This is a genomic window from Paracoccus mutanolyticus, assembly GCF_003285265.1.
Classification (GTDB): domain Bacteria; phylum Pseudomonadota; class Alphaproteobacteria; order Rhodobacterales; family Rhodobacteraceae; genus Paracoccus; species Paracoccus yeei.
On record NZ_CP030239.1, the window covers coordinates 2,609,501 to 2,667,171 of the forward strand.

General features: G+C 67.4%; 44 protein-coding genes and 14 pseudogenes (2 of these 58 running past the window's edge). 46 read left to right on the top strand and 12 right to left on the bottom strand.

The features are described 5' to 3' along the window. Together DPM13_RS14100 and DPM13_RS14105 are read right to left on the bottom strand one after the other, a co-directional pair. Positions 1–344, bottom strand: the 5' portion of a protein-coding gene (locus DPM13_RS14100; protein ID WP_112888244.1) for a hypothetical protein. Its footprint begins 235 nt before the window's first position; the window shows 344 of its 579 coding nt (coding positions 1–344); it begins with the start codon at positions 342–344; its stop codon lies beyond the left edge, outside the window. 8 nt (positions 345–352) lie between these two features. Next, a complete protein-coding gene (locus DPM13_RS14105) occupies positions 353–2,086 on the bottom strand; it encodes a hypothetical protein (RefSeq protein WP_145963382.1) in 1,734 nt (577 codons plus the stop codon). Positions 2,087–2,280: 194 nt separating this feature from the next. Here DPM13_RS14105 and DPM13_RS14110 point away from each other — a divergent pair. The 3 pseudogenes from DPM13_RS14110 to DPM13_RS14120 all read left to right on the top strand — a co-directional run bounded on the left by DPM13_RS14110 (position 2,281) and on the right by DPM13_RS14120 (position 7,421). Then, positions 2,281–3,535, top strand: a pseudogene (locus DPM13_RS14110) (aspartate kinase). Between the two features lie 31 nt (positions 3,536–3,566). Further along, positions 3,567–5,810: pseudogene (locus DPM13_RS14115) on the top strand (putative PEP-binding protein). Between the two features lie 321 nt (positions 5,811–6,131). Further along, positions 6,132–7,421: pseudogene (locus DPM13_RS14120) on the top strand (PQQ-dependent sugar dehydrogenase). Positions 7,422–7,484: 63 nt separating this feature from the next. Here the strand turns inward: DPM13_RS14120 and DPM13_RS14125 are convergent. Beyond that, positions 7,485–7,958 (bottom strand): pyridoxamine 5'-phosphate oxidase family protein, encoded by a 474-nt coding sequence (locus tag DPM13_RS14125; RefSeq protein WP_028718214.1) that lies wholly within the window; start codon positions 7,956–7,958, stop codon positions 7,485–7,487. A gap of 91 nt (positions 7,959–8,049) precedes the next feature. Between DPM13_RS14125 and DPM13_RS14130 the strand changes: the two genes are divergently transcribed. Then, positions 8,050–8,769 carry a DNA alkylation repair protein gene (locus tag DPM13_RS14130; protein ID WP_112888246.1) on the top strand — a complete coding sequence of 240 codons (720 nt, stop codon included), beginning with the start codon at positions 8,050–8,052 and terminating at the stop codon, positions 8,767–8,769. Here DPM13_RS14130 and DPM13_RS14135 read toward each other — a convergent pair. Next, a complete protein-coding gene (locus DPM13_RS14135; RefSeq protein ID WP_028718213.1) occupies positions 8,760–9,308 on the bottom strand; it encodes a hypothetical protein in 549 nt (182 codons plus the stop codon). The genes DPM13_RS14130 and DPM13_RS14135 overlap by 10 nt on opposite strands. 141 nt (positions 9,309–9,449) lie before the next feature. Here DPM13_RS14135 and moaA point away from each other — a divergent pair, with 141 nt between their 5' ends. From moaA to aroA, 30 genes and pseudogenes are all read left to right on the top strand, one after another. Then, entirely contained in the window at positions 9,450–10,457 is a 1,008-nt protein-coding gene (gene moaA, locus DPM13_RS14140) for a GTP 3',8-cyclase MoaA (RefSeq protein WP_099649100.1), read from the top strand. 110 nt (positions 10,458–10,567) lie between these two features. Continuing rightward, positions 10,568–13,429, top strand: a complete 2,862-nt coding sequence (uvrA, locus tag DPM13_RS14145) for an excinuclease ABC subunit UvrA (protein ID WP_112888247.1) — start codon at positions 10,568–10,570, stop codon at positions 13,427–13,429. A gap of 102 nt (positions 13,430–13,531) precedes the next feature. Then, complete coding sequence (locus tag DPM13_RS14150) at positions 13,532–13,789, top strand: DUF4260 family protein (protein ID WP_145963383.1); 258 nt, start codon at positions 13,532–13,534, stop codon at positions 13,787–13,789. 187 nt (positions 13,790–13,976) lie between these two features. After that, the gene (locus DPM13_RS14155; RefSeq protein WP_028718209.1) at positions 13,977–14,342 is read left to right on the top strand and encodes an NADH-quinone oxidoreductase subunit A; all 366 of its coding nucleotides are present in this window, start codon (positions 13,977–13,979) and stop codon (positions 14,340–14,342) included. Further along, positions 14,333–14,858, top strand: a pseudogene (locus tag DPM13_RS14160) (NuoB/complex I 20 kDa subunit family protein). The gene DPM13_RS14155 and the pseudogene DPM13_RS14160 overlap by 10 nt, the downstream one beginning before the upstream one ends. 4 nt (positions 14,859–14,862) lie before the next feature. Then, a complete protein-coding gene (locus DPM13_RS14165; protein ID WP_112888249.1) occupies positions 14,863–15,477 on the top strand; it encodes an NADH-quinone oxidoreductase subunit C in 615 nt (204 codons plus the stop codon). Positions 15,478–15,528: 51 nt separating this feature from the next. Then, positions 15,529–16,767: an NADH-quinone oxidoreductase subunit D gene (locus DPM13_RS14170; protein ID WP_112888250.1), complete on the top strand. Its 1,239-nt coding sequence runs from the start codon at positions 15,529–15,531 to the stop codon at positions 16,765–16,767. Next, positions 16,767–17,513 carry an NADH-quinone oxidoreductase subunit NuoE gene (nuoE, locus tag DPM13_RS14175; protein WP_080622081.1) on the top strand — a complete coding sequence of 249 codons (747 nt, stop codon included), beginning with the start codon at positions 16,767–16,769 and terminating at the stop codon, positions 17,511–17,513. Before DPM13_RS14170 ends, nuoE begins: the two co-directional genes overlap by 1 nt. A 37-nt stretch (positions 17,514–17,550) precedes the next feature. Next, positions 17,551–17,916 (top strand): hypothetical protein, encoded by a 366-nt coding sequence (locus tag DPM13_RS14180; RefSeq protein ID WP_189654695.1) that lies wholly within the window; start codon positions 17,551–17,553, stop codon positions 17,914–17,916. Beyond that, positions 17,916–18,164: a DUF5337 domain-containing protein gene (locus tag DPM13_RS14185; protein ID WP_112888251.1), complete on the top strand. Its 249-nt coding sequence runs from the start codon at positions 17,916–17,918 to the stop codon at positions 18,162–18,164. Before DPM13_RS14180 ends, DPM13_RS14185 begins: the two co-directional genes overlap by 1 nt. Positions 18,165–18,170: 6 nt before the next feature. After that, a pseudogene (nuoF, locus tag DPM13_RS14190) lies at positions 18,171–19,343 on the top strand (NADH-quinone oxidoreductase subunit NuoF); the annotation flags it as partial. Beyond that, positions 19,344–19,484, top strand: a pseudogene (locus DPM13_RS25235) (IS3 family transposase); the annotation flags it as partial. It lies immediately after the preceding pseudogene. A gap of 128 nt (positions 19,485–19,612) precedes the next feature. Further along, positions 19,613–20,014, top strand: a complete 402-nt coding sequence (locus tag DPM13_RS14200) for a DUF5333 domain-containing protein (RefSeq protein ID WP_028718203.1) — start codon at positions 19,613–19,615, stop codon at positions 20,012–20,014. 8 nt (positions 20,015–20,022) lie between these two features. Beyond that, positions 20,023–20,469 carry a hypothetical protein gene (locus DPM13_RS14205; RefSeq protein ID WP_112888781.1) on the top strand — a complete coding sequence of 149 codons (447 nt, stop codon included), beginning with the start codon at positions 20,023–20,025 and terminating at the stop codon, positions 20,467–20,469. Positions 20,470–20,764: 295 nt separating this feature from the next. Beyond that, positions 20,765–22,591, top strand: a pseudogene (locus DPM13_RS14210) (molybdopterin-dependent oxidoreductase); the annotation flags it as partial. 7 nt (positions 22,592–22,598) lie between these two features. Next, positions 22,599–23,384, top strand: a complete 786-nt coding sequence (locus tag DPM13_RS14215) for a hypothetical protein (protein ID WP_112888252.1) — start codon at positions 22,599–22,601, stop codon at positions 23,382–23,384. An 18-nt stretch (positions 23,385–23,402) separates the two neighbouring features. After that, positions 23,403–24,440: an NADH-quinone oxidoreductase subunit NuoH gene (nuoH, locus tag DPM13_RS14220; RefSeq protein ID WP_028718199.1), complete on the top strand. Its 1,038-nt coding sequence runs from the start codon at positions 23,403–23,405 to the stop codon at positions 24,438–24,440. A gap of 2 nt (positions 24,441–24,442) precedes the next feature. Further along, positions 24,443–24,625 carry a hypothetical protein gene (locus DPM13_RS14225; protein ID WP_028718198.1) on the top strand — a complete coding sequence of 61 codons (183 nt, stop codon included), beginning with the start codon at positions 24,443–24,445 and terminating at the stop codon, positions 24,623–24,625. Then, positions 24,625–25,116: an NADH-quinone oxidoreductase subunit NuoI gene (gene nuoI / locus DPM13_RS14230; RefSeq protein WP_028718197.1), complete on the top strand. Its 492-nt coding sequence runs from the start codon at positions 24,625–24,627 to the stop codon at positions 25,114–25,116. The genes DPM13_RS14225 and nuoI overlap by 1 nt, the downstream gene beginning before the upstream one ends. Further along, positions 25,113–25,517: a carboxymuconolactone decarboxylase family protein gene (locus DPM13_RS14235; protein ID WP_028718196.1), complete on the top strand. Its 405-nt coding sequence runs from the start codon at positions 25,113–25,115 to the stop codon at positions 25,515–25,517. Before nuoI ends, DPM13_RS14235 begins: the two co-directional genes overlap by 4 nt. Further along, complete coding sequence (locus DPM13_RS14240; protein WP_028718195.1) at positions 25,514–26,116, top strand: NADH-quinone oxidoreductase subunit J; 603 nt, start codon at positions 25,514–25,516, stop codon at positions 26,114–26,116. Before DPM13_RS14235 ends, DPM13_RS14240 begins: the two co-directional genes overlap by 4 nt. A gap of 100 nt (positions 26,117–26,216) precedes the next feature. Further along, positions 26,217–26,522 (top strand): NADH-quinone oxidoreductase subunit NuoK, encoded by a 306-nt coding sequence (gene nuoK, locus DPM13_RS14245; RefSeq protein WP_028718194.1) that lies wholly within the window; start codon positions 26,217–26,219, stop codon positions 26,520–26,522. A gap of 6 nt (positions 26,523–26,528) precedes the next feature. Continuing rightward, positions 26,529–28,661, top strand: a complete 2,133-nt coding sequence (gene nuoL / locus DPM13_RS14250; protein ID WP_112888253.1) for an NADH-quinone oxidoreductase subunit L — start codon at positions 26,529–26,531, stop codon at positions 28,659–28,661. Position 28,662: 1 nt separating this feature from the next. After that, entirely contained in the window at positions 28,663–30,204 is a 1,542-nt protein-coding gene (locus DPM13_RS14255) for an NADH-quinone oxidoreductase subunit M (RefSeq protein ID WP_112888254.1), read from the top strand. 10 nt (positions 30,205–30,214) lie between these two features. Next, entirely contained in the window at positions 30,215–31,717 is a 1,503-nt protein-coding gene (nuoN, locus tag DPM13_RS14260) for an NADH-quinone oxidoreductase subunit NuoN (protein WP_051577693.1), read from the top strand. Further along, positions 31,710–32,466: pseudogene (locus DPM13_RS14265) on the top strand (biotin--[acetyl-CoA-carboxylase] ligase). Before nuoN ends, DPM13_RS14265 begins: the two are co-directional and overlap by 8 nt. 1 nt (position 32,467) lies before the next feature. Continuing rightward, the gene (locus tag DPM13_RS14270; protein ID WP_080622087.1) at positions 32,468–33,247 is read left to right on the top strand and encodes a type III pantothenate kinase; all 780 of its coding nucleotides are present in this window, start codon (positions 32,468–32,470) and stop codon (positions 33,245–33,247) included. Continuing rightward, positions 33,240–34,915, top strand: a pseudogene (locus DPM13_RS14275) (ribonuclease J). Before DPM13_RS14270 ends, DPM13_RS14275 begins: the two are co-directional and overlap by 8 nt. Positions 34,916–34,951: 36 nt before the next feature. Beyond that, on the top strand, positions 34,952–35,662 hold the full coding sequence (gene trmB / locus DPM13_RS14280) for a tRNA (guanine(46)-N(7))-methyltransferase TrmB (RefSeq protein WP_028718188.1): 711 nt from the start codon (positions 34,952–34,954) through the stop codon (positions 35,660–35,662). 69 nt (positions 35,663–35,731) lie between these two features. Next, positions 35,732–37,051: pseudogene (gene aroA, locus DPM13_RS14285) on the top strand (3-phosphoshikimate 1-carboxyvinyltransferase); the annotation flags it as partial. A gap of 89 nt (positions 37,052–37,140) precedes the next feature. On the opposite strand, the pseudogene DPM13_RS14290 reads toward aroA, so the two are convergent. After that, positions 37,141–39,043, bottom strand: a pseudogene (locus DPM13_RS14290) (propionyl-CoA synthetase). A gap of 223 nt (positions 39,044–39,266) precedes the next feature. Next, a complete protein-coding gene (locus tag DPM13_RS14295) occupies positions 39,267–41,546 on the bottom strand; it encodes an NADP-dependent malic enzyme (RefSeq protein ID WP_112888255.1) in 2,280 nt (759 codons plus the stop codon). A gap of 145 nt (positions 41,547–41,691) precedes the next feature. On the opposite strand from DPM13_RS14295, the gene DPM13_RS14300 reads away from it, so the two are divergent. The 6 genes from DPM13_RS14300 to DPM13_RS14325 all read left to right on the top strand — a co-directional run bounded on the left by DPM13_RS14300 (position 41,692) and on the right by DPM13_RS14325 (position 47,276). After that, positions 41,692–42,087, top strand: coding sequence for a cytidine deaminase (locus DPM13_RS14300; RefSeq protein WP_028718184.1), 396 nt, complete (start codon positions 41,692–41,694; stop codon positions 42,085–42,087). Continuing rightward, positions 42,084–43,367, top strand: coding sequence for a thymidine phosphorylase (locus tag DPM13_RS14305; RefSeq protein ID WP_112888256.1), 1,284 nt, complete (start codon positions 42,084–42,086; stop codon positions 43,365–43,367). Before DPM13_RS14300 ends, DPM13_RS14305 begins: the two co-directional genes overlap by 4 nt. After that, positions 43,364–44,554: a phosphopentomutase gene (locus tag DPM13_RS14310; RefSeq protein WP_080622092.1), complete on the top strand. Its 1,191-nt coding sequence runs from the start codon at positions 43,364–43,366 to the stop codon at positions 44,552–44,554. The genes DPM13_RS14305 and DPM13_RS14310 overlap by 4 nt, the downstream gene beginning before the upstream one ends. Then, positions 44,551–45,519, top strand: coding sequence for an adenosine deaminase (locus DPM13_RS14315; RefSeq protein WP_112888257.1), 969 nt, complete (start codon positions 44,551–44,553; stop codon positions 45,517–45,519). The genes DPM13_RS14310 and DPM13_RS14315 overlap by 4 nt, the downstream gene beginning before the upstream one ends. Continuing rightward, positions 45,516–46,160, top strand: coding sequence for a uracil phosphoribosyltransferase (gene upp / locus DPM13_RS14320; protein WP_028718180.1), 645 nt, complete (start codon positions 45,516–45,518; stop codon positions 46,158–46,160). The genes DPM13_RS14315 and upp overlap by 4 nt, the downstream gene beginning before the upstream one ends. A gap of 90 nt (positions 46,161–46,250) precedes the next feature. Beyond that, positions 46,251–47,276 (top strand): SPOR domain-containing protein, encoded by a 1,026-nt coding sequence (locus tag DPM13_RS14325; protein ID WP_223252044.1) that lies wholly within the window; start codon positions 46,251–46,253, stop codon positions 47,274–47,276. A 77-nt stretch (positions 47,277–47,353) separates the two neighbouring features. On the opposite strand, the gene DPM13_RS14330 is transcribed toward DPM13_RS14325, so the two are convergent. From DPM13_RS14330 to DPM13_RS14340, 3 genes and pseudogenes are all read right to left on the bottom strand, one after another. Beyond that, the gene (locus DPM13_RS14330; RefSeq protein ID WP_112888259.1) at positions 47,354–48,370 is read right to left on the bottom strand and encodes a hypothetical protein; all 1,017 of its coding nucleotides are present in this window, start codon (positions 48,368–48,370) and stop codon (positions 47,354–47,356) included. 173 nt (positions 48,371–48,543) lie between these two features. Beyond that, entirely contained in the window at positions 48,544–49,449 is a 906-nt protein-coding gene (gene rpoH, locus DPM13_RS14335) for an RNA polymerase sigma factor RpoH (protein ID WP_028718177.1), read from the bottom strand. Between the two features lie 46 nt (positions 49,450–49,495). After that, positions 49,496–50,510 (bottom strand): annotated as a pseudogene (locus DPM13_RS14340) (RluA family pseudouridine synthase). Positions 50,511–50,632: 122 nt separating this feature from the next. On the opposite strand from DPM13_RS14340, the gene DPM13_RS14345 reads away from it, so the two are divergent. Then, entirely contained in the window at positions 50,633–50,845 is a 213-nt protein-coding gene (locus tag DPM13_RS14345; RefSeq protein ID WP_262983138.1) for a DUF6476 family protein, read from the top strand. Positions 50,846–50,850: 5 nt separating this feature from the next. On the opposite strand, the gene DPM13_RS14350 is transcribed toward DPM13_RS14345, so the two are convergent. After that, entirely contained in the window at positions 50,851–51,105 is a 255-nt protein-coding gene (locus DPM13_RS14350) for an accessory factor UbiK family protein (RefSeq protein ID WP_028718174.1), read from the bottom strand. Between the two features lie 110 nt (positions 51,106–51,215). On the opposite strand from DPM13_RS14350, the pseudogene lgt reads away from it, so the two are divergent. The 3 genes and pseudogenes from lgt to pgeF all read left to right on the top strand — a co-directional run bounded on the left by lgt (position 51,216) and on the right by pgeF (position 53,895). Next, a pseudogene (gene lgt, locus DPM13_RS14355) lies at positions 51,216–52,093 on the top strand (prolipoprotein diacylglyceryl transferase). Next, positions 52,090–53,147 (top strand): annotated as a pseudogene (locus DPM13_RS14360) (class I SAM-dependent methyltransferase). The pseudogenes lgt and DPM13_RS14360 overlap by 4 nt, the downstream one beginning before the upstream one ends. Next, positions 53,131–53,895, top strand: coding sequence for a peptidoglycan editing factor PgeF (gene pgeF / locus DPM13_RS14365; protein WP_112888260.1), 765 nt, complete (start codon positions 53,131–53,133; stop codon positions 53,893–53,895). The pseudogene DPM13_RS14360 and the gene pgeF overlap by 17 nt, the downstream one beginning before the upstream one ends. A gap of 98 nt (positions 53,896–53,993) precedes the next feature. Here the strand turns inward: pgeF and DPM13_RS14370 are convergent, their stop codons facing one another. Together DPM13_RS14370 and DPM13_RS14375 are read right to left on the bottom strand one after the other, a co-directional pair. Further along, positions 53,994–54,788: a glycosyltransferase family 2 protein gene (locus DPM13_RS14370; protein ID WP_223252045.1), complete on the bottom strand. Its 795-nt coding sequence runs from the start codon at positions 54,786–54,788 to the stop codon at positions 53,994–53,996. Positions 54,789–54,867: 79 nt separating this feature from the next. Continuing rightward, positions 54,868–55,368 carry an Lrp/AsnC family transcriptional regulator gene (locus tag DPM13_RS14375; protein ID WP_028718169.1) on the bottom strand — a complete coding sequence of 167 codons (501 nt, stop codon included), beginning with the start codon at positions 55,366–55,368 and terminating at the stop codon, positions 54,868–54,870. A 161-nt stretch (positions 55,369–55,529) separates the two neighbouring features. Between DPM13_RS14375 and trxB the strand changes: the two genes are divergently transcribed. After that, positions 55,530–56,543: a thioredoxin-disulfide reductase gene (gene trxB, locus DPM13_RS14380; protein ID WP_112888261.1), complete on the top strand. Its 1,014-nt coding sequence runs from the start codon at positions 55,530–55,532 to the stop codon at positions 56,541–56,543. A 262-nt stretch (positions 56,544–56,805) separates the two neighbouring features. Further along, on the top strand, positions 56,806–57,671 hold the 5' portion of the coding sequence (locus DPM13_RS14385) for a bifunctional sulfate adenylyltransferase/adenylylsulfate kinase (RefSeq protein ID WP_112888262.1). The gene runs 826 nt beyond the window's last position; 866 of the gene's 1,692 nt are visible here — the first part of the coding sequence; its start codon is at positions 56,806–56,808; its stop codon lies off the right edge, out of view.

A 57,671-nucleotide genomic window follows, 5' to 3' on the forward strand; every position in this document is an offset into this window, starting at 1 on the left:
CCCCAGCGCAGCGCCCCGTAGCCGCCCATCGAGGCGCCATAGGCGATGGTGCCCCCGCGCGCGAGCGTCCGGCACTGGTCGGCGATCCGGGCGATGTCCAGGCGGGGATACCAGCAGGGATGCTTGGGCACCACGCCCAGCAAGGTAAAGCCGTTCCGTTCGCACAGCCGGCGCGCGAAGGCGCTCCGGCCATTGGCGCGGGCATGCATGATGTCGAAGGTCAGCAGCGTCAGGGGCGCGGCGCCCGGCAGGTAGAGCAGTTGCAGATGGTCGCCGTCAAACAGCAGCCTGGGCTGCGGCGGCGCCTGCCGCAGATGGGCCGGCGCGGCACCGCGGTCCTGCATCGCCCCCGTCATGCCGCGCGGTGGCCGGGCAGGGCGGCCTGTCCGGCAGTGCGGGCGTAGCTGTTCACGAACTCGGCGATCTTGAAATAGCCGGTGCGGGTGTAATGGTCGCTGTCCACGAACTCCTCGGGGGCAAGCAGGCGGTCCACGTCGATGAAATGGCTGTTCGGCGTCGCGGCGCAAAAATCGCGGCACATGGCGTTGTAGGACAGGCGGATGTCGCGGGTGCGCTCGGCCTGCTCGCCATGGTCGCTGACGGCCGAAAGGATGAACAGCGGCGAGTCGGCGCGGCGCAGCCCGTCCACCCGTTCCAGGCACAGCCGGGTCAGGTCCAGCCGCTCGTCAAGGGTCAGGCGGCGGTGATACATCTCCTTGGCGAAGCGCGCGGCAAGCTCGGGATCCTTCATCAGCTTCTTGAAGCGGCGCGGCGGGATCGTGGCCCAGTATTCGCCGCCCCACGCCTTGCCGCCATAGGTGAAGAACAGGTCCGACGGCACCGAGAAATAGAGCGAAAGCAGGATCAGGTCCGATTCCCGGACCGAGCGGTCGAAGGCCAGCATGTCTTCGTAGCTTTGGCCGACCAGATGGCGCAGGGCATAGGAGTGCTTCAGGGACTTGTCGCGCGGGTTCAGGATGAAGCCCACGTCGTCGTGGCGCACCAGCATGCCCTGATCGTCGGGCTTGTTCACGAACTCGTCGCGGTTGGTGCCGCAATAGAAGCTGACCTGCAAAAGGTCGCAACCCCCGACCAGGCACAGGCGCCGTTCCTCGAGCTGGTTGGCGCCGGATTCGAAATCGGTGACCTCGGTGATCCAGTCGATCTCGCCATGGTCGGTCAGCTTGCTGGCGACCGGGCCCACCACATCGAATTCGGGTCGGTTCAGGTGCTGCCAGACCCATTGCTCGACCCCCATGTTGAGGGTGCGGCACGAGAACGCAAAGTGATGGACGGTGGTGCCGGAAAACTTGGTCCGCACGCAGAAAAAGCCCACGACGCCATAATCGCCATAGCGGTCCTGCACCTCGACCAGCCCCGCGTGCATCCCCGAGACGGCCAGCAGTTCATCGAGCGCCTTGCGCTCCTCGGGCGTGTTGGCGCGCACCTTGGTGAAGTTCAGCTGGTTGGTGCGGTTCAGGATTTCCAGCACCCGGTCCATGTGGTTTTCCACATCGGTGATGATCCTGATCTTGATCTGGGACTGGCGCAGAAAGTCGGCATTCGTCAGGCCCGAATTCTCGCGTTCGTCCTTTTTCTGTTCCATCACCTTGTACTGGGCCAGCCGCGAATGGCTGCGGTCGTCCTTGCCCTGAAGCTGGGGCAGGTCCAGAAGCGCGGGCAGGTCGGCGCGCGAGGCATCGACCGTCATCAGCCCGGGGCTGAAGAACAGCGATTCTTCCAGGTTCAGGTGGTTGTCGTCCAGAAACAGCACGTTTTCGGCGCGCAGGCCCATCTCGTCGATCATCTGGGTAATGGCCTGCCCCTTGGGCGACCAGGCGATATGGGGAAAGACGAACAGGTCCCAGATACCCAGCGACTCGACGGCGGCACGCGCCTGGGCGAAGTCGTTCTTCGAGCAGTCGAGCACATGATGCCTGGTCGACCAGGGTGGGACATCGAGGTGGTTTGCCTGGATGCCTTCCTCAAGAACTCCTACTGGTCGGGCCAGTGGGTCATCCTCATGCGGTCGCCTGATCACCAGCAAGACCTGCGCCTTGACGGTTTCGAAGTGCTGTTCTGCCATGGTCGCCTCTGCCCCTTGCCGCGTGGTCGTTTCCCGCGTTCTTGGCACGCATTGGTTAATCAAACGCTAACGCCAGACGGCCGCCGCGATTTTTCCACGCCCCGCCGCGCCTGCGGCCGCCGTTCGGCCCTTGCCCTTTTTCCATGCGCCCCATAGAAGGCCCCCCTGAAATCCTGAGAGGCTGGGGGGTGGGAATGCCGCTTCTGGTGATGAAATTCGGCGGCACTTCGGTGGCCGACCTGGACCGCATCAAGAACGCCGCCTTGAAGGTCAAGCGCGAGGTCGAGCGGGGCTATGATGTCATCGTCATCGTCAGCGCCATGTCGGGCAAGACCAACGAGCTGGTCGGCTGGGTCGAGGCGACCTCGCCCCTGTTCGACGCGCGCGAATACGACGCCGTCGTCGCCTCGGGCGAGAACGTGACCGCCGGGCTGATGGCGCTGACGTTGCAGGAAATGGACGTGCCGGCGCGGTCCTGGCAGGGCTGGAGGTGCCGATCACCACCACCGCGCAGCACAGCTCGCCCGCTTCGTCGACATCGCGCGCAAGATCATCGACCAGAAGTTCGCCGAAGGCATGAAGGTCGCCGTGGTCGCCGGCTTCCAGGGCCTGTCGCCCGAGGGCCGCATCACCACGCTGGGCCGGGGCGGTTCGGACACCACCGCCGTCGCCTTTGCCGCCGCCTTCGGCGCCGAGCGCTGCGACATCTATACCGATGTGGACGGGGTCTATACCACCGACCCGCGCATCACCTCGAAGGCCCGCAAGCTTGACAAGATCGCCTTCGAGGAAATGCTGGAACTGGCGAGCCTGGGGGCCAAGGTCCTGCAGACCCGTTCGGTCGAACTGGCGATGCGCTACAAGGTTCGCCTGCGGGTGCTGAGTTCCTTCGAGGATACCGACGAGACCAGCGGCACCCTGGTCTGCGATGAGGATGAAATCATGGAATCGAAAGTCGTCAACGGCGTCGCCTATTCCCGCGAGGAAGCCAAGATCACCCTGGTCACGGTCGAGGACAAGCCCGGCATCTCGGCCGCGATCTTCGCGCCGCTGGCCGAGGCCGGCGTGAACGTCGACATGATCGTGCAGAACATCTCGGAAAAGGACTACGAGGATCATCCGGGATCGGTCACCGACATGACCTTCTCCTGCCCGGTGAACCAGGTCGCCCGGGCCAAGAAGGCGATGGAAGAGGCCAAGGCCGCCGGCCATATCGCCTATGACGACCTGGTCGTGGACCCCGAGGTCGCCAAGGTCTCGGTCGTGGGCATCGGCATGCGCAGCCACGCCGGCGTCGCCGCCCGCATGTTCAAGGCGCTGGCCGATGAAAACATCAACATCAAGGTGATCTCCACCAGCGAGATCAAGATTTCGGTGCTGATCGACCGCAAATATATGGAACTGGCCGTGCAGGCGCTGCATGATGCCTTCGAATTGGAACAGGCCTGAGCAAGGGTTCCGGGCCGAAGGCGGAGGGTGCGTGGCCGAACGCAAGGACAGTGATTCACGCAAGTTGCTGCGGCGCCTGCGCGAAACTCTGGCGGCTCCGGGGGGCGGCCAGGACAGGCTTGACCAGATCACCCATCACATCGCGGATTCGATGGGCACGCAGGTCTGCTCGATCTATCTGTTCCGTGACGCCGACACGCTTGAACTGTGCGCGACCGAGGGGCTGAACCCCGAATCCGTGCACAAGACCCGCCTGCGCCTGGGCGAGGGGCTGGTCGGCCGCGTCGCCCGCACCGGCCGCCATGTGAACACGGCGAATGCCCCGGCCGAGCCCGGCTTTCGCTATATGCCCGAGACGGGCGAGGAAATCTTTTCCAGCTTCCTGGGCGTTCCGATCCAGCGCGTCGGCGAAAAGCTGGGCGTGCTGGTCGTGCAGTCCCGCGACGCGCGCCAGTTTTCCGAGGACGAGGTTTACGGCCTCGACGTGGTGGCCATGGTGCTGGCCGAGATGGCCGAACTGGGCGCGTTCCTGGGCACGCAATCCGACAGCCTGCCGCCGGCGCACCGCTTCCCGACCATGTTCCGGGGCGCCACCGGGCAGGAAGGCGTGGCCGAGGGGAGGGTCTGGCTGCACGAGCCGCGCGTGGTGGTGACGAACCCGGTCGCCGACGATCCGCAAAAGGAAAAGGCCCGGCTGGGCGAGGCCGTCGCCATGCTGCGCACCACGGTTGATTCCATGCTGGCCGAGGCCGACATGGGCAAGGGCGACAGCGCCGAGGTCATGGAGACCTATCGCATGTTCGCCCATTCGCGCAGCTGGATGCGCCGGATGGAGGAAACCATCGACCTGGGCCTTTCGGCCGAGGCGGCGGTCGAAAAGGAACAAAGCCAGGCCCGCGCCCGGCTGGAAAGCGCGGCCGATCCCTATCTGCGCGACCGGCTGCACGACCTGGACGACCTGTCGAACCGGCTGTTGCGCATCCTGACCGGGCAGGGCCGCGACACCGGCGCGGAGATGCCCGACGATCCGATCCTGATCGCCCGCAACATCGGCCCGGCCGAACTGCTGGACTATGGCCGCAAGCTGCGCGGCGTGGTGCTGGAGGAGCGCTCGGTCGGCGCCTGCCGCCATCGTCGCCCGTGCGCTGGCCATCCCCCTGGTCATTCACGCCGAACGCATCACCACCGAGGCGCTGAACGGCGATCCGATCCTGGTCGACGGCGACATGGGCATCGTCCACCTGCGCCCCGAGGAATCGGTCGCCAAGGCGTTTCGTGACAAGATGGCCATGCAGGCCGAGGCGCAAAGCCGCTATGCCGGCCTGCGTGACCTGCCCGCCACCTCGACCTGCGGCACCACGATCCAGCTTTACATGAATGCCGGGCTGATGGCGGACCTGCCCAGCCTGGAAAGCTCGGGCGCCGAGGGCGTCGGCCTGTTCCGCACCGAATTGCAGTTCCTGACCCGCACCCGCGTCCCGCGCCGGGGCGAGCTTGCGGCGCTTTATGCGCATGTGCTGGACAACGCCCATGGCAAGCCGGTGATGTTCCGCACGCTCGACATCGGGTCGGACAAGGTGCTGCCCTATATGAAGCCGCAGGACGAGCCGAACCCGGCGATGGGCTGGCGCGCGATCCGGGTCGGGCTGGACAAGCGCGGCGTGCTGCGGATGCAGTTGCAGGCGCTGATCCGGGCGGCGGTCGGGCGGCCGCTTTACGTCATGTTCCCCTTTGTCACCGAGATGAACGAGTTCGAGGAAGCGCATCGCCTGCTGATGGAGCAGATCGCCCGCGAACGGCGCCTGGGCCATGCCATGCCCACGGATGTGCGGGTAGGGGCGATGCTGGAAACTCCGTCGCTGGCCATCGCCCGGCGCAAGTTCTTCGAGCTTGCCGACCTCAAGGGCACGGTCGGGGGCAACGACCCATGCAGTTCTTCTTTGCCGCCGACCGGGAAAACGAACGGGTGCGGCGGCGCTATGACGCGCTCAACACCTCGTTCATCTGCCTGCTGGAGCAGATCCTGCAGCGCTGCAACGAGGCGCGGGTGCCGGTCAGCTTCTGCGGCGAGGATGCGGGCCGCCCGATCGAGGCGGTGACCTTTGCCGCGCTGGGGTTCCGGCGGCTGTCCATGCGCCCGGCCTCGATCGGGCCGGTCAAGCATCTGATCCGCCGCACCGACCTGTCGGAACTCAAGGCAGCCATCGACGCGGCCCGCGCGGCGGGCGAGACGAACCTGCGGCGCACCGTCACGGACTGGCTGGCGCGGAACTGATCCCTGACATTCTGAGTGGCGGCTGACCCGTTCGGGCGCCCAATGCTGGCATCATGGCTGGCGGAGCGCCTGCGGGCGGGTCGCATCCGGGTGGCATCAGGCTGACTGACGATGCGGACCGGCTGGCCGGGCTGCTGGCTGGCGAAGGGCTGGCGTGCTGTCCTGAACCCGCTATAGGCGATTCGCCCGACGGCTGCAAGAAAAACCTTTCATATCAAATAATTGATAGAAACAATCGGGAACCTGGCATCGGCCGCAATCGCTTTGCACGCCGGGGCGGCTTGCGTTAGCCTTTGGAAAGGCGCGGAAAAGGGGTGGCCGATGGACATGATGGCACGGGCGACGCAGATCGTGGGGGCGGCCATGGTGGCCTTGCGGCGACGCAACGCGCCGCGCGAGCCGGCCATCGGGACCGCGCCGCAGATCCCCGGCGCCCGCGAACAGGGCATCATGACGCTCAAGATGCCGACGGCGCGCGGCTGGGCCGAGGGCGAGGTGCCCCAGGCGGCCGAGGGCCTGCGTGTTCACGCCTTCGCCCGCGACCTGCGCCATCCGCGCTGGGTCGAGGTGTTGCCGAACGGCGATGTGCTCGTCGCCGAATCCCAGCAAGAGGAAGACCCTCCGCGTTCCCTGCTGGACCGCGCCGCGCAAGCCACGATGCGCCGCGCGGGCGCCCTGGGCAAAAGCGCGAACCGGGTCAGCCTGCTGCGCGACGCCGACGGCGATGGCGTGGCCGAAGTCCGCGAAACCTTTGTCGAGGGGCAGCGCCAGCCCTTTGGCATGGCGCTGGTGGGCGAGCGCTTTTTCATGGGCAATACCGACGCGCTGCTGGAGTTCCGCTATCAGACCGGCGCCACCCGGCTGGAGGGCGAGGGGCGGCTGCTTGCCCGGTTCAAGCCCGGCGGCCACTGGACGCGCAGCCTGCTGCTGTCCCCCGACAAGCGGCAGCTTTACGTGGGCGTCGGTTCGTTGAGCAACATCGCCGATTTCGGCATGGAGGTTGAGGAGGGTCGCGCCGCCATCTGGCAGGTCGATCTGGAGGGCGGCCAAGCGCGCATCTTCGCCTCGGGCCTGCGCAATCCGGTTGGCATGGCGTGGGAGCCCGAGACCGGGCGCTGTGGGCCGTGGTGAACGAGCGCGACGAGATCGGCCCCGAGACGCCGCCCGATTACCTGACCTCGGTCCGCGAGGGCGGGTTCTACGGCTGGCCATTCTGCTATTGGGGCCAGACCATCGACGACCGTGTGCCGCAAGACCCGGCCGAGGTCGCGCGCGCGAGCCGGCCGGACTATGCCCTTGGCGGGCATCCGCGTCGCTGGGGCTGAGCTGGGTGCCCGAGGGGATCGCAGCGCGGGCTTTCGCGTGGGCATGGCCATCGGCCAGCACGGCAGCTGGAACCGATCGATCCTGAGCGGCTACAAGCTGATCTTCGTGCCGTTCCGGGACGGTCGCCCCTCGGGTCCGCCGCGCGACATCCTGTGGGGCTTCCTGTCGGAGGATGAGCGCTATTCCCGCGGTCGCCCGGTCGGGGTCGCCCTGGGGCCGGATGGGCGGTCCCTGCTGATGGCGGACGATGTGGGGAACGTGGTCTGGCGTGTGACCGGCGCGTGACATGAGCCGTGGAAACGGCAACGGCGGCCCGGGATCAGGGCCGCCGCGCATATATCGAAAGGATCAGAAGTTTAGGGTGAAATGGTCGCCCATGTCGGGCTTGGCGCCGGTCAGGTTCGCCTTGGCCACCTCATAGAGGAAGCCCAACCCGCCGGTGGTGGTCCAGACCTCGGCGCTTTGGACGCGGAACTTCAGCAGGCGCACGTCGGGGTCGCGTTCGCCCTTCTCGAACCAGGACGAGGCGACGGCGTTCCAGATCTCGTCCAGCTTCTCGCGGTCGGTGGACAGTTCCAGCACGCCCTCGATCCGGGCCCAGAGCTTGCCCGAAGCGTCGCCCACCACATGCATGGCCTCGACCGGGCCGGCGCTGGCCTGGGCCACAAGGTCGGTGCCCTCGGCCGTGATGAACCACAGCGCGGCGGCGTCCGGATCGGCGTAATGGGACATGGGAACGAACTTCAGCTTGTCCGCCGTGCCAAGCATTCCGGCATTGATGTCGTCCAAACGTTTCCAGAAGGTGTCTTTTTCGGTGGACATGGGTCTCTCCGCTGTTTCAACACGCAAACACCGCGAGCCGGCGTTGGTTCGTTTATATTGATAAATGTTAATCTCGAAACGGAGCCGAGCGATGGCCTTTCCCCAGCTTGATGCCCTGCGTGCCATGGGCGATCCGCAGAAGGCCGCCGAGATGGCCACCTATCACAAGGTGCCGCGCCCCTATCTGGGGGTAGCGGTTCCGGCCATCGACGGTCTGGTGCGCGGCTGGCGCGAGGAGCTGGACGTGCCGGGCCGGGTGGCGCTGGCAGCGGCGCTGTGGGACAGCGACGTGCACGAGGCGCGCGTGGCCGCCGCCAAGCTGCTGGTGCAGGCCCGGATCCGCCCCGACGACGCGGCCTGGCGCCTGATCGCGGGCTGGGTGCCGCAGTTCGACGGCTGGGCGGTGGCCGACCACGCGATGAAGGCGGGCGAACGCCGCCTGCTGGCCGATCCCCGCAGGCTGGACGAGGTCGAGGCCTGGCTGGAGCATCCGAACCTGTGGACCCGCCGTGCGGCGCTGGTCGGAACGCTGCCCTGGACCCACGTGCGCAACCCCAAGCCCGACGACCTGGCGCAGCGCGAGCGCATCCTGTCCTGGCTGGTGCGGCTGGCGCCGGACCGGGAAACCTTCATCCAGAAAGCCATCGGATGGTGGCTGCGCGAACTCTCCAAGCACGACCCGCAGCGGGTGCGCGACTGGCTTGCCGATCACGGCGCCACGCTGAAGCCCCTGGCGCGGCGCGAGGCGGCGCGCTGGCTGCCCGAGAACCGGAGCCGTCGGGGCGAGGCGGGGCAGGGCGGTCAGCCCTGATAAACCTCGAGGCTGGGCAGGTCCGTCAGGCTGATCCCCAGCAGTTGAAGCGCGGGCAGCGAGACCTGGCTGCCCCCGCTCGCCGGACCGCCCAGCGGGATCAGCCGCACCTTGGCCGACTTGCCATTCGCCGGGTTGACGATGCGCCCGTCGGATTCGGCGCGCACCAGCGGGGTCTTGATCCAGAACCCCGGCTGCGAGGGATCGCCCAGCGAGGCGATGGTCGTGCCGAGCAGCCGCCCGGAGGTGGCGGGGGCGGCCGCCTGGGCCCGTTCGGTCGCCGTGGTCGTGTTCAGCGCCGCCGCGCTGTGCGAGACCGGCACCCCGATGGTCGAGGCCGAGGTGCTTTTGCCCGGGGTGCGCGGCGCCGTGCCCTGCAGCACGGGTCCGGGAATCACCGGCTGGCCCGTGGCCGGGTCGATCATGCTCTCCATCACCGGCGCCTGCCGGTCGGTCTGGCGCGTCCCGGCGTTCTGCGTGCAGGCGGCCAGCATGGCCAGACCCAGCAGCCCAAGGATGCGCAAAGCCAAGGTCGTCATCCGGGAACCCCCCATCCTGTCATCTCCCGGATGCTAGCCTTGGGCCACGGGCCAAGTCCACCGCTACCCGCGTTTCTGGTTGATGGACTGTCAACGCTCGGCCGGCTTGTGCCGACGGCGCCTCACACCTATCTTTGCGGCATGGAAGCGCGCGCCCCCCTTGTCGATCCCTTCGCCCGGCCGATCAGCTATCTGCGGGTTTCGGTCACCGATCGCTGCGATTTCCGCTGCACCTATTGCATGGCCGAGCACATGCAGTTCCTGCCCAAGAAGGACCTGCTGACGCTTGAGGAACTGGACCGGCTGTGTTCGGCCTTCGTGTCCCTGGGCGTGCGCAAGCTGCGCGTCACCGGGGGCGAGCCGCTGGTGCGCCGCAACATCATGGAATTCTTTCGCGCCATGTCGCGTCACCTCGGCGCCGGGCTCGACGAACTGACGCTGACCACCAACGGCAGCCAACTGGCCCGGTTCGCGGATGAACTGGCCGATTGCGGGGTGCGCCGGGTCAATGTCTCGCTGGACACGCTGGACGCGGATCGCTTTACCGCCGTAACGCGCTGGGGCCGTCTGGCGCAGGTGCTGGAGGGGATCGAGGCGGCCACCCGCGCCGGAATGCGCGTCAAGATAAATACCGTGGCGTTGAAGGGCTTCAACGAGGACGAGCTTTTCCCGCTGCTCGACTGGTGCGCGGACCAGGGCCACGACCTGACCTTCATCGAGGTCATGCCCATGGGTGAGATGGGCGAGGAGGCGCGGCTGGACCAGTATTGGGCGCTGTCCGACCTGCGCGCCCGCATCGCCACTCGCTACAGCGTCACGCCGCTGGCCGAGCGCACCGGCGGTCCCGCCCGCTATGTCCGGCTAGAGGAAACCGGGCAGAAGGTCGGCTTCATCACGCCGCTGACGCATAATTTCTGCGAAAGCTGCAACCGTGTCCGCCTGACCTGCACCGGCGAGCTGTTCATGTGCCTGGGGCAGGAGGACCGCGCCGACCTGCGCGCGCCCCTGCGCGACAGCGCCGACGACGCCCCCCTGCGCGCCGCCATCCGCGAGGCGATCAGCCGCAAGCCCAAGGGGCACGACTTCGACTATTCCCGCCAGCACGTCGCAGGCACCGTCAGCCGGTTCATGAGCCATACCGGCGGCTAGAAGCGGCTCGGCGCGGCATCGGCCGGAAATGTTCCCCTGATGTTCTGTTAACGGTTGCCATTTCCGCGATCATGCCTATGTGATGCGCTTGGCGGAATCAGGACGGCACGATGGAACAGAAGTTCATCGAGGTTCGCGGCGCGCGCGAGCACAATCTGAAGAACGTGGACATGGACATTCCGCGCGACAGCCTGGTGGTCATCACCGGCCTGTCGGGCTCGGGCAAGTCCAGCCTCGCCTTCGACACGATCTATGCCGAAGGGCAGCGGCGCTATGTCGAAAGCCTGTCGGCCTATGCCCGGCAGTTCCTTGACATGATGGGCAAGCCGGACGTGGACCATATCACCGGCCTGTCGCCGGCGATCTCCATCGAGCAGAAGACCACCTCGAAGAACCCGCGCTCGACCGTCGGCACGGTGACCGAGATCTACGACTATCTGCGGCTGCTGTTCGCCCGCGCCGGCACGCCCTATTCGCCGGCGACCGGCCTGCCCATCGAGGCGCAGCAGGTGCAGGACATGGTCGACCGGGTGATGGAACTGCGCGAGGGCACGCGCGCCTATCTGCTGGCGCCCATCGTCCGCGACCGCAAGGGCGAATACAAGAAAGAGTTCCTTGAACTGCGCAAGCAGGGTTTCCAGCGCGTCAAGGTGAATGGCGAATTCTATGAACTGGACGAGCCGCCGACGCTCGACAAGAAGTTCCGCCACAATATCGACGTGGTGGTGGACCGCATCGTCGTGCGCGAGGGGATGGAGACGCGGCTGGCCGACAGTTTCCGCACCGCGCTGGACCTGGCCGACGGCATCGCCCACCTGGAGACCGCAGGGGGTGAGGGGGAGCCCGAGCGCATTACCTTCTCCGAGAATTTTGCTTGTCCGGTCAGCGGCTTCACCATCCCGGAAATCGAGCCGCGGCTGTTTTCCTTCAACGCGCCCTTCGGGGCCTGCCCGGTCTGCGACGGCCTTGGGGCAGAGCTGTTCTTTGACGAACGCCTGATCGTGCCCGACCAGGGCCTGTCCATCGCGCAAGGCGCACTGGCGCCCTGGGCCAAGTCCAAGTCGGCCTATCTGACCCAGACCATCAACGCGCTGGCCAAGCATTACGCATTCGACCGCAAGATCCCGTGGAAGGACCTGCCCGAGGAGGTCCGCCGGATGTTCCTGCACGGCTCGGGGCGCGAGGAGATCCCGTTTCGCTTCGACGACGCCGGCCGGGTCTATGAGGTCACGCGCAGCTTCGAGGGCGTAATCCCGAACATGGAGCGCCGGCTGCGCGAAAGCGACAGCGCCTGGGTTCGCGAGGAATTCGAGAAGTACCAGAACAACCGCCCCTGCGGCGCTTGCCACGGCTACCGGCTGAAGCCCGAGGCGCTGGCGGTCAAGATCGCGGGCAGCCATATCGGGAATGTCACCGAACTGTCCATCCGCGAGGCCCTGGCCTGGGTCGAGGCCGCGCCAGGCCACCTGACCAAGCAGAAGAACGAGATCGCCGCCGCCATCCTCAAGGAAATCCGCGAACGGTTGGGGTTCCTGGTGAACGTGGGCCTGGACTACCTGACGCTCAGCCGCGCCGCCGGCACGCTGTCAGGGGGTGAAAGCCAGCGCATCCGCCTGGCCAGCCAGATCGGCAGCGGCCTGACGGGTGTGCTCTATGTGTTGGACGAGCCCTCGATCGGGCTGCACCAGCGCGACAACGACCGCTTGCTTGATACGCTGAAGGGCCTGCGCGACCAGGGCAACTCGGTGATCGTGGTCGAACATGACGAGGACGCGATCCGTCACGCCGACTATGTCTTTGACATGGGGCCCGGGGCAGGGGTGCACGGCGGCGCGGTGGTGGCCAAGGGCACGCCGGCCGAGATCGCCGCCAATCCCGACAGCCTGACCGGGCAGTATCTTTCGGGCGCGCGCGAAATCGCCGTGCCCGAGGAACGGCGCGCCGGCAACGGCAAGGCGATCAAGGTGGTCGGGGCTACCGGCAACAACCTCAAGAACGTCACGGCCGAGTTTCCGCTGGGCAAGTTCGTCTGCGTCACCGGCGTTTCGGGCGGCGGCAAGTCGACGCTGACCATCGAGACCCTGTTCAAGACCGCCAGCCTGCGCCTGAACGGTGCCCGCCAGACCCCGGCGCCTTGCGAGACGATCAAGGGGCTGGAATTGCTCGACAAGGTCATCGACATCGACCAGCGGCCCATCGGGCGCACGCCGCGATCAAACCCCGCGACCTATACCGGCGCCTATACCCACATCCGCGACTGGTATGCCGGCCTGCCCGAGTCGAAGGCGCGCGGCTACAAGCCCGGGCGCTTCAGCTTCAACGTCAAGGGCGGCCGCTGCGAGGCCTGCCAGGGCGACGGCGTCATCAAGATCGAGATGCATTTCCTGCCCGACGTCTATGTCACCTGCGAGACCTGCAAGGGCAAGCGCTACAACCGCGAGACGCTTGAGGTGCAGTTCAAGGGCAAGTCCATCGCCGACGTGCTGGACATGACCGTCGAGGATGCGCAGGAGTTCTTCAAGGCGGTGCCCTCGATCCGCGACAAGATGGACGCGCTGGTCGAGGTGGGTCTGGGCTATATCAAGGTCGGCCAGCAGGCGACCACGCTGTCGGGTGGCGAGGCGCAGCGTGTGAAGCTGTCCAAGGAGCTCAGCCGCCGCGCAACAGGCAAGACGCTCTACATCCTCGACGAGCCGACGACGGGTCTGCATTTCGAGGATGTGCGCAAGCTTCTGGAGGTGCTGCACAGTCTGGTCGACCAGGGCAACACCGTGGTGGTGATCGAACATAACCTGGACGTTATCAAGACCGCCGACTGGATCATCGACATCGGCCCCGAAGGGGGTGACGGCGGCGGCCGCATCGTCGCATCGGGCACGCCCGAGGATGTGGCCGAGGTTCCCGAAAGCCATACCGGCCGCTATCTGGGCCCGATGTTGCAGGCCGCGCGCCGGCGCGCTGCGGCGGAATGACGTCCGCCATGGGGCTCTGGCCTCGGGCCGAGGGGGCCGGGATGGCGCTCGGGGGCATGGCGGTCGAGGGGTGCGCGTCGCCCGGCTGGCCGGGTGGGGTGGGTGCAGGGGCTGCTGGCGCCGGAACTGGCGATGGCAGGCCGCCTGCTGGGGAAAAGGGTCGGGGATGTCGTCCAGAACCTGGCCCATCTTTATGCCGCACCCTTCTTGTTGATGGTGCTGGGCGTGGCCGGCGGCAATGTCGGCTGGATCGCTGCGGCGGGCCTGTGGCTTGCCCATGTCGGGGCCGAGCGGGCGATCGGCTGGCGGCCCGGACTGCCGCCCTGGCCTCGCGGCGCCCGTTCGGAGGCGCGTCCCTGAAGCGGGCGATGCCGCCGCGTCGCTGGTTTTTTCGTTTTCTTGATGCTTGCCGTGCGGCTTATATACAATGATAGGCAAAGCCGCGCCTACCGTTGACCCTGCCTGCGGGCGGGGATAAACGGGCGGCAGCCAAACCCATCGCGGGGCGCCAACCGGGTTCCTGCGAGTCGAAGGGAGCCCAACTCCAGTGGAATACCTGCTGCAAGAATATCTGCCGATCCTGGTCTTTCTGGGAATGGCCTCGGCCTTGGCGATCGTGCTGATTCTGGCTGCGCTCGTCATCGCCATCCGCAATCCCGACCCGGAAAAGGTCAGCGCCTACGAATGCGGGTTCAACGCCTTCGACGATGCGCGGATGAAGTTCGACGTGCGATTCTATCTGGTGTCGATCCTGTTCATCATCTTCGACCTCGAGGTCGCGTTCCTGTTCCCCTGGGCGGTGGCCTTTGCAGGCCTGTCCGAGGTCGCCTTCTGGTCGATGATGGTCTTCCTGGGCGTCCTGACGGTGGGCTTTGCCTATGAATGGAAGAAGGGGGCGCTGGAATGGGCGTGATGACCGGAGCGAATACCGCCGGTGCCGACCGTGAATTCGCCACGGCCGAACTGAACCGCGAGCTGCAGGACAAGGGCTTCCTGCTGACCACGACCGAGGACATCATCAACTGGGCCCGCAACGGCTCGCTGCACTGGATGACCTTCGGCCTGGCCTGCTGCGCGGGCCAGGATGAAGCAGGCCTCGATGCCGCGCTTGGCGCTGTAGTCGGCACCGCGCCGCGCGCCAGCCCGCGCCGTCGGACCTGATGATCGTCGCGGGCGCGCTGGCCAAGATGCGCCGGCGCTGCGCAAGGTCTATGACCAGATGCCCGAGCCGCGCTATGTCATCAGCATGGGCAGCTGCGCCAATGGCGGCGGCTATTACCATTACTCCTATTCTGTGGTGCGGGGTTGCGACCGCGTCGTGCCGGTCGACATCTATGTGCCCGGCTGCCCCCCGACCGCCGAGGCACTGCTTTACGGCATCCTGCAACTTCAGCGCCGCATCCGGCGCACCGGCACGCTGGTGAGGTAAGGCCATGTCCGACGAAACCCTTCTGGAGCTGGCCGAGCATATCGCGATGCGCCGCGGCAACGACGTCGTGGAAACCAAGGTCGCCTTCGGCGAACTGACGGTGACGGCCACGCTGTCCTCGGTCGTGGGGCTGATCGAGTTCCTGCGCGGCGACGCGAGCTGCCGCTTTTCGACCCTGATCGACATCACCGCGGTCGATTATCCGAACCGGCCGGCGCGGTTCGATATCGTCTATCATCTGCTGTCGATGCACCAGAACCAGCGCATCCGGATCAAGGCCCACGTCCGCGAGGACGAGATCGTGCCGTCGCTGACCGGCGTCTTTCCCGGCGCGAACTGGTACGAGCGCGAGGTTTTCGACATGTTCGGGATCCTGTTCTCGGGGCACCCGGACCTGCGGCGCATCCTGACCGACTACGGGTTCCGCGGCTATCCCCTGCGCAAGGACTTTCCGACCACCGGCTATGTCGAGGTGCGCTGGAACGACGTCGAAAAGCGCGTGATCTATGAGCCGGTGAACCTGGTGCAGGAATATCGTCAGTTCGACTTCCTGTCCCCGTGGGAGGGCGTGCGCTATGTCCTGCCGGGCGACGAGAAGGCGGCGGAGGCCAAGAAGTGACCGCAGCAACGCAGCACGGCAGCGCGCCACGCAACGGATTTGGGGGCTGATATGGACGGCGACATCCGCAAGAACAGCTATGACGACGGCTCGGTCGACGCCCTGACGGGTGAGCAGAGCATCCGGAACTTCAACATCAACTTCGGGCCCCAGCACCCGGCCGCCCACGGTGTGCTGCGCATGGTGCTGGAGTTGGACGGCGAGATCGTCGAACGCGCGGACCCCCATATCGGCCTGCTGCATCGCGGCACCGAGAAGCTGATGGAAAGCCGCACCTATCTGCAGAACCTGCCGTATTTCGACCGGCTGGATTACGTGGCGCCGATGAACCAGGAGCATGCCTGGTGCTTGGCAATCGAGCGGCTGACCGGCACCGTGGTGCCGCGCCGCGCCAGCCTGATCCGGGTGCTGTATTCGGAGATCGGCCGCATCCTGAACCACCTGATGGGCCTGACGACCGGCGCCATGGACATCGGCGCGCTGACCCCGCCGCTGTGGGGCTTCGAGGCGCGCGAGCAGTTGATGGTGTTCTATGAGCGGGCTTCCGGCGCGCGCCTGCACGCGGCCTATTTCCGGCCCGGCGGGGTTCACCAGGATTTGTCCCCGGACCTGCTGGACGACATCGAGGAGTGGTGCGAGCAGTTCCCGAGGCTGGTTGACGACCTCAACACGCTTTTGACCGAAAACCGGATCGTCAAGCAGCGCCTGGTCGATATCGGCATCGTCTCGCCCGAAGACTGCCTGAACTGGGGCTATACCGGGGTCATGGTGCGCGGGTCAGGCCTGGCCTGGGATCTGCGGCGCAGCCAGCCCTATGAATGCTATGACGAATTCGACTTCCAGATCCCGGTCGGCAAGAACGGCGACTGCTATGACCGCTATCTGATCCGCATGCAGGAAATGCGGGAATCGACCAGGATCATGAAGCAGGCCGTCCAGAAGCTGCGGGCCGAGCCCGCCGGCGACGTGCTGGCGCGCGGCAAGCTGACGCCGCCGCGCCGTGGCGACATGAAGCGCGACATGGAAAGCCTGATCCATCACTTCAAGCTTTACACCGAGGGCTTCCACGTCCCCACCGGCGAGGTCTATGCCGCCGTCGAGGCGCCCAAGGGCGAGTTCGGCGTCTATCTGGTCGCCGACGGCAGCAACAAGCCTTGGCGCGCCAAGCTGCGCGCGCCTGGCTTTGCGCATCTGCAATCCATCGACTGGATGTCCAAGGGTCACATGCTGGCCGACGTTCCGGCGATCATCGCCACCCTTGATATCGTTTTCGGAGAGGTTGACCGCTGATGCTGCGCCGTCTTGCCCCCATCCAGCCCGACTCGTTCGCGTTCACGCCCGCCAACCTGGAATGGGCGCGCGCCCAGATGACCAAGTTCCCGGAAGGCCGCCAGCAATCCGCGATCATCCCGCTGTTGTGGCGCGCCCAGGAACAGGAAGGCTGGCTGAGCCGGCCGGCCATCGAATATTGTGCCGAACTGCTGGGCATGGCCTATATCCGGGCGCTCGAGGTCGCGACCTTCTATTTCATGTTCCAGCTGCAGCCCGTCGGCAGCGTGGCCCATATCCAGATCTGCGGCACCACGACCTGCATGATCTGCGGGGCCGAGGAGCTGATGCAGGTCTGCAAGGAAAAGATCGCCCCGCATGCGTTTGAGTTGTCCGCCGACGGCCGGTTCAGCTGGGAAGAGGTCGAATGCCTGGGCGCCTGCACCAACGCGCCCATGGCCCAGATCGGCAAGGACTTCTACGAGGATCTGACCGCCGACAAGCTGGCCCGGCTGATCGACAGCCTGGCTGTCGGCGAGGTTCCGGTGCCGGGGCCGCAGAACGGCCGCTTCTCGTCCGAGCCGCTGGGCGGGCCGGTCGCGCTGGCCCATCTGAAGGGCACGGACGAACAGTACAACGCCAGCGTGGCGCGCGCCGTGCGGCTGAACGACACGATCAAGCGGATCGACGGCACCGAGGTTCCGGTCACCACGCCCTGGCGCTGGAAGGCCGAGACCGTGGCGGCCGATGATGGTATGAACGGTTAGGCGGTCGCCTGGGGGGTCGGGAAAGATGGAACGGTCGGTGTGCAACAGGAACTGCTGGATCTCGGGCGCGATCGTCGGGGTGCTGGTTCTGCTGTTCGCCTCGGGGATCGGTGATCTCGCCTGGGGCGGGGGGCTGTTCCTGGGCGTGGTGGCGGGCGGGCTGTTCGGCGCGCTGATGGTCTGGCTGGTCTGCAACGAACGTCCCGAACTGGCGGACGCCGGCAATCCGGGCGCCGGGCTGACGCGCACCGACTGGGAGCGCTCGGTCGCCGACCACCAGCCCGATGCCCTGCTGGTGTCCTCGACCGGCCCCGAGGGCGTGACCTCGACCGCGCAGATGCCCATCGTCGCCGGCGCCATGCCGCGCGGGCCCGCTCCGGCCGAACGCGACGAGACCCCTTGATGCCGCGTGCGGCAGGGAATAACCCGCCCCCTGCGGTGGATGCGGGCCAGATGCGGCTGGTGGGCGCGGTGATTGCCGCCACCATGGTCGCCTGGCTTGGAGTGCAATGGCTGGGGGCCCATCTGGGCTGGCCCGCGAAATACGCCTTTCTCGCCGATCTTCTGGCGATTGGGGCCTTGATCTGGTCGCTGACGGTGACCTGGCGGATCTGGCGGCGGCGCAAGGCGTCTTCGCAGGGACAAGGATAGACGACGATGCTGAACGATCAGGACCGGATCTTCACCAACCTTTACGGCATGGGCGACCGCAGCCTGGCCGGCGCGAAAAAGCGCGGCCATTGGGACGGCACCGCCGGGATCATCCAGCGCGGCCGCGATGCGATCATCAACGAGATGAAGGCCTCGGGCCTGCGCGGCCGGGGCGGCGCGGGCTTTCCGACCGGCATGAAATGGTCCTTCATGCCCAAGGAATCCGACGGCCGCCCGTCCTACCTGGTCATCAACGCCGACGAATCCGAACCCGCGACCTGCAAGGACCGTCGAAATCATGCGCCACGCCCGCATACGCTGATCGAAGGCGCGCTGATCGCCAGCTTCGCCATGGGCGCGCATGCCGCCTATATCTATATCCGCGGCGAGTTCATTCGCGAACGCGAGGCGCTGCAGGCCGCCATCGACGAATGCTATGACGACGGGCTTCTGGGCGGGAACGCCTGCGGCTCGGGCTGGGATTTCGACCTTTATCTGCACCACGGCGCCGGCGCCTATATCTGCGGCGAGGAAACCGCGCTGCTGGAAAGCCTGGAAGGCAAGAAAGGCATGCCGCGCATGAAGCCGCCGTTCCCGGCCGGGGCGGGGCTTTACGGCTGCCCGACCACGGTGAACAACGTCGAATCCGTCGCGGTCGTGCCGACGATCCTGCGGCGCGGCGCCGAGTGGTTCGCGGGCTTCGGCCGCCCGAACAACGCCGGCGTCAAGCTGTTCGGCCTGACCGGCCACGTCAACACGCCCTGCGTGGTCGAAGAAGCCATGTCGATCCCCATGCGCGAGCTGATTGAAAAGCACGGAGGCGGCATCCGCGGCGGCTGGAAGAACCTAAAGGCGGTGATCCCTGGCGGCGCCTCCTGCCCGGTGCTGACGGCGGAGCAGTGCGAAAACGCCATCATGGACTATGACGGGATGCGCGAGCTGCGCTCCTCCTTCGGCACCGCCTGCATGATCGTGATGGACCAGCAGACCGACGTGGTGAAGGCGATCTGGCGGCTGTCGAAGTTCTTCAAGCACGAAAGCTGCGGCCAGTGCACGCCCTGCCGCGAGGGCACCGGCTGGATGATGCGGGTGATGGAGCGCCTGGTGCGCGGCGATGCCGAGGTCGAGGAAATCGACATGCTGTTCGATGTGACCAAGCAGGTCGAAGGCCACACCATCTGGTGCCAGCAGGCCGAGCGTGACCGCGGAGAGCGCGGCGGGCTGACGAGTGCGGAGAAGGACCGGATCAAGGAACTGGAACGCGAGGTGCGGGAGCTTCGCACCGCCAATGAGATCCTGAAGAAGGCCAGCGCATATTTCGCGGCGGATCGGTCCCCTGCGAATGATCGTTTCCGCATGGGCGGGTCACGGCTGGTTCAGCAGCAGGTAAACAAGCGGGCCGGCGCCCCCATGTTGTGGCAGAATGCCATGATACGGAGGTTTTTGCCATGAAGACACTTCTGCCCCTCGCGCTGATCGGCGCGGTGCTGGCCAGCCCGGCCGCCGCGCTGGAACCGCTCAGCCAGGAAAAATACATCAACGACCGGCTGATCGCGGCGCGCATCGCCGACCGCATCCGCCGGACCTGCCCGACCATCGACGGCCGCATCCTTTATGCCTATGGCGAGGCGCGGAAGCTGAAATCCTATGCCCAGAAGAAGGGCTATTCCAACGCTCAGATCGACGCCTTCCTGGACAACCGCCAGGAAAAGGATCGCATCTATGCCGTGGCCGAGGACTATCTGAAGCGCAAGGGCGCGCGCGCCGACGATCCGCAAAGCTTCTGCGCCGTCGGGCGCCAGGAAATTGCGAACAGATCCGTCATCGGCAGCCTGTTGGTGGCGAAATGAAAAAGTGGATGAACCGCATCGGGCTTGCGCTGATGGCCGCCTCGGCCGCCGCGATGATCGCCGCCGACGCCTTCGCGGGCGAGGCGTCGGACCCGTTCGCGCCGACCGCGCAAAAGTTCTACCTGCAATTCTCGATCTTTACGCCAGGCGATCTGGAATGCGACGCGACCGGGCAGGGGGTTCGCACCAAGCGCAGCCGCGGCATGACCAGGGCGCCGCTTTTGCGCATCACCGGCGCCGCGTCCCAGGCGCATATCGAATGCTGGCGCCCCGATGGCACGCGCTATACCACCGACGTGAACCGGCGCGTGCGCTATGGCGCCGCCGCCCCGGTCCGGGCGACGGTGATGTTCGTTCCCGAGGGCGACGCGATGAGCATCATGCTGGCGCCGAGGGAATCGGACCGCCTGGATTCCACGATCCTGCCCCGCGCCTTTGTCCGGGTGCGGCCATGACGGTGTGGGGCATGGGCATCGCAGCCAGACTGAAAAACCGGCCAGCCTTCGGCCAGCATTTGCATCTTGCCCGACCCGGCGGAGATCGTTCCGACCGGGCGTGCAGGGAATAAGGAGACAAGTTGACGGATCTTCGCATGCTCGATCGACGGGGTGGCTGGGTTCAGATGGGGATTCGGCTTGCGCCTCACTTCCCGTCCTGAACGTTATGAGGTGCCGCGCTTCGAGCTAAGGGCTCTGTCCTATCTCTCCCACTCCGTATGCGCCTGGCCCTTGGCAGGCCTGCCATTCTCCCGCGTCCTGCGCCATCCTGCTCGAGGCCCTGCGCCCCGGCCCCGAAGGCGCGCCTTCCGAGATCCGCACCAAGTCGCCCATGGTCAAGAAGGCCCGCGAGGGGGTGATGGAGTTCCTGCTCATCAACCACCCGCTGGATTGCCCGATCTGCGACCAGGGCGGGGAATGCGACCTGCAGGACCAGGCGATGGCCTATGGCATCGACTTTTCCCGCTATCGCGAACCCAAGCGCGCGTCCGAGGACCTGAACCTGGGTCCGCTGGTCGAAACCCACATGACGCGCTGCATCAGCTGCACCCGCTGCGCCGCTTCACGACCGAGGTCGCGGGCATCACCCGATGGGCCAGAAAGGCCGCGGCCTATGGGCTGTCGATCACCAGTACCTGAACCAGACGCTGTCGATCATCTTCGCCAGCGCCAACGTCAACGACTTTTCGCTGTGGGCGAACTGGTCAGCGCCCTATGCCTTCACCGCCCGCCCATGGGAGCTGAGCAAGACTGAATCCATCGACGTGATGGACGCCCTGGGCTCGAACATCCGCGTCGACACCAAGGGGCGCGAGGTCATGCGCATCCTGCCGCGCAACCATGACGGCGTGAACGAGGAGTGGATCAGCGACAAGACCCGCTTCGTCTGGGACGGGCTGCGCCGGCAGCGCCTTGACCGGCCCTATATCCGCGAAAACGGCAAGCTGCGCCCGGCCTCCTGGCCCGAGGCGCTGGCGGCTGCGGCCTCGGCGATGACGGGGCGCAAGGTTGCGGGCCTGGTCGGCGACCTTGCCCCGGTCGAGGCGGCCTTCAGCCTGAAGCAGCTGGTCGAGGGCCTGGGTGGCAAGGTGGAATGCCGCACCGATGGCGCACGGCTGCCGGCCGGCAACCGCTCGGCCTATGTCGGGACCGCGACGATCGCCGACATCGACTCGGCCAAGCGCATCCTGCTGATCGGACCAACCCGCGCGAGGAAGCGCCGGTGCTGAACGCCCGCATCCGCAAGGCCTGGGCGCATGGCGCGCAGGTCGCGCTGGTGGGCGAGGCGGTCGACCTGACCTATGGTTACCACCATTTCGGCAATGACCGCGCCGCGCTGGCGAAGCTGCTGGACGAAGATCTGTCGAACAAGGAGGGCACCCCCGGCATCGTCATCGTCGGCCAGGGCGCCCTGCGCGAGGCCGACGGCGAAGCGGTGCTCGCCAACGCCATGCGCATCTGCGAACTGGGCGACTGCAAGCTGCTGGTCCTGCACACCGCCGCGGCCCGCGTCGGTGCGATGGACGTGGGCGCCGTGACCGAGGGCGGGCTGACCGCCGCCATCGAGGGGGCCGAAGTCATCTACAACCTGGGCGCGGACGAGGTCGACATCGCCCCCGGCCCTGTGGTGATCTATCAGGGCAGCCACGGCGACCGCGGCGCGCATCGTGCCGACATCATCCTGCCCGGCGCCTGCTACACCGAGGAAAACGGGTTGTTCGTCAACACCGAGGGCCGGCCGCAACTGGCCATGCGCGCGAATTTCGCGCCAGGCGAGGGGAAAGAGAACTGGGCGATCCTGCGGGCGCTTTCGGCCGAGCTGGGCGCCACTCTGCCTTGGGACAGCCTGGCGGGCCTGCGCCGGGCGCTGGTTCAGGCGGTGCCGCATCTGGCCCAGATCGACCGCGTGCCGGTCAATGAATGGCAGGCGCTGACCCGCCTTGACATGGGCAGCGCGAATTTCCGCCTTGCGATCAAGGATTTCTACCTGACGAACCCGATTGCGCGCTCGTCGCCCCTGATGGGCGAGCTTTCGGCAATGGCAGCAGAGCGCCGGGCGCCGGCGATGGCAGCGGAGTAACCACGGCATGAATCGCGTCCTTTCCAGACTGGTCGGGATCGGCGTCGCCTCGGCGGTGCTGGCGGCCTGCGCACCGGCCGAGCCGCCGGCGCGTGACGACGGCCGTCCCAAGGACAAGCCCCAGGCCCTGAACGTCGCCGTGCTGCACAGCGACGCCGGTGCGCCGGGCAAGAAGGTGCTGTCCCGTGCGCGCATCTCGACCAAGTCGGGGGACATCCTGATTCTCGAGCCCGACGGCTCGGTGTCCGAGGTGGCGCTGGACACCCCTGGCGGACGCGACGCCTTTGCCGTGTCGGAAGCGGACCTGGCGATGCTGAACGAGAACCTGGGCCTGGACCTGGGCGGGGTCGCGCCGATGGGGCCCGTGGGGCGCCGCGGACCCACCGCGCAGGAAAAGGCGCTGGCCGCGTTCAAGGCGCGGACCCAGCCGCTGCGGCTGAACCTGCCGCCGACCTTCGAAGCCAAGCCCGAGGATTTCCGCGGCGCCGCCGTGCGCAGCTATGACAGCACCCTGCGGCGCGGGAACAGTCTGGTCGAAGTGACGGCAAATCTTAGCGGTGGGGTGGACGCCGGCACCGCCTTCGCCTATGCCACATGCGCGCTGGCCACTTGGGCGGAAAGCAAGGGCGCGACCTATGCGCGCCACGTCCGTACGCTGAGCGACAAGCGCAATGGCAAGATGATCGTCGGCTCGGTCTTTACCCTTTCGGAAAAGAAGCCGATGGGGCTGACGGTGATGACAACGAAAGACACCTTGCAGGAGTGCAAGGCGCGCGGCATTCCCGCGGCGTGACGGAAGGGATGACGGATCATGGCTGAATTCTGGGCAACGCCCTATGGTTTCGCGCTCAGCCTGCTGCTGCAGGGGCTGGCGGTCATCGCCTTTGTCATGGGGTCGCTGATCTTCATGGTCTACGGCGACCGCAAGATCTGGGCGGCGGTCCAGATGCGCCGGGGCCCGAACGTGGTCGGCCCCTGGGGCCTGCTGCAGACCTTTGCCGATGCGCTGAAATACATCGTCAAGGAAATCGTCATCCCGGCCGGCGCCGACAAGTTCATCTTCTTCCTGGCGCCGTTCCTGTCGATGATGCTGGCGCTGTTCGCCTTTGTCGTGATCCCCTTCGACGAAGGCTGGGTCATGGCGAACATCAACGTCGGCATCCTGTTCGTCTTCGCCGCCTCCTCGCTCGAGGTCTATGGCTCGATCATGGGCGGCTGGGCCTCGAACTCGAAATATCCCTTCCTGGCCTCGCTGCGCTCGGCTTCGCAGATGATCTCCTACGAGGTGTCGATGGGGCTGATCATCATCGGCATCATCATCTCAACCGGGTCAATGAACCTGACGCATATCGTGCACGCGCAGAAGGGCGACTGGGGCCTGTTGAACTGGTACTGGCTGCCGCACCTGCCGATGGTCGTGCTGTTCTTCGTCTCGGCGCTGGCGGAGACGAACCGCCCGCCCTTCGACCTGGCCGAGGCGGAATCCGAACTGGTCGCCGGCCACATGGTCGAATATTCATCCACGCCTTACCTTTTGTTCATGGCGGGCGAATATATCGCCATCTATCTGATGTGCGCGCTGCTGTCGCTTCTGTTCTTCGGCGGCTGGCTGTCGCCGGTGCCGTTCATCGCCGACGGCTGGTGGTGGATGGTCATCAAGATGTGGTTCTGGTTCTACATGTTCGCCATGGTCAAGGCGATCGTGCCCCGCTATCGCTACGACCAGCTGATGCGCATTGGCTGGAAAGTGTTCCTGCCCCTGTCGCTGGGCTGGGTCGTCCTGATCGCAATTCTTGCCCGCTACGAAGTGCTGGGCGGCTTCTGGGCCCGCTGGGCAATCGGAGGATAACCATGTATTCCAACAAGCTAGCCGAGGCTCTTGCCGCAGCCAGTGAGGCCGACAAGGTGGAACTGGCGCATTTCCTGGCCAACAACCTGGACAGCGCGGAACAGGCGCAGGACAGTGCCCGGATCCGGGACTATGTCGCCGCCTTCGACCGCTTTGCCGCCCCGAAGGAAGGGGAGCGTTTCTGATGGCCTTCGACTTCGCGCGGGCGACCAAGTATTTCCTGATGTGGGACTTCATCAAGGGTTTCGGCCTGGGGATGCGCTATTTCGTGTCGCCCAAGCCGACGCTGAACTACCCCCACGAAAAGGGCCCGCTTTCTCCACGCTTCCGGGGCGAACACGCGCTGCGCCGCTACCCCAACGGCGAGGAACGCTGCATCGCCTGCAAGCTGTGCGAGGCGATCTGCCCGGCCCAGGCCATCACTATCGACGCCGAACCGCGCGAGGACGGCTCGCGCCGGACGACGCGCTATGACCTCGACATGACGAAATGCATCTACTGCGGCTTCTGCCAGGAGGCCTGCCCGGTCGATGCCATCGTCGAGGGGCCGAACTTCGAATACGCCACCGAGACCCGCGAAGAGCTGTTCTACGACAAGCAGAAGCTGCTGGACAACGGCGCCCGGTGGGAGGCAGAGATCGCCCGCAACCTTCAGATGGACGCGCCCTACCGATGAGTGATCCGTTCACCAAGCTTTTCGCGCAGATGCTGGCCCAGAGCCAGGAAATGGCGCGGGCGTGGAATCCCGCGCTCGAACATTTCGACATGCGTGCGCTGGAAAAGATGGTGCCGATCATGCCGGCCGACATGCTGGAGATGTGGTTCGGCAAGACCTTCAACCGCGAGGGGCTGGACGCCAAGACGCGCCTGCTGCTGACCATCGGCGCGATCACCGTCCAGGGTGCCCTGGCCGAGCCGCAGCTGCGCCTGACGATCCGCCAGGCCCTGTCGGCGGGTGCAACGAAACGCGAGATCGCCGAGACGATCTATCAGATGAGCATGTTCGGCGGGCTGCCCGCGATGCAGAAGGCGCTGGAAATCGCCCAAAGCGTCTATGCCGAGGAGGACGAGGAATGATGACCTTTGCATTCTACCTGTTCGCGATCTGCGCCTGCGTCGCGGGCTTCATGGTCGTGATCGGTCGAAACCCCGTCCACTCGGTCCTGTGGCTGATCCTGGCGTTCTTTTCCGCCTCTGGGCTGTTCATCCTGCAGGGCGCCGAATTCGTGGCGATGCTGCTGATCGTCGTCTATGTCGGCGCGGTGGCGGTGCTGTTCCTGTTCGTCGTGATGATGCTGGACGTGGACTTCGCCGAACTCAAGGGCGAACTGGCGCGCTACCTGCCGCTGGCGCTGGTGATCGCGGTCGTGCTGCTCGCGCAGCTTGGCATCGCCTTCTCCGGCTGGACCCCGGCCGAGACCGCGGCCGAACTGCGCGTCGCCCCGGTGGTCGAGGGGGTCCAGAACACCGCGGGCCTTGGCCTGGTGCTTTACGACCGCTACCTGCTGATGTTCCAGATCTCGGGCCTGGTGCTGCTGGTCGCGATGATCGGCGCGATCCTTCTGACCATGCGCCACCGCCGGGACGTCAAGCGCCAGAACGTGCTGGAACAGATGTGGCGCGACCCGGCCAAGACGATGGAACTGCGGGACGTGAAACCCGGGCAGGGCCTTTGAACGCGGCCTGCTGACCGCGATAGCCATCGGGACCGCGACCGCGCGGTCCTTACAGCAAACGGATACTTCGGCGGGTGAAACAGCCCGGAGGGACAGGACGATGATCGGATTGACTCATTATCTAGTCGTGGGGGCGATCATGTTCGTCACCGGCATTTTCGGCATCTTCGTGAACCGAAAGAACGTCATCATCATCCTGATGTCGATCGAACTGATACTTCTGTCGGTGAACATCAACTTCGTGGCCTTTTCGGCGCATCTGGGCGACCTGGCGGGTCAGGTGTTCACCATGTTCATCCTGACCGTCGCCGCCGCCGAGGCCGCGATCGGCCTGGCGATCCTGGTCGTCTTCTTCCGAAACCGCGGCACCATCGCGGTGGAAGACGTCAACGTGATGAAGGGCTAAGACGGCATGGAAAAGATCGTCCTCTTTGCGCCCCTTGTGGGCTCGCTGCTGGCTGGCTTCGGCTGGCGCATGATCGGCGAAAAGGCCGCGCAGCTTCTGACCACGGGCATCCTGTTCCTCAGCTGCCTGCTCAGCTGGTACCTGTTCCTGTCCTTCGACGGGGTGACGCGGCACATCCCGGTGCTCGACTGGGTCGTGACCGGCGATTTCCATTCGGAATGGGCCATCCGCATCGACCGGCTGACCGTCATCATGCTGATCGTGGTCACCACGGTATCGGCGCTGGTCCACACCTATTCGCTGGGCTACATGGCCCATGACGAGAACTTCGGCCATCACGCGCATTACAAGGCGCGCTTCTTTGCCTATCTGTCCTTCTTCACTTTCGCCATGCTGATGCTGGTGACGGCGGACAACCTGCTGCAGATGTTCTTCGGCTGGGAAGGGGTGGGGGTCGCGTCCTACCTGCTGATCGGCTTCTACTACAAGAAACAGTCGGCGGGCGCGGCGGCGATGAAGGCCTTCATCGTGAACCGGGTCGGCGATTTCGGCTTCCTGCTGGGGATCTTCGGGCTCTACTGGGTGACCGGCACGATCCAGTTCGACGAGATCTTTGCCCAGATCCCCGCCATGGCGACCGAGACCATGCATTTCCTGTGGCGCGACTGGAGCGTGACGAACCTGCTGGCCTTCCTGCTGTTCATCGGCGCGATGGGCAAGTCGGCGCAGCTGTTCCTGCACACCTGGCTGCCGGACGCGATGGAGGGCCCGACCCCGGTTTCGGCGCTGATCCACGCCGCGACCATGGTGACGGCGGGCGTGTTCCTGGTCTGCCGGATGTCGCCGCTGTATGAATTCGCGACCGAGACCAAGCATTTCATCGTCATCATCGGCGCGACCACGGCGTTCTTCGCCGCGACCGTGGGCCTGGTGCAGAACGACATCAAGCGCGTGATCGCCTATTCGACCTGTTCGCAGCTGGGCTACATGTTCGTCGCGGCCGGGGTGGGCGTCTATTCGGTGGCCATGTTCCACCTGCTGACGCATGCCTTCTTCAAGGCGATGCTGTTCCTGGGCGCCGGCTCGGTCATCCATGCGATGCACCACGAACAGGACATGCGGAACTATGGCGGGCTGCGGAAGAAGATTCCCCTGACCTTCTGGGCCATGATGATCGGAACCTTCGCCATCACCGGCGTGGGCATCCCGCTGACGCATATCGGCTTCGCCGGCTTCCTGTCCAAGGACGCGGTGATCGAAAGCGCCTATGTCGGCAGTTCCTATGCCTTTATCCTGCTGGTGGTCGCAGCCTGCTTCACCAGCTTCTATTCCTGGCGGCTGATCTTCATGACTTTCTACGGCAAGCCGCGGGGCGATCATCACACGCATGACCATGCGCATGAAAGCCCGCCGGTGATGACCGTGCCGCTGGGCGTGCTGGCGATCGGGGCGATCTTCTCGGGCATGGTGTGGTACGGGCCGTTCTTCGGCGACCACCACAAGGTGGTGGAGTATTTCCACATCGCCGGCGCCGAGCATCACGCCGAGGGCGCGGCCGAAGGCCATGCCACGGCCGAGGCGCCCGTCCATGCCGAGCCCGCCGCCACGACCGAGGCGATTGCAGCGACCGAAACTCCGGCGGCCGTGGACGGCCATGCCGAGGCGGCCCCTGCGGCCGTCGCGGCGCCGGTCGGGGGCGCGATCTACATGCACCCCGACAACCACGTCATGGACGAGGCGCACCACGCCCCCGCCTGGGTCAAGGTCTCGCCCTTCATCGCCATGCTGATCGGGTTTGGCACCGCCTGGCTGTTCTATATCCGCAGCCCCGACCTGCCGGTGCGGCTGGCCCGGGCGCAGCCGGCGCTGTACCAGTTCCTGCTGAACAAATGGTATTTCGACGAGATCTACAATTTCATCTTCGTGCGTCCGGCGCTGTGGCTGGGTCGCTTCCTGTGGAAACGGGGCGACGGCTCGACCATCGACGGCACGATCAACGGGGTGGCGATGGGCGTGGTCCCCTGGCTGACCCGCGCCGCGGTCCGGGTGCAATCGGGCTATCTGTTCCACTATGCCTTCGCGATGGTCCTCGGCATCGTGGGCTTGCTGATCTGGGTGATGATGCGGGGCGCGCACTGACATGACGAACCTTCTTTCCATCATCACCTTCCTGCCCATCGTCGCGGCGGGGATCATGGCCCTGTTCCTGCGCGGCCAGGACGAGGCGGCGGCCCGCAATGCCAAGTGGCTGGCGCTGCTGACCACGACGGCCACCTTCCTGATCTCGCTTTTCGTGCTTTTCGGCTTCGATCCGGCCAACACCGGCTTTCAGTTCGTCGAGGATCACGCCTGGATCATGGGCCTGCGCTACAAGATGGGCGTGGACGGGATCTCGGTCCTGTTCGTGGCCCTGACCACCTTCATGATGCCCCTGACCATTCTCTCGACATGGGAGGTCGAGGTGAAGGTCAAGGAATACATGATCGCCTTCCTGGTGCTGGAAGGGCTGATGATCGGCGTGTTCACCGCGCTGGACCTGGTGCTGTTCTACCTGTTCTTCGAGGCGGGGCTGATCCCCATGTTCCTGATCATCGGGATCTGGGGCGGCAAGGATCGCATCTATGCGTCCTTCAAGTTCTTCCTGTACACCTTCCTCGGCTCGGTCCTGATGCTGGTCGCGATGATTGCCATGTATCGCATGGCGGGCACCACCGACATTCCGACGCTGCTGACCTTCGACTTCCCGTCCGAGACGTTCCGCCTGCTGGGCATCAGCGTGATCGGCGGCATGCAGATGCTGCTGTTCCTGGCCTTCTTTGCCAGCTTCGCGGTCAAGATGCCGATGTGGCCGGTCCACACCTGGCTGCCCGACGCCCACGTCCAGGCGCCGACCGCCGGTTCGGTCCTGCTGGCTGCGGTGCTGCTGAAGATGGGGGGCTACGGCTTCCTGCGCTTCAGCCTGCCGATGTTCCCGGTCGCCTCGGACATCATGCAGCCGGTGGTGTTCTGGCTGTCGGCCATCGCCATCGTCTACACCTCGCTGGTGGCGCTGGTGCAGTCGGACATGAAGAAGGTCATCGCCTATTCGTCCGTCGCGCACATGGGCTATGTGACCATGGGGATCTTTGCGGCGAACCAGGTGGGTGTCGACGGCGCCATCTTCCAGATGCTGTCGCACGGCTTCATTTCGGGCGCGCTGTTCCTGTGCGTGGGCGTCATCTATGACCGGATGCACACGCGCGAGATCGACGCCTATGGCGGCCTGGTGAACCGGATGCCGGCCTATGCGGCGATCTTCATGTTCTTCACCATGGCCAACGTCGGCCTGCCGGGCACCTCGGGCTTCGTCGGCGAATTCCTGACGCTGATGGGGGCCTTCAAGGCCAACACCTGGGCCGCGCTGGTGGCGACGACCGGGGTCATCTTCTCGGCCGGCTATGCGCTGTGGCTTTACCGCCGCGTGACCTTCGGCGAACTGGTCAAGGAAAGCCTCAAGTCCATCACGGACCTGACCCCGCGCGAGAAGTGGATCTTCGTGCCCTTGGTCGCCATGACGCTGATCCTGGGCATCTATCCCCGGCTTGCGACCGACGTGACCGGACCGGCTGTCGCGAACCTGCTGAACCACTACAACCAGAGCCAGCCGGCGGTCGAAACCGCCGCGACTGCGGCCAGTCACTAAGGGGGCAAGGATGACCTCGCTCGATTTCTCGACCATTCTGCCCGAGGCGCTGCTGGCCCTTTACGCCCTGCTGGCGCTGCTGGCCGGGGCCTATCTGGGCAAGGACCGGCTGGCGTCCACGCTGCTCTGGGCGACGGTCGCGGCCTTTCTGATCGCCGCCGCGATGGTGGGGCTGGGGGGGCGCGACGACCTTGCGGCCTTCCACGGCATGTTCATCGACGACGGCTTCTCGCGCTTTGCCAAGGTGGTGATGCTGGTCGCGGCCAGCGCCGTCATGGCGATGAGCGCGGATTACATGCAGCGCCGCAACATGCTGCGGTTCGAGTTTCCGATCATCGTGACGCTGTCGGTCATCGGCATGATGCTGATGGTGTCGGCGGGCGATCTGCTGACGCTTTACATGGGGCTGGAGCTGCAGTCGCTGGCGCTTTACGTCGTCGCCGCCATGCGCCGCGACTCGGTGCGCTCGTCCGAGGCGGGGCTGAAGTATTTCGTCCTCGGCTCGCTCAGCTCGGGCATCCTGCTTTACGGCGCCTCGCTGGTCTACGGCTTTGCCGGCACCACCAGCTTTGCCGGCATCATCACCACGCTCAGCGCCGGCCACCTGTCGCTGGGCGTGCTGTTCGGGCTGGTCTTCATGCTGGTCGGTCTGGCCTTCAAGGTCTCGGCCGTGCCCTTCCACATGTGGACGCCCGACGTCTACGAAGGCTCGCCGACGCCCGTCACCGCCTTCTTTGCCACCGCGCCGAAGGTCGCGGCCATGGCGCTGATCGCGCGGCTGGTGTTCGACGCCTTCGGCCAGGCCGTCGGCGACTGGACCCAGATCATCGCGGCGCTTGCCGTCATGTCGATGTTCCTGGGCTCGATCGCCGGGATCGGGCAGACCAACGTCAAGCGCCTGATGGCCTATTCCTCGATCGCGCACATGGGATTCGCGCTGGTCGGGCTGGCCGCGGGTTCGGCGGTGGGCGTGCAGGCGATGCTGCTTTACATGACCATCTATGCGGTGATGAACGTCGGCAGCTTTGCCTTCATCCTGTCGCTGGAACGCGACGGCGTGCCGGTCACGGACCTCGCCTCGCTGAACCGCTTCGCCTGGTCCGAGCCCACCAAGGCGTTGGCCGTGCTGGTGCTGATGTTCAGCCTGGCGGGCGTGCCGCCGACGCTTGGCTTCTTTGCCAAGTTCGGTGTGCTGAACGCCGCAGTCGATGCTGGCCTGGGCTGGCTGGCGGTCGCGGGCGTCATCGCCTCGGTCATCGGGGCGTTCTATTACCTGCGGATCGTCTATTACATGTACTTCGGTGCCGAAGGGCAGGGCGTCACCTCGCGCATGGGCGCGGTGCAGTACCTGGCGCTGATGGTGCCGGCCGCGGCCATGGTGCTGGGGGCGGTCAGCATGTTCGGCGTCGATGCGGCGGCCGGACGCGCTGCGGAAACGCTGGTTGCGCCCGTGCTGGGCGATCAGCAGCCTGTTGCGCTGCCGCCGTCGGTCGAGCCCGTACCCGTTGAGTGATCCCTGGCCCGAGGGCGTGGCCCGGCATGTCCTGGCCCGCACCGACAGCACCAATGCCGCGGGACTGCAACTGGCGCCGTCGCTGACCGGCCCGGCCTGGATCATGGCGCATGAACAGGTCGCGGGCCGGGGCCGGCGCGGGCGCGCCTGGGTCATGCCGGCGGGCAATTTCGCGGGCACGCTGGTCCTGCGTCCTGGCGGCGGACCGCAGGCGGCGGCGCAGCTTTCCTTTGTCGCCGCGCTGGCGTTGCATGATGCGCTGACCGACGCCTGCGGGCCGGCGGCGCGGCTGGCGATCAAATGGCCGAACGATGTCGCTGAACGGCGGCAAGGTTGCGGGCATCCTGCTGGAAAGCGCCGGCTCGGGCGGGCAGGTCACGGCCGTGGCGGTGGGCATCGGCGTGAACCTGGCCGCCGTTCCCGACACCGGCACGATCGAGCCCGGGGCCATCACCCCGGTTTCGGTCCTGGGCGAGACGGGGTTTCGCACCGCGCCCGAGGATTTCCTGGACCTGCTGGCCCCGGCCTTTGCCCGCTGGCTGGCGCAGCTTGAGACCTGGGGCTTCCCGCCGATCCGCAACGCCTGGCTGGCGCGCGCCGCCCGCCTGGGCGAGCCCATCGTCGCCCGCACCGGCAGGGCCCAGGCGCAGGGCATCTTCGAGGGTATCGACGACAGCGGCGCGCTGATCCTGAAAACCCCCGCCGGGCGCCAGGTGCTGCCCGCGGCGGACGTGTTCTTCGAGGGCTGACATGCTGCTTTGCATCGACACCGGCAACACCAACACCGTCTTTTCGGTCTGGGACGGGGCGCAGTTCCGGGCGCTCTGGCGCATCGCGACCGACCATCGCCGCACCGCGGACGAATATTTCGTCTGGCTGTCCACGCTGATGTCGCTGCAAAAGCTGGACCTGCCGATCAGCGACTGCATCATCAGCTCGACCGTGCCGCGGGTCGTCTTCAACCTTCGGGTGCTCTGCAACCGCTATTTCGACACCCGCCCGCTGGTCGTGGGCAAGCCGGACTGCCTGCTGCCGACGGCACCGCGGGTGGACCAGGGCACGGTCGTCGGGCCCGACCGGCTGGTGAATACGGTCGGCGCCTTCGACCGGCACGGGCCGGACCTGATCGTGGTGGATTTCGGCACCGCCACCACCTTCGACGTGGTGGACACGGACGGGGCCTATGTCGGCGGTGTCATCTCTCCGGGCGTGAACCTGTCGCTCGAGGCGCTGCACTCGGGCGCGGCCAGCCTGCCGCATGTCGACGTGACCATGCCGGGCAAGGTGATCGGCACCAACACCGTGGCCTGCATCCAGTCGGGCATCTTCTGGGGCTACATCGGCCTTGTGCAGGGCATCGTCGAAAAGATCCGCGAGGAACGGGGCCGCTCGATGAAGGTCATTGCCACCGGCGGGCTTGCCCCGCTATTCGATCAGGGGTCGGATCTGTTCGACGCGATCGATGACGACCTGACCATGCATGGTCTGCGTCTAATCCACGACTACAACAAGGAGATGGGCCATGGCTGAGCGCCTGATTTATCTGCCGCTGGGCGGCGCGGGCGAAATCGGCATGAACGCCTATGTCTATGGCTATGGCGAGCCGGGGCGCGAGCGGCTGATCGTCGTCGACCTGGGCGTGACCTTTGGCGACATGGACAGCGCGCCGGGGATCGACCTGATCATGGCCGATGTCGCCTGGCTCGAGACCAACCGCGACCGGATCGAGGCGATCTTCATCACCCACGGGCACGAAGATCATGTCGGCGCCCTGGGCCTGTTGTGGCCCAAGCTGCAAAAGCCCGTGCATTGCCGCCGCTTCACCGGCGCGCTGGCCCGGCTGAAGCTCGAGGAGATGGGCCAGCCCGCCGACGCGCTGCACATCCACGCCCCGCGCCCAGAGGTGGTGACCGCCGGTCCCTTCCAGGTGCAGTTCGTGCCGGTCAGCCATTCGATCCCGGAAAGCTCGGCCCTGATCATCGATACGCCGGCGGGGCGGATCGTGCACACGGGCGATTTCAAGCTGGACGGCACGCCCGTGGTGGGCGAGGCCTTCGACCCCATCATGTGGCACGAGATTGCGAACGAAGGGCAGGGCATCAAGGTTCTGACCTGCGATTCCACGAACGTCTTCACCCCACACCCCGGCCGGTCCGAGGCGATCCTGGCCAATCCCCTGCTGGATTTCGTGACCAGCCAGAAGCAGATGGTGGTGGCGACGACCTTTGCCAGCAACCTCGCCCGGCTCAAGACGCTGGCCGATGCCGGCATCGCCTCGGGGCGCAGGATCTGCCTTCTGGGGCGCGCCATGCGCCGCATGGTGACGGTGGCCATCGAAACCGGCATCCTGACCAGCTTTCCCCCGGTCATCAGCCCCGAGGAAGCGGCCGAGATGCCGCGCGACAAGGTGATGCTGATCGTGACCGGCAGCCAGGGCGAACGCCGCGCCGCCAGCGCGCAGCTTTCGCGCGGCCGCTACCTGGGCATCCAGCTGCGCGAGGGCGACAGCTTCCTGTTCTCGTCGCGCACCATCCCGGGCAACGAACGCGGCGTGATCCGTATCATGAACCAGCTTTCCGAACTGGGCGTGGACCTGTTCGATGCCGATGACGGCACCTATCACGTCTCGGGTCACGCGAACCGGCCCGACATCCAGGCGGTGCACGATCTGCTGAAGCCGCAGATCGTGATCCCGATGCATGGCGAACACATGCACCTGCGCGAACATGCCAAGCTGGCCGAGGGCAAGGGCATCGCCGCCGCCGTTGCCACCAACGGCACCATGCTGGACCTGTCCGGCGACAAGCCCCGCGTTGTGGACCAGATCGACACCGGCCGGCTGTATCTGGACGGCACCGTGCTGATCGGGGCGATGGACGGCATCGTGCGCGACCGCATCCGCATGGCGCTGAACGGCAGGCCATGGTCTCGGTCATCGTGGACGAGGACGACGCGCCGCTTCCCGACGCCTGGGTCGAGCTTTCGGGCCTGCCCGAGACGGGGCGCGCCGGCGTCCCCCTGGCCCGCAGCATCGAGGCCGAACTGGCCGAGTTCCTGGAGCGCGCCGACGACCGCACCGTGCGCGACGACGACCGGCTGGAGGAGGCGATCCGCAAGATCACCCGCCAGGTCGCCATGGAGGAGATCGGCAAGAAACCCGAGGTCACCGTCATCATCTCGCGCCTCGCGGCGGAATGACTTGACCTCGCGGCGGGGGCCGGGCAAAGCCCCCGCATGACCGAGAAGACCGAATTCGACCCCAACCCGCCGCGCCGCAACTTCTATGGCCGGCGCCATGGCAAGACCCTGCGCCAGTCGCAAAAGGGCTATCTCTCCGAGGATCTCGGAGAACTGCGCCCGCGCGGCATCACGGTGCAGGAAAACCCCGGCCGCACGCCTGTCGATCCCGCCACCATCTTCGGCGACGACCGGCCTGTGTGGCTGGAGGTCGGCTTCGGCGGGGGCGAGCACATGGTCCACATGGCCGCCCGCTATCCCGGCATCGGCATCATCGGCTGCGAGCCTTTCATCAACGGCGTGGCGATGCTTCTGGGCAAGATCCGCAACGCGGGCGTCAGCAATGTCAGCGTGCATCCGGGCGATGCGCGCGACCTGATGGACGTGCTGCCCGATGCCTCGATCAGCAAGGCGTTCCTGAACTATCCTGACCCCTGGCCCAAGGCGCGCCATCACCGCCGGCGGTTCGTCACGCCCGAACATCTGCTGCCGCTGGCGCGGGTGATGAAAACCGGGGCCGAGTTCCGCGTCGTCTCGGACATCCCCGACTATATCCGCCAGACGCTGGAGGAGGTGCCGCCCGCCGGCTTCGACCTGGTGGCCGAGGGGCCCGAGCCCTGGGAGGACTGGATCAGCACCCGCTATGAACAGAAGGCCCTGCGCGAGGGGCGGGCGCCGCATTACGTCACCTTCCGGCGCCGGGGCTGATCCGCCGCATTGCACCCGCGCCCCGTGACCGCTATCACCGCTGCGCGACACGCATGAAGGGGGCCCGCCATGTCACATTCCGCCGAACCGATGCCGATGACCGCGCGCCGCTCGGGCCCGCTTTCGGGCACGGCCAATGTGCCGGGCGACAAGTCGATCAGCCACCGCGCGCTGATCCTGGGGGCGCTCTCGGTGGGCGAGACCCATATCACCGGCCTGCTGGAGGGCCAGGACGTGCTGGACACGGCGAAGGCGATGCAGGCCTTCGGCGCCACGGTCGAGCGGCTGGGAACCGGCGAATGGAAGGTCAACGGCGTCGGCGTCGGCGGCTTTGCCGAGCCCGAGGGCGTGATCGACTGCGGCAATTCGGGAACCGGCGTGCGCCTGATCATGGGCGCCATGGCGACGACGCCGATCTCTGCCACCTTCACCGGCGACGCCAGCCTCTCGCGCCGCCCGATGGGCCGGGTCACCGATCCGCTGGAACTGTTCGGCGCCGAAATCACCGCGCGCGAAGGCAAGCGCCTGCCGGTGACGATCCGGGGCGCCGCCGATCCCGTGCCGGTTCGCTACAAGACGCCGGTCGCCAGCGCGCAGATCAAGTCGGCGGTGCTGCTGGCCGGGCTGAACGCGCCGGGTGAAACCGTGGTGATCGAATCCGAGCCGACGCGCGACCATACCGAGCGGATGCTGGCGGGGTTCGGCGCCACCATCACGACCGAGGTGGCCGAGGAGGGCCGCGTCATCACCCTGACGGGTCGGCCCGAATTGAAACCCCAGCCGGTTGCCGTGCCGCGCGATCCCTCCAGCGCCGCCTTTCCCGTGGCGGCGGCGCTGATCGTGCCGGGATCGGAAATCCGGGTGCCCGGCGTCAGCCGCAACCCGACCCGCGACGGGCTGTATGTGACGCTGCTGGAAATGGGCGCCGACATCACCTTCGAAAACCCGCGCGAGGAGGGGGGCGAGCCGGTCGCCGACCTGCTGGTGCGCCATTCCGCGCTGACGGGCGTGACCGTGCCCGCTGAACGCGCCGCCAGCATGATCGACGAATTCCCGATCCTCTCGGTCGTCGCCTGCTTTGCCCAAGGGGCGACGGTGATGCAGGGCGTCCATGAGCTGCGGGTCAAGGAAAGCGACCGGATTGACGCGATGGCCGTGGGGCTGCGCGCGAACGGCGCGGTGGTCGACGACACCCCCGACACCATGACCGTCCACGGCCAGGGCGGCCTGCCGGGCGGAGCATCCTGCGCCACCCACCTGGACCACCGGATCGCGATGTCCTTCCTGGTGGCGGGGCTCGCCTCGGACCAGGCGATCGCGGTGGATGACGGCAGCCCGATCGCCACGTCGTTCCCCGACTTCCTGCCGCTGATGCAGGGGCTGGGCGCGGTCAGATCGGCTAAACTCCGGGCGTCCGCACCCCGGCAGCTTTGTCCGCATCGGCAAGTACCATCAGCGACGGCTGCAACCGCGGCGGATCAGCCCGTCCTACCCGCTTCGGGATAGCCAAGCAATGTCAGCGCCTCGCGGATCTCATCCAGGACGGCCGGGTCCTCGATGGTGGCGGGGGTCTTGAAGGGTTCGGCGTCGGCGATCTTGCCCATGGTCGCGCGCAGGATCTTGCCCGAGCGGGTCTTGGGCAGGCGGTTCACGACACAGGCGGACTTGAACGCGGCGACCGGGCCGATGCGGTCGCGGACCAGGGCCACCACGTCGCGCACGATCTGGTCGTGCGGCGTCTCGACTCCGGCCTTCAGGCACAGAAAGCCCAGCGGCGCCTGCCCCTTGAGCCGGTCCGAAACGCCGATCACCGCGCATTCGGCGACGGCGGGATGGCTGGCCAGCACCTCCTCCATCGCGCCGGTGGACAGGCGGTGGCCGGCGACGTTGATGACGTCATCGGTGCGGGCCATGATATAGAGATAACCGTCCTCGTCGACATAGCCCGCGTCGCCGGTTTCGTAATGGCCGGGGAAATGCTCGAGATAGCTCTTGCGAAACCGGTCCTCGGCGTTCCACAGCGTCGGCAGGGTGCCGGGCGGCAGCGGCAGCCGGATCGCGATGGCGCCCAGCGTGCCGGGCGGGACCGGATTGCCGCCCTCGTCCAGGCCTGCACGTCATAGCCCGGCACGGCACCGAGGGGCTGCCGGGCTTGGTCGGCAGCACCTCGATCCCGATGGGATTGGCCGCGATGGCCCAGCCGGTCTCGGTCTGCCACCAGTGGTCGACCACCGGCACGCCCAGGTGCTTTTGCGCCCATTCCACGGTGTCGGGATCGGCGCGCTCGCCGGCCAGGAACAGCGCCTGCAGGTCGTGCAGCTTGTAGCGCTTGATCCATTCGCCATTCGGGTCCTCGCGCCGGATGGCGCGCAGCGCGGTGGGCGCGGTGAAGAAGCTTTTGATCCGGTTGTTCTGGATCGTGCGCCAGAAGACGCCGGGATGGGGCGTGCCCACGGGCTTGCCCTCGAACACCACGGTGGTCGCGCCGGCGATCAGCGGACCATAGCAGATATAGCTGTGGCCCACGACCCAGCCCACGTCGGACGCCGCCCAGAACCGGTCGCCGGCGCCGATGTTGTAGATGTTCGTCATCGACCATTGCAGCGCGACCAGGTGGCCGGCGGTGTGGCGCACCACCCCCTTGGGCTGGCCGGTCGTGCCCGAGGTGTAAAGGATATAGGCCGGATGGTTGCCCTCGACCGGGACGCAATCGGCGGGCTTCACGCCGTATTGAAAGCCGTGCCAGGCAAAGTCGCGGCCTTCGACCAACTTGGCGACCTCTTCCTCGCGCTGGAAGATGACGCAGAACTCGGGCTTGTGGGTGGCCTGGTCGATGGCGGCGTCCAGCAGGGGCTTGTAATGCACCACCCGGTTCGGCTCCAGCCCGCAGGAGGCCGCGATGATCGCCTTGGGCTGGCAATCGTCGATCCTGACGGCGAGTTCATGCGCCGCGAAGCCGCCGAACACGACCGAGTGGATGGCACCCAGCCGCGCGCAGGCCAGCATCGCCTCGAGCGCTTCGGGAATCATCGGCATGTAGATGATGACGCGGTCGCCCTTTTCCACGCCGCGCATGCGCAGCGCCCCGGCCAAGGTGGCCACGCGCTTTTGCAACTGGGCATAGGTGATGCCCTTGGTCGACAGCGTGACCGGGCTTTCGTGCATGATCGCGACCTGGTTGCCGCGCCCGGCCAGGACATGGCGGTCCACCGCGTTCCAGCAGGCGTTCACCATCCCGTCCGAAAACCATTCGTAGATCGGCGCGCGGTCGTCGAACAGCGCCTTCGACGGCTTTTCCACCCAGTCGATGGCCTCGGCGGCCTGCATCCAGAACCGCTCCGGATCGGCCTGCCAGTCGGCGTAAACCTCGCGATAGCCCATGTGTCCCTCCCCCGTCAGACAGGACGATCTAGGGCCGGGCAGGGCGATCCCGCAAGGATGTTAGCGGCAACCCAGGTCAGGATTATGCAGAAGGTTCCGGGCCTTGGGGCGAAGTTTTGCAAACAGGCGCCGCTTTGGCGACAGCCGCCGGGGCCGGATGCTGCTTTTGCAAAATGGAATGCCGCGGCGCGGCGGAAGGTCCCGCCGCGCCATGGCCGATTCGTCAGCCGTAGTGCCCGACCGGGGTGCCGGCCAGCACGCTCATGTTCAAAAGGCCCCGCGTGGTGATCGAGGGCGTCACGATATGCGCCTTGTTGCCCATCCCCATCAGGATCGGCCCGACCTCGAGCCCGTTCGCCTTGAGCTTCAGCGCGTTCCTGACGCCCGAGGCGGCGTCGGTTCCGCCGAAGATCAGGACGTTGGCGGCGCCCTCAAGCCGGCTGTGCGGCATCAGGCGTTCGCGGACCGCAGGGTCCAGCGCGGCATCGACGTGCATCTCGCCCTCGAAGGTGAAATCGACCTCGCGCGCTTCCAGGATAGCCATGGCCTCGCGCATCCGCTTGCCGGAGTCGGTATCGAGGTTGCCGAACTGCGAATGGCAGCACAGCGCGATCTTGGGCGCCAGGCCGAAGCGGCGGACATGGCGGGCGGCGCCGCAGGTGATCTCGGCGATCTGTTCGGGCGAGGGCACATGGTTCACCTGCGTGTCGGCGATGAACAGCGGCCCGTCCTCGAGGATCATCAGCGACAGCGCGCCCTGCGGCCGCAGCCCGTCGCGCGCCAGCACCTGGTTGATATAGTTCAGGTGCCAGGAATACTGGCCGAAGGTGCCGCAGATCAGGCTGTCGGCCTCGTCCCGATGAACCATCACGGCGCCGATGGCGGTGGTGTTGGTGCGCATGATGGCGCGCGCCACCTCGGGCGTCACGCCGCGCCGGGCCATCAGTTCGTGATAGGTGCCCCAGTAATCGCGATAGCGGGGGTCGTTTTCGGGGTTCACGATCTCGAAGTCGCGGCCGGGGCGGATCGGCAGGCCGGCGCGTTCGGCGCGCATCTCGATGACCTCGGGGCGACCGATCAGGATCGGCGCATCGGTCGTTTCCTCAAGCATGGCGTTGGCCGCGCGCAGCACGCGTTCGTCCTCGCCCTCGGCGAAGACGATGCGGCGCTTGACCGTCGCCGCCGCCTCGAACACCGGGCGCATGATCAGGGCCGAGCGGAAGACCGAGCCGTCCAGCTTGCGCTTGTAGGCGTTGATATCCTCGAGCGGCCGGGTCGCGACGCTGGTTTCCATCGCGGCCTTGGCGACGGCGGTCGAGACCACGCCGATCAACCGTGGGTCGAAGGGCTTCGGGATCAGGTAGTCGGCGCCAAAGGTCAGCGTCTCGCCCCGATAGGCCATCGCCGCCTCGGCGCTGGTGGTGGCGCGGGCCAGCGCCGCGATCCCCTCGATGCAGGCCAGTTGCATCTCGTCGTTGATGGTGGTCGCACCCACGTCCAGCGCGCCGCGGAAGATGAAGGGAAAGCATAGCACGTTGTTGACCTGGTTCGGATAGTCCGACCGGCCGGTGGCGATGATCGCGTCGGGCGCGACGGCGCGCACGTCCTCGGGCAGGATCTCGGGCGTGGGGTTCGCCAGGGCAAAGATGATCGGGCGCGGGGCCATCTTCGCGACCATCTCGGGCGTCAGCACGCCCGGACCGGACAGGCCCAGGAACAGGTCGGCGCCCGCGATCACCTGATCCAGGCTGCGCAGGTCGGTCGTCTGGGCGTATTCCGCCTTTTGCGGGGTCATCTGTTCGGTGCGGCCTTCGTAGACGAGGCCCGCGATGTCGCAAAGCCAGACGTTCTCGCGTTTCACGCCCAGCTTCAGCAGCATGTTCAGGCAGGCGATGCCGGCCGCGCCGCCGCCGGTCGAGACGACCTTGATCTGGTCGAACCGCTTGCCCGCGATGTGCAGCGCGTTGGTGGCCGCCGCGCCGACCACGATGGCGGTGCCGTGCTGGTCGTCGTGAAAGACCGGGATGTTCATCCGCTCGCGGCAGATCTTTTCGACGATGAAGCAGTCGGGGGCCTTGATGTCCTCAAGGTTGATGGCGCCGAAGCTGGGTTCCAGCGCGCAGACGATCTCGGCCAGCTTTTCGGGGTCGGGCTGGTCCAGTTCGATGTCGAAGCAGTCGATGTTGGCGAATTTCTTGAACAGGACCGCCTTGCCCTCCATCACCGGCTTGCTGGCCAGCGCGCCGATGTTGCCCAGACCCAGGACGGCGGTGCCGTTCGAGACGACCGCCACCAGGTTCCCGCGCGCGGTATAGCGGGCGGCGGTCGCGGGATCGGCCTTGATTTCCAGGCAGGCCTCGGCGACGCCGGGGGAATAGGCGCGGCTCAGGTCGCGGCCGTTCGCAAGCGGTTTCGTGGCCCGCACCTCAAGCTTACCGGGGCGCGGAAATTCGTGATAATCCAGCGCCGCCTGCCGTGCGCTATCCTGCCTGCGTTCTTCCATCTGCCGACCTCCTCATAGATGGTTCAGCGTTAAACTAATTTTTCGACGGGGAACAGGGGCCTCGTTTCCGTCGGCGGACTTGCATCACCGGGGTGGGCCGGCGATGATGCGACGGCAGGGTAACAGCGGGGCGAAGGTCTGGCCAATGACGCTTCTGGATGCGGCGCGCGCGGTGCGGGAACGGGCCTATGTGCCCTATTCGAAGTTCAAGGTGGGGGCGGCGGTGCGCGGGGCGTCCGGGGCCATCTATCACGGCTGCAACGTGGAAAACGTGGCCTATCCCGAAGGCACCTGCGCCGAGGCGGGCGCCATCGCCCTGATGGTCGCCAGCGGCGAGACCGAGCTGGTCGAGGTCGCGGTAATCGCCGACAGCCCCAGCCCCGTGCCCCCCTGCGGCGGCTGCCGGCAGAAACTGGCCGAATTCGGCCGTTCTGACACGCCGGTCCTGCTGGCGACGACCGCCGGCGCGACGCTGGCCACCACGATCGGCGAATTGCTGCCCGGTCGGTTTCAGGTCGCGCATATGTCGGGTCTGGAATGACGCCAGCCGATCCGCGCCCGGTGATCGCTGCCGTGCGGGACGGGCGGGGGCTGGACCCCGCCGGCGCTGCCTTGGTCGCGCGAGGCCTGGCCCAGGGCGGGATGAGCGACGCGCAGGCCGGCGCCTTTGCCATGGCGGTGCTGCTGCGCGGCCTGGACGGTGCCGGGCGGCTGGCCCTGACTCTGGCCATGCGCGATTCCGGCCGGGTGCTGCGCTGGGACCTGCCGGGGCCGGTGCTGGACAAGCATTCCACCGGCGGCATCGGCGATACGGTCAGCCTGATCCTGGCGCCGGTGCTGGCGGCTTGCGGCGCCTATGTGCCGATGATCTCGGGGCGGGGCCTGGGTCACACGGGCGGTACGCTCGACAAGCTCGAGGCGATCCCCGGCTTTCGCTGTGACCTGCCCGAGGATGCGCTCCGTCGCGTCGTCGCGGATGCGGGCTGCGCCATCGTGGGCGCGGGCCCCGACCTGGCCCCGGCCGATGCCCGGCTTTACGCGGTCCGAGACGAAAGCGCGACGGTGGGCTCGGTCGATCTGATCGTGGCCTCGATCCTGTCGAAGAAACTGGCGGCGGGGCTGGACGGGCTGGTCCTGGACGTCAAGCAGGGCAGCGGCGCCTTTCTGCGCAGCCCCGGCGCGGCGCGCGCCCTGGCCCAGGCGCTGGTCGATACCGCGACTGCCGCGGGCTGTCCCGCCCGGGCGCTGGTCACGGACATGGACCAGCCGCTGGCCCGCGCCGCCGGCAATGCATTGGAACTGCGCCAGGCGATTACCGTCCTGCGGGGCGGATCGGGCGCGCTGCGCGACCTGTCGCTGGCCCTGTCGGACGCCTGCCTGTCCCTTGCGAGCCTGTCGGGCGCGGCCGAGGCGCTGGCCTCGGGCCATGCCGCCGAACGGTTCGCCCGCATGGTCGCGGCACAGGGCGGGCCCGCGGACCTGCTGGAGAACCCGGACCGCCACCTGCCGCCCGCACCGGTGATCCGTCCCGTCCCCGCGCAGGGCCGCGTTGCCGCCATCGACACCGAGGCCCTGGGTCACGCCGTCGTCGCCCTGGGTGGCGGCCGGCTGCGCGCGGGCGACCGGATCGACCCGCGCGTGGGCCTCTCCGACCTGCTGCGCATCGGCGAAGAGGCGGGTGACGGCCGCCCGCTGGCCCTTGTCCATGCCGCGTCCGAGGCTGCGGCCGAGGCTGCCGTCGCGACCGTTCAGGCCGCCTATCTGCTGGGCGACGGACCCGCCGCCGGTCCCCTGGTCCAAAGCGAGGTCGCGCCCCGATGAACCCCGCAGAGTGCCGTGCCTTCCTGATCGTGATGGATTCCGTCGGCATCGGCGGCGCGCCCGACGCCGATTGCTATTCCAACGCGGGGCTGCCCGACACCGGCGCGAATACATTGGCCCATATCGCGCAGGCCCGGCCGCTGGCGATGCCGAATCTGGACCGCCTTGGGCTGGGGGCCGCGATCCGGCTGGCCAGCGGCGTCGCGGCGCCGGGCCTTGGCGCCGCGCCGCAGGGCCTGTGGGGCGCCGCGACCGAGGTGTCGCGCGGCAAGGACACGCCCTCGGGGCATTGGGAAATCGCGGGCGTGCCGGTGCCCTGGGACTGGCACTACTTTCCCGACACGCGCCCCAGCTTTCCCCCCGACCTGTCCGCCGCCATTGCCCGCGCGGCGGGGACCGGGGGCATCCTGGGCGACGAGCACGCCTCGGGGACCGAGATCATCGAGCGGCTGGGGGCCGAGCATCTGCGGACCGGCTGGCCGATCTGCTACACCTCGCAGGATTCCGTGCTGCAGATCGCCGCGCATGAGGACGCCTTCGGGCTGGAGCGGCTTTACCGCCTGTGCCGGGACGTGGCGGCGCTGGTCCATCCGATGCGGGTGGGCCGGGTGATCGCCCGTCCCTTCGTCGGGACGGCGGGGGATTTCCGCCGCACGCCGAACCGCCGCGACTATGCCATCGCGCCGCCCGGAACGACGATCCTGGATGCGGCGCAGGCGGCGGGGCGCGCCACCCATGCCATCGGCAAGATCGGCGACATCTTTTCCCATCGCGGCATCGACCATCTGCACAAGGGCAAGTCGGATGCGGACCTGGCCGGGCATCTGATCCGCCTGGCCGACGAGGCCGAGCCCGGCAGCCTGACATTCGCCAATTTCGTGGAATTCGACAGCCTCTATGGCCATCGCCGCGACATTGCGGGCTATGCGGCGGCGCTGGAATGGTTCGATGGCGTGGCCGGCCAGGTCATGGCCCGGCTGCGGCCCGGCGATCTGGCGATCTTCACCGCCGACCACGGCAACGACCCCAGCTGGCGCGGCACCGACCATACCCGCGAACGCGTGCCGGTGCTGGGCTGGGGCTATGGCCTGCGCCCCGTCGGGCTGGTCGGCTTTGCCGATATCGGCGCCTCGGTCGCCGCCCATCTTGGCCTTTCCCCCCTTGGTCCCGGAGTATCGTTCCTGTGAAATCCCTGAAGAAGGTCGAGCTTCACCTGCATATCGAAGGCGCGGCACCCCCCGCCTTCGTCCGCGGCCTGGCGGCGGAAAAGGGCCATGACCTGTCCGGGGTCTTCGACCATCGCGGCCAATACCGGCTGCGCCGGTTCAAGGATTTCCTCAAGGTCTACGATGCCATCTCCGGCGTCATGGAAACCCCCGCTGACTATGCCCGGCTGCTGTCGGCCGTGCTGTCGGAATGCGGCGAACAGGGCGTGGTCTATGCCGAGCTTTTCGTCTCGCCCGAGTTCTGCGGCGGTGGCGACCTGTCCGCCTGGCGCGATTATCTGGGCGCGATGGAGGAGGTCGCCCGAACCTATGCCCTGTCGGGCGTCGAAAGCCGCGCCATCCTGACCTGCATCCGCCACCTTGGCCCCGACCGCGCCAAGCGCACGGCGATCTGCGCGGCGGAAACCGGCGGCGGCTGGGTCGCGGGCCTGGGCCTTGCGGGGGCCGAGGACGTGGGCGAAGCGCGAGACTATGCCTGGGCCTTTGATTGCGCGCGCGAGGCGCAGCTGGGTCTGACCGCCCATGCCGGCGAATTCTGCGGTCCCGACAGCATCCGCGGCGCGCTGGAACTGGGCGTCAGTCGCATCGGCCACGGCATCCGCGCCATCGAGGACCCGGCACTGGTGCGCTATCTGGCCGACAAGGGCGTGACGCTCGAGGTCTGCCCGGGCTCGAACATCGCGTTGCAGGTGGTGCGGGACTGGCAGACCCATCCCATCGCCCGGCTGGCGGACGCGAGCGTGCGCGTCACCGTCTCGACCGACGATCCGCCGTTCTTCCAGACCAGCCTGTCGCGGGAATATGACCGGCTTGCCGAAACCTTCGGCTGGGGCGAAAGCGAATTCCGGCAGATGAACCTTTGGGCCGTCGAGGCCGCTTTCTGCGACGAAGACACCCGGACCCGCCTGAAAAAGGAGCTTGCATGACATCCCCCGACCCCCGCCACCTGACCGTCGTCGATCATCCCCTGGTCCAGCACAAGCTGACGCTGATGCGCGACAAGACCACCTCGACCGCCAGCTTCCGGCGCCTGCTGCGCGAAATCAGCCTGCTTCTGGCCTATGAAGTCACGCGCGAGCTGGAGATGACCACGATCACCGTCGAAACGCCGCTGACGACCATGCAGGCCCCGACGCTCGAGGGGAAAAAGCTGGCGCTGATCTCGATCCTGCGGGCCGGGAACGGGCTGATGGACGGCATCCTGGAACTGATCCCGGCGGCACGGGTGGGCTTCGTGGGCCTTTACCGCGACCCCGAGACGCTGCAGCCCGTGCAGTATTACTGCAAGGTTCCCAAGGAACTGGACGCGCGCATGACCATCGTGGTCGACCCGATGCTGGCCACCGGCAACTCCTCGGTCGCGGCCATCGACCTGCTCAAACGCGAAGGCGCGCGCAACCTGCGCTTCCTGTGCCTGCTGGCCGCGCCCGAAGGGGTCCGGCGGATGCGCGACGCGCATCCGGATGTGCCCATCGTCACCGCCGCGCTGGACGAGCGGCTGGACGACCACGGCTATATCGTGCCCGGCCTAGGCGATGCGGGGGACCGGATGTTCGGGACGCGTTAACGGCTTGTTCAGGCCGCTGCCCTATCAAGAACCGCGCAAGGCGATTCTGGGGGCTTTATGCGGGCGTTGCTGCTTTGGCTGGTTTTCTGGGTGGTCGCGCCGGCCGCCGCCGTCGCGCTGGACCAGGGTCCGGCCGAGCCGCCTCCGGCGGATTTCGCCGGGCGGCAGTATATCGACAGCAGGGGTTGCGTCTTTCTGCGCGATGCCGAAGGCACTTGGACCGCGCGGCGGTCCCGCGACGGAACTGCGGTCTGCGGCTATCCCCCGACGCTGTCGGCGCGGGGGGCGGGCGGTCGGCCCCGGCTGCGCGCGCTCGACCCCGATGCGGGCAAGACCCGTGCGCAACTGCTTGAGGAAAGGCTGGCCCGTGTCGTGACCGGGAACCTGCAGGCGGGCGAGCTGGCCAGCGACCCGCGCCCGCTGGAAACGCTGCCCGACATGGGCCCCGAACCCGCGCCAGTGGCCCCCCTTGACGCCTTGAAATCTGCGCTGCACGCCGCCCCTATGGTGCGCGAGGAGATGAGCCGGGACATCGAGCCGAACCGCCGCCTGTGCCGGCTGCTGGGCTATGACGACGAACCCGCCCCGCAGAAAGAGGGGCTGGGCCACGATCCGACGCAGGGGTATTGCGGGGCGCTGCCGGCCTCGGACCTGTCGCGGCTGGCCTTTGCCCGCCCGGTCGGAGAGATCGCCGACGCCACCGCCTCCGCCGGGACCGAGCCGCGACCACCCCGCAGCCGCCCGCATCCCCCGGGAAGCCAGGCGTGCCGACCTGCCGCCCGGATCGCCCACCGCGCGGGCGGCCGCCGCCGAAAAGCCGGCACCCGGACCGCGGGTTGCCGCGAAGCCGGGCCGCCGGCCCGCCCCCCCGCCAAGGTGCAGGGGGCCGAGATGATCCCGGCGACCGCGCGTTACGTTCAGCTTGGCCGTTTCCCCGACCCCGCCCAGGCCGAGCGGGCCGCCCGGCGCGCCGCGGCCCTGGGCTATCCCGTCCTGCGCGGCACGGGGCGCGACAGCGCCACGCTGCTTGCCGGCCCCTTCGACACCCGCGAGGCCATCGTCCGCGCCCTGAACCGGCTGCGCAGGGCAGGGTTCGCCGCAGCGGTGGCGCGCTAGGTGGCGTCGCCATCGCGCGTCTGCGCCATGTCGCCCGAGCGCATCAACCGATTCCCCCGCCCGGCCTGGGCATCGGCCTATTGATCGCAGATTTCCTGCAGGGCGATCCAGTCGCGGTCGCCCAGCACCGGCTTCGGCTCGGCGGTGCGGAAGGGGTCGGCCTCGATCAGGCCCAGGACCGCCTCTCCGGTCGGGTCCAGCGAGCGGGCATAGGGTTCGCTGGAGACGGAGGCGCGGGCGAAATAACCCAGCAAGGCCTCGTCGTCCGGACGCGGGGGCGGATCGGCCAGCAGCCGCGCGCCATAGCCCGACAGCGCGGCGGCGGGCAAGGTGCCCTTGGTCAGCAGGTGAAAGGTCGCGCGCGCCCCGGCATAGCGCAGGGCCTGCAGCAGCGGGTCCTGCGCATTGGCGGCCGCCTGGGCGGCCAGGATATGGCCGGCCGCGACCTCGGGCGTGACCTGGCCCTCGATCAGGTCCTCGCCGATGACGGTAACCGGGCCGGGCAGGCGGCGGGCGCCGCGCAGGGTTGCGGGCAGGATCGCGATGTCGGCGTCCGGACCGATCAGCCGCGCGGCCAGCTTGTGGCGGACCATGTCGCCCGCCGGGCGCGAACAGGCGCTGCCGGTCACCTTCTCGATGTCGGACAGGATCAGGCGCCCGATCTCGGCCCGCTGGGCGGGCGGCGCCACGTCGGCGGCATGGCGCACCAGGGCAGGCGGAACCCAGAACACCCCGGCCAGCACCATCGCCGCCGCCGCCGTCAGCATCAGCACGTTCCGCAGGCGCCCCGAGGGGGGCTTGCTCGCCTCGATCGCGCGGTGGACCTTGTCGATGGCCGAGATCATCAGCTCGTCCTCGACCTCCAGCCATTCCACGTCCATCTCGCCCGGGGCATAGCGGGCGGGGTGGTCGCCGGGGTTCAGACGGGTGACGGCGGGCAGCGACCAATGCGCCAGCGGCGTATCGGTGCGCGGATCGCTCAGGATCAGCGTCGCGTCCCCGAACGACACGATGACGTCGCACAACGGGACATCCGGCCCGTCCTGCCACAGCCCCGTCGCCTCGAGTCGCTGATATTGCTCAAGCGCCGTCATCCTTGCGCCGCGTTCCCCCGCTGCCCGGATCCGCGCGCCGGCCGGGAAAGCCCGCCCCGCAAAGGGAGTGCCACAGCCGAGCGTCCGTCCCGCCCTTCACTTTGAAAAAGACCGATCTTTGCCGGCTTGTCCAGTGCCGAACGCGTCCGGCACCGGGCAGAGCGCATGGGCCGTCAGGCGGTTTCCGGCACCGCCATGCCGCGTTCGCGCGCCAGGTCGCGGATGCGGTTCTGCAGCTTTTCAAAGGCCCGGACCTCGATCTGGCGGATCCGCTCGCGCGAGACGTTGTAGCGCGCGGACAGATCCTCCAGCGTCATTGGGTCGTCGCGCAGGCGGCGCTCCATCAGGATGTCCTTTTCGCGGTCGTTCAGCACATCCATCGCCGCCATCAGCATCTCGCGGCGGGCCGACAGTTCGTCGGCCTCGGCAAAGGCCTCGGCCTGGTTGGCGCTGTCGTCCTCAAGCCAGTCCTGCCATTGCGCGGTCGATTCCCCGTCGCCCGAGCCCACCGTCGCGTTCAGCGAGGCATCGCCCCCCGACAGGCGGCGGTTCATGTCGATGACTTCCTGTTCGCTGACGTTCAGGTCGTTGGCGATCTGGGCGACGTTCTCGGGGCGCAGGTCGCCTTCCTCAAGCGCGCCCAGCTTGGATTTCGCCTTGCGCAGGTTGAAGAACAGCTTCTTCTGCGCGCTGGTCGTGCCCATCTTGACCAGCGACCAGGACCGCAAGATGTATTCCTGGATCGAGGCGCGGATCCACCACATCGCATAGGTCGCAAGCCGGAATCCGCGTTCTGGGTCAAAGCGCTTGACCGCCTGCATCAGGCCGACGTTCGCCTCGGAGATCACCTCGGCCTGGGGCAGGCCATAGCCGCGATAGCCCATGGCGATCTTGGCGGCCAGCCGCAGGTGGCTGGTCACGAGCTTCTGGGCCGCCTCGGGGTCCTGGTGGTCGGCCCAGGCCTTGGCCAGCATGTATTCCTCCTCTGGTTCCAGAAGAGGGAACTTGCGGATTTCCTGCAAGTAGCGGTTAAGGCCCTGTTCCGGGCTGGGGGCCGGAAGATTTTCGTAGCTTGCCATGATGTCTAACCCTGTCCCGCGCCTTGGGGGGTGTTCGAAAACGCGATCATCGCGCCGATGGTTCCGGGATGGAAGCCCCACCCCGCAACCGGGCCACCAGCGTGGCCATATCAGGGGGCAGGGGACTGGAAAAGGCCAGGCGCTCGCCGCTGACCGGATGCAGAAAGCCCAGTTCGGCGGCATGGAGCGCCTGGCGGGGAAAGGCTGCGATGGCTGCCGCCGCATCCGCCCCCAGCGCACGGACCGAGGGCCTGCGGTTCCCGCCATAGGTCGGATCGCCCAGCAGCCCCAGCCCGGCATGGGCCATATGGACCCGGATCTGATGCGTGCGGCCGGTTTCCAGACGGCATTCGACCAGCATCGCCTGGGGCGGGGTGCCGAAGCTTTCCAGCATCCGCGCCCGCGTGACCGCATGGCGCCCGCGTTCGAAGCTGACGGCCTGGCGCTGGCGGTCGGTCGGGTGGCGGCCCAGCAGGGTGGCGATGCGCAGCGTGCCGCCCGGCTCGAAGCCCAGGCCGGGCAGGCCGCGCAGCCGCTGGTCGGCCGGGTCGATCACCCCATGCGCCAGCGCCAGATAGCGGCGATGCGCGGAGTGGTCGGCGAACTGGCGCGCCAGCCCCTGATGCGCGCGGTCGGTCTTGGCCACGACCAGCAGGCCCGACGTGTCCTTGTCGATGCGGTGCACGATGCCCGGCCGGGCCGCGCCGCCGATCCCCGACAGGCTGTCGGCGCAATGCGCCAGCAGCGCGTTCACCAGCGTCCCCGAGGGCGCGCCGGGGGCGGGGTGGACGACCATGCCGGCGGGCTTGTCGACGACGATCAGGTCCGCGTCCTCATAGGCGATGGACAGCGGAATCGCACTCGGGCAGGGTTTCCAGCGTCTCGGGCGGGCCGATCTGCACGCTGTAGGCGCCGGGCAGGGCGCGGGCCTTGCCGTCGGCGACGGGGCCGGCGGGGCCGGTGACCGCGCCATCGGCGATCAGCCGCGCCAGGCGCGAGCGCGACAGGGCAGCGTCCTCTGGCGCCAGGGCGGCAAGCGCCTTATCAAGCCGGTCGGACAGCCTTCGGGAATATGGATAAGGATTTCAGGCATGGCGCGCGATGATAAGGCCGAAGCGGAGGTTGCGGAAGCGCTGCCGATGCTGCGCTGGCTGCGGATCTGGTCACCGCGCTGGCCGTGGTGATGGGCTTGGGGATCATGGCCATCGTGGCGCTGCTGTGGCTGCGCCTGTCCGCGCCCGTGCTGCCGGACCTGCCCGAAGCCATCACGCTGCCGGCGGGGGCCGCGCCGGCCGCCGTCACCTTCGCCCGCGACTGGATCGTGGTCGTGACCGAGGCGGGCGAGGTGCTGCTTTACGACCGCCAGGGCCAGCTGCGCGACAGGGTGGCGCCCTGACGGGGTCAGGCGCCGGGCTGGGCGGTGCCCTTCAGCGCCTCGATCTCGGCGCGCAGCTCTGCGTTCTCGGCCCGGGCCTTGATCGCCATCTCGCGCACCGCCTCGAATTCCTCGCGGGTGACGAAGTCGCGCTCGGCCAGCCAGCGGTCGATCCAGCTGTTGAAGGCGGTCTGCGCCTCGTCCTTGGCGCCCTGCGCCACGCCCATGGCATTGGTCATCAATTTCGAGAGATCGTCGAAGAAACGGTTGTTCGCGTTCATGGCGGGCCTTTCGGTTTCGGGTCCCGCCCTATATGGCCCTTGGGGCGCGGCGGTTCAATTGCCGACGGACCCCGCGCGGCCCCGGCCGGCACCCGCGAAACGAGGACCCCATGATCCCCTTCCCCCAGATTTCGCCCGAGATTTTCACCATCCATCTGTTCGGCCTGTCGTTTTCGCTGCGCTGGTATGCGCTGGCCTTCTGGTCGGGCTGATCGTCGGCTGGCGCATCATCGTGGGGCTGATGCGCCGCCCCGCGCTGTGGGGCGGGCGCGCGCCGATGCGCCCCGAACAGGCCGAGGAGCTGCTGACCTGGGTCGTCCTGGGCGTCGTCCTGGGCGGGCGGCTGGGCTTCGTGCTGTTCTATGAACCGGGCTATTACCTGGCCAATCCGGGCCAGATCCTGAAGCTGTGGCAGGGCGGCATGTCCTTTCACGGCGGCTTTCTGGGGGTCGTAGTCGCGGCCAGGATCTATTGCCGGCGCCATGGCGTGCCGGCGCTGGGACTGGCCGACGCGCTGGCGGTGGCCACGCCCATCGGGCTGGGTCTGGGCCGGGTGGCGAACTTCATCAACGCCGAGCTTTGGGGCCGACCGACCGACCTGCCTTGGGGGGTCATCTTTCCTGGCGAGGCGGCGCAGGATTGTCCCGGCGTTTCAGGGCTTTGCGCCCGCCACCCGAGCCAGCTCTACGAGGCGGGGCTGGAGGGCGTGGTGCTGGCCGCCGTCCTGTTCCTGCTGATCCGGCGGGGCGCGCTGCGCCGGCCGGGACTGGCGCTGGGGGTGTTCCTGGCGGGCTATGGCCTGTCGCGCTTTGTCGTCGAGTTCTTTCGCCAGGCCGACGCGCAGTTCATCACCGCGGGCAATCCGCTGGGCCATGTGATCGGCGGGCCGGTCTGGGGGCTCAGCATGGGCCAGCTTCTGTCCTTGCCCATGATCCTGATCGGATTGGGTTTCGTGCTGATGGCGCGGCGTCGCGCCGCCGTCGCATGACGCCCCTGGCGCGTCTGATCGCGGCGCGGATCCGGCTGTCGGGACCGCTGCGGCTGGACGAATACATGCGGCTGTGCCTGCTGCATCCCGAGCACGGCTATTACGCGACGCGCGATCCTTTCGGGGCGGCGGGCGACTTTACCACGGCGCCGGAAATCAGCCAGATGTTCGGAGAAATGCTGGGGCTGGCGCTGGCCCAGGCCTGGCTGGACCAGGGCCGGCCGGCACCCTTCACGCTGGCCGAGATCGGGCCGGGCCGGGGCACGCTGATGGCCGATGTCCTGCGCGCGATCCGCGTGGTGCCGGGCATGCGCGAAGCGGCCGAGGTGGTGCTGATCGAGGCCTCGCCCCATCTGCGCGGCGTCCAGCGCGACCGTCTGGGTCCGGTCACGCACCTTGAAAGTGCTTCAGATATTCCTGACAATCCGTTGTTTCTGATCGCAAATGAGTTCTTCGACGCGCTTCCGATCCGGCAGGTCCAGCGCACGAAGGAAGGCTGGGCCGAGCGTATCGTGGCGCTGGACCCGCAGGGCCGGCTGGCGCTGGGCCTTGCCGCGCCGCAGCTGGGCCCAACGCGCCCTTGGGCGAAGTGCGCGAGACCTGCCCCGAGGCGCTGCCCATCGTCGCGGAGATCGCGGGCCGGATCGCGGCGCATGGCGGCTGCGCGATCCTGCTGGATTACGGCACCTGGGACGGGCGCGGAGACACCTTTCAGGCGCTGCGCCGCCACCGCCCCGAAGGCGTGCTGGACAATCCCGGAGAGGCGGATCTGACGGCGCATGTCGATTTCAAGCCCTTGGCTTTGGCGGGGCAGGCGGCGGGCGCCCGGGTTTCGCGCATGATAGCACAGGGCGAATGGCTGTTGCGCCTTGGCATCGGGCAGCGGGCCGAGCGGCTGGCGCGCGCGGGCGACGCGGGCGCGATGGCCGCGCTTCATCGCTTGACCGCGCCCGAGGAAATGGGTCAGTTGTTCAAAGTTCTGGCGTTCTGGGCGCCCCAGGCCCCGGTGCCGCCCGGTTTCGAAGCTTTGGAGCCCAATGCAGACCTCGCTTGAAATCCTGACCCATCCGCTGCTGGCGCCGGTGCGCCACGGCTTTTTCACGCGGCGGGGCGGCGCCTCGTCCGGGCTGTTTTCCGGGCTGAACTGCGGCTTCGGCTCCAGCGATCAGGGCGAGATCGTCGCGATCAACCGGGGCCGGGTCGCCGACGCCATCGGCGTGCCGCATGACCGGCTGGCGACCGTCCACCAGACCCATTCGGCCGAGGTCGCCGTCCTCAAGGACGCGGCCCAAGCCCTTGATCTGGCGAAAGTTCGCGCCGATGCCATCGTTACCGACCAGCCGGGGGTCGCGCTGGCCGTGCTGACCGCCGATTGCCAGCCGATCCTGCTGGCGGATGCCGATGCGGGCGTCATCGGTGCGGTGCATGCGGGCTGGCGCGGCGCGCTGTCGGGGGTGATCGAGGCGGCGGTGGGCGCCATGACGGACCTGGGCGCCACCCGCATCCGCGCGGTCATCGGTCCCTGCATCAGCCAGCGTGCCTATGAGGTCGGCGAGGAGTTCATGGATGAGGTCCTGGCCGAAGACCCTGATTACCAGCGGTTTTTCTCGGGCGGGCCGAACGGGAGGCCGATGTTCGACCTGCCGGGCTTCGGCCTGTCGCGGCTGCGCGACGCGGGCGTCGAGGCCGAGTGGACGCGGCATTGCACCTATTCCGACCCCGACCGCTTCTATTCCTATCGCCGCAGCACGCATCTGCACGAAGTCGATTACGGGCGGCTGATTTCCGTGATCGCGTTGTGACGGCTGCCGGGGCCGGGCGCGGTTCGGCAAGGACTTGATGTTGCTTAAAAAACGGGGGGTGACAGGCGTACACCGGGCAGTGCACCGGGGGGCGTCCGTCATTCGGGCGCGCCCCAGATGCCCATGTACTGGCGGAACCAGTCGAAGCAGACGCCGTTCGCGTCGCCCCGGCCCCGGCCGGCCAGGGCAAAGTCCAGCAGCGCGTCGCGGCGGGCATTGCGCTGTTCGCGCGGGTGCCGTCCTTCGGCATTCAGCCAGATCCTGACTCCGTTCATGGCCAGGCAGCCTGACAGCCAGGGATCGTCCACCGTCCACAAGAGGTCGGGAATGTCGAAGGCGCGCTCGGGCAGGAACTCGGGGCGCAGCAGCGCGCCGCCATAGCCCTTGAACACGTCGACATGGCCCGATCCGGTCCAGGGCAACGGCCGCCACCGGCCCAGCGACAGCGCGCGGCGCAGCCGATAGCGCCAGTCCTTGCGCCGGGGCGTGGCGCGGGGCAAGGGGGTGGCGTCGTAGCCGGGGACAAAGCGGCCGGCCTCGGCGATCACGCAATCGGGGTGGGCGCGGCGTGCGGACAGGAAACGCGCGGTCCATTCGCGGTCGTAAAGCCGGTCGTCGTCGCAGAGCAGCAGCTCGACCGCCTGTCCGGAAAAGTCGCGCACCGCCGGCAGGATCTTGGTCGCCGGGCCGAAGTCCTGGTCGCAGCGGTGGATCGCGACGCCGGCCGGCACCTGCGGCAGCGTTCCGTCCCAGTCGGGAAAGCGGCGATAGGCGCGCGGGATGTAAAGCCGCACCTGGTCGGGCGCCACCCTTTGGCGCAGGATCGAGGTCAGTGTCGGGCCAAGCTCGGAAAAACGCGGCGGGATCGAGGATAGCGTGACGATAAGCGGCAAGGAAACCAACCACAGGGAAAGACAAGGTAACGCGCACTAGCACGCGCTGGCTGACGGATGGCTGACAAAGTGGGAGGCGTCACCCCAACGCCGCCGCCCGGTCCTCGACGACGGTGAACGGCACGCCCGGCTCGTCCTTGGCGCAGCGGATGACCAGGGACGTCTTGACCGAGGCCACGTTCGGGGCGGCGGTCAGGCTTTCGGTCAGGAAGCGCTGGAAGCTTGGCAGGTCGGGGGCCACGCATTTCAGGATGAAGTCGATCTCGCCGTTCAGCATGTGGCATTCGCGGACCAGGGGCCAGCCGCGGGCCAGCGCCTCGAAGGCGGAAAGGTCGCGTTCGGACTGGCTGAGCAGGCGGACCATGGCAAAGACCTGCACCTCGAACCCCAGCTCGCGGGCGTCGATCTCGGCGTGGTAGCCGCGGATGTAGCCCGCCTCTTCGAGCGCGCGGACGCGGCGCAGGCAGGGCGGCGCCGAGATGCCGACGCGGCGCGCCAGTTCGACATTCGTCATCCGGCCATCCGCCTGCAGTTCCGCAAGGATCTTACGGTCGATGTCGTCCAGTCGATTGCCGCTCATTCATTCCTCTGGGGCCCTTCTGGGCCGAAAACCTTGCCGGACGCTATCTTGCCGGGCCTGTTTGCGCAATATTCTTTCCGCCCGCGCCGCGGATGCGGGGTGGATTGCATGAACGGGCGGGGGTGATTACCTAGGGCCCGCAACGAAAAAGGTCCAGATCCATGTCGCATGTGCCCGCCGAAATCGCCGACGCCGTCCTGCCCGCCCACACCCGGCTTTTGATCGTGGGCTCGGGGCCGGCCGGCTACACCGCCGCCGTCTATGCCGCGCGCGCCATGCTGGAGCCGGTGCTGATCCAGGGGATGCAGCCGGGCGGCCAGCTGACCATCACCACCGAGGTCGAGAACTGGCCGGGCGAGACGCAGGTGCAGGGCCCCGACCTGATGGTGCGGATGGAGGCCCATGCCAAGGCCATGGGGGCGCGCATCTTCGTCGACACGGTGGTGCGGCTGGACCTGAAGGCGCGGTCCTTTGTCGCGGAGCTCGACTCGGGCGCGCGGGTGACGGCGGATGCGGTGATCCTGGCCACCGGCGCGCAGGCCCGCTGGCTGGGGCTTGAGAGCGAGGAGAAGTTCAAGGGCTTCGGCGTCTCGGCCTGCGCGACCTGCGACGGGTTCTTCTATCGCGGGCGCGAGGTCGTGGTGCTGGGCGGCGGCAACACGGCCGTCGAGGAGGCGCTGTTCCTGACCAATTTCGCCAGCAAGGTGACGCTGATCCACCGCCGCGACAGCCTGCGGGCCGAGAAGATCCTGCAGGAGCGGCTGTTCCGGCATCCGAAGGTCGAGGTGCTGTGGAACCACCAGCTGGCCGAGGTCGAGGGCACGACCGCGCCCCTGGGCGTGACCGGCGTCCGGGTGCGGCATGTCGCCACGGGCGAGGAGCGGGTGGTGCCGGCGGACGGGGTCTTTGTCGCGATCGGCCATGCCCCGGCCTCGGAGCTGGTGCGGGACCAGCTGGAGCTGCACAACGGCGGCTATGTGAAGGTCGAGCCGGGCAGCACGCGGACCTCGATTCCCGGCGTGTTCGCGGCGGGCGACCTGACCGACCACATCTATCGCCAGGCGGTCACCAGCGCGGGCATGGGCTGCATGGCGGCGCTGGATGCCGAGCGCTGGCTTGCCGAACATGCGATGGCGGGGGCGCCGAACCCAGAAGGGGCGGAAATTCCCGCTTGATGGGGGCGGGCGGGGATTTCGTTCCCTGCCGGACCGCCGCCGGGGAAAGCTGAACCGGGGCCGCCGGGACGGGCCGAAAGGCAGTTCCGGCCAACCCCCGGCAAGGCATGGCCGAAATGGGACAGAACCGGCAAAATTCACCGAACCTTCTGTTGAAACCCCAATCGCGCCCGGCTAAGGGGCAGCCCATGACCGGGCCGAAGCGCCCGCATGTATTGCGAACGAAGGGGGCCGCGCCCCTTCCCCAATGTCGAGTGAGCCGATGACCTTGCCGAACCTCGCCCCGATCCCGGAACTTTACGTCAGCGCCGAATCCGCGCAGAAGCTGAAGGCCGAGGCCGGCAACATGCTGTCCTGGGATCTGACCCCGCGCCAGATCTGCGACCTGGAGCTGCTGATGAACGGCGGCTTTCATCCGCTGAAGGGCTTCCTGACCCAGGCCGATTACGAAGGCGTCCTGGACAACATGCACCTGACCAGCGGCGCGCTGTGGCCGATGCCGATCAACCTGGACGTCAGCCAGGACTTCGCCGACAAGATCGAGCCGGGCCAGGATATCGCGCTGCGCGACCAGGAAGGCGTCATCCTGGCGATCCTGTCGGTCACCGACAAGTGGACCCCGAACAAGAGCCTTGAGGCCGAGAAGGTGTTCGGCGCCGACGACCTGGCGCATCCGTCCGTGAACTACCTGCACAACGTGGCGGGCCCGGTCTATCTGGGCGGTCCGGTGACCGGCATCCAGCCGCCGACGCATTACGATTTCCGCGGCCGCCGCGACACCCCGAACGAGCTGCGGGCCTATTTCCGCAAGCTGGGCTGGCGCCGCATCGTTGCGTTCCAGACCCGCAACCCGCTGCACCGCGCCCACCAGGAGCTGACCTTCCGCGCCGCGCGCGAGGCCCAGGCCAACCTGCTGATCCACCCGGTCGTCGGCATGACCAAGCCGGGCGACGTGGACCATTTCACCCGCGTGCGCTGCTATGAGGCGGTGCTGGACAAGTATCCGGCCGCGACCACCCACCTGTCGCTGCTGAACCTGGCGATGCGCATGGGCGGCCCACGCGAGGCGGTCTGGCACGGCATCATCCGCCGCAACCACGGCCTGACCCACATGATCGTCGGCCGCGA

Bases quoted from the DNA above. Each gene is read 5' to 3' on its own strand.
- DPM13_RS14105 (WP_145963382.1), bottom strand. From the start codon at position 2,086: ATGGCAGAACAGCACTTCGAAACCGTCAAGGCGCAGGTCTTGCTGGTG.
- DPM13_RS14125 (WP_028718214.1), bottom strand. From the start codon at position 7,958: ATGTCCACCGAAAAAGACACCTTCTGGAAACGTTTGGACGACATCAAT.
- DPM13_RS14130 (WP_112888246.1), top strand. From the start codon at position 8,050: ATGGCCTTTCCCCAGCTTGATGCCCTGCGTGCCATGGGCGATCCGCAG.
- DPM13_RS14135 (WP_028718213.1), bottom strand. From the start codon at position 9,308: ATGACGACCTTGGCTTTGCGCATCCTTGGGCTGCTGGGTCTGGCCATG.
- moaA (WP_099649100.1), top strand. From the start codon at position 9,450: ATGGAAGCGCGCGCCCCCCTTGTCGATCCCTTCGCCCGGCCGATCAGC.
- uvrA (WP_112888247.1), top strand. From the start codon at position 10,568: ATGGAACAGAAGTTCATCGAGGTTCGCGGCGCGCGCGAGCACAATCTG.
- DPM13_RS14165 (WP_112888249.1), top strand. From the start codon at position 14,863: ATGTCCGACGAAACCCTTCTGGAGCTGGCCGAGCATATCGCGATGCGC.
- DPM13_RS14170 (WP_112888250.1), top strand. From the start codon at position 15,529: ATGGACGGCGACATCCGCAAGAACAGCTATGACGACGGCTCGGTCGAC.
- nuoE (WP_080622081.1), top strand. From the start codon at position 16,767: ATGCTGCGCCGTCTTGCCCCCATCCAGCCCGACTCGTTCGCGTTCACG.
- DPM13_RS14185 (WP_112888251.1), top strand. From the start codon at position 17,916: ATGCCGCGTGCGGCAGGGAATAACCCGCCCCCTGCGGTGGATGCGGGC.
- DPM13_RS14200 (WP_028718203.1), top strand. From the start codon at position 19,613: ATGAAGACACTTCTGCCCCTCGCGCTGATCGGCGCGGTGCTGGCCAGC.
- DPM13_RS14205 (WP_112888781.1), top strand. From the start codon at position 20,023: ATGAACCGCATCGGGCTTGCGCTGATGGCCGCCTCGGCCGCCGCGATG.
- DPM13_RS14215 (WP_112888252.1), top strand. From the start codon at position 22,599: ATGAATCGCGTCCTTTCCAGACTGGTCGGGATCGGCGTCGCCTCGGCG.
- nuoH (WP_028718199.1), top strand. From the start codon at position 23,403: ATGGCTGAATTCTGGGCAACGCCCTATGGTTTCGCGCTCAGCCTGCTG.
- DPM13_RS14225 (WP_028718198.1), top strand. From the start codon at position 24,443: ATGTATTCCAACAAGCTAGCCGAGGCTCTTGCCGCAGCCAGTGAGGCC.
- nuoI (WP_028718197.1), top strand. From the start codon at position 24,625: ATGGCCTTCGACTTCGCGCGGGCGACCAAGTATTTCCTGATGTGGGAC.
- DPM13_RS14235 (WP_028718196.1), top strand. From the start codon at position 25,113: ATGAGTGATCCGTTCACCAAGCTTTTCGCGCAGATGCTGGCCCAGAGC.
- DPM13_RS14240 (WP_028718195.1), top strand. From the start codon at position 25,514: ATGATGACCTTTGCATTCTACCTGTTCGCGATCTGCGCCTGCGTCGCG.
- nuoK (WP_028718194.1), top strand. From the start codon at position 26,217: ATGATCGGATTGACTCATTATCTAGTCGTGGGGGCGATCATGTTCGTC.
- nuoL (WP_112888253.1), top strand. From the start codon at position 26,529: ATGGAAAAGATCGTCCTCTTTGCGCCCCTTGTGGGCTCGCTGCTGGCT.
- DPM13_RS14255 (WP_112888254.1), top strand. From the start codon at position 28,663: ATGACGAACCTTCTTTCCATCATCACCTTCCTGCCCATCGTCGCGGCG.
- nuoN (WP_051577693.1), top strand. From the start codon at position 30,215: ATGACCTCGCTCGATTTCTCGACCATTCTGCCCGAGGCGCTGCTGGCC.
- DPM13_RS14270 (WP_080622087.1), top strand. From the start codon at position 32,468: ATGCTGCTTTGCATCGACACCGGCAACACCAACACCGTCTTTTCGGTC.
- trmB (WP_028718188.1), top strand. From the start codon at position 34,952: ATGACCGAGAAGACCGAATTCGACCCCAACCCGCCGCGCCGCAACTTC.
- DPM13_RS14295 (WP_112888255.1), bottom strand. From the start codon at position 41,546: ATGGAAGAACGCAGGCAGGATAGCGCACGGCAGGCGGCGCTGGATTAT.
- DPM13_RS14300 (WP_028718184.1), top strand. From the start codon at position 41,692: ATGACGCTTCTGGATGCGGCGCGCGCGGTGCGGGAACGGGCCTATGTG.
- DPM13_RS14305 (WP_112888256.1), top strand. From the start codon at position 42,084: ATGACGCCAGCCGATCCGCGCCCGGTGATCGCTGCCGTGCGGGACGGG.
- DPM13_RS14310 (WP_080622092.1), top strand. From the start codon at position 43,364: ATGAACCCCGCAGAGTGCCGTGCCTTCCTGATCGTGATGGATTCCGTC.
- upp (WP_028718180.1), top strand. From the start codon at position 45,516: ATGACATCCCCCGACCCCCGCCACCTGACCGTCGTCGATCATCCCCTG.
- DPM13_RS14330 (WP_112888259.1), bottom strand. From the start codon at position 48,370: ATGACGGCGCTTGAGCAATATCAGCGACTCGAGGCGACGGGGCTGTGG.
- rpoH (WP_028718177.1), bottom strand. From the start codon at position 49,449: ATGGCAAGCTACGAAAATCTTCCGGCCCCCAGCCCGGAACAGGGCCTT.
- DPM13_RS14345 (WP_262983138.1), top strand. From the start codon at position 50,633: ATGGGCTTGGGGATCATGGCCATCGTGGCGCTGCTGTGGCTGCGCCTG.
- DPM13_RS14350 (WP_028718174.1), bottom strand. From the start codon at position 51,105: ATGAACGCGAACAACCGTTTCTTCGACGATCTCTCGAAATTGATGACC.
- pgeF (WP_112888260.1), top strand. From the start codon at position 53,131: ATGCAGACCTCGCTTGAAATCCTGACCCATCCGCTGCTGGCGCCGGTG.
- DPM13_RS14375 (WP_028718169.1), bottom strand. From the start codon at position 55,368: ATGAGCGGCAATCGACTGGACGACATCGACCGTAAGATCCTTGCGGAA.
- trxB (WP_112888261.1), top strand. From the start codon at position 55,530: ATGTCGCATGTGCCCGCCGAAATCGCCGACGCCGTCCTGCCCGCCCAC.